A 57,671-nucleotide genomic window follows, 5' to 3' on the forward strand; every position below is an offset into this window, starting at 1 on the left:
GCTACCCGCTTAAGGCCGCCTGATTTTAAAAACTCTTTAACTACCTTTAGCTTGAACTGCTTGCTGTACTTGCTCATAAAACAAAACCCCCTTGGCTGGACATAACGTCCAACTTTTGGGGGTCAGTTCATCGGGTGGCTTTTTTTATTGCTTGGTTGCAAGCAATGTGCTGAAGTTGGTTGCTCAGGTTATTTAAGAATAGAATCTCTTCTTTAGGCAATTTAAGCAATATTTCTATATATGAGCTCATCCGATGGTTTGGCAAAAAATTCACTAGGCGTTTTTGAGTCAATCATCATGGGTATTGCGGGGACTGCACCCGCCTTTAGCGTTGCAGTAACTAGCGCCGCTATTGTTGCCTCGGTCGGTGTTTTATCTGTAGGAAGCATTTTGTATTGCGGCCTCATTATGTTTGGGATCACCTTAGCTTTCATTCATTTGAGTAAGATTCAGCCTAACGCTGGTGCCGCCTATGCTTGGGTGGGTCATGTTTTTGGACCTGCCTGGGGATTCTTTGCTGGCTGGGGTTTATTGATTGCCTCTATTTTTTTCATGGTTTCGGCAACCATTCCTGCGGCCAGTTCCACCTTGCTGCTCATCGCTCCTGATCAAGCTGAAAATACCCAACTCATTTCAGCAATAGCTGCCGTCTGGTTGACGGTGGTTTCATTAATTGTTGGGCGGGGCATAAAGCATTCCAGTTTTATGCAAATCGCGCTCACTCTTTTTGAGTCAGTTATTTTATTCATCCTGATTGCTGGTGGACTGATGAGTTACTGGTCAAAGCCAGCACACCCACCTTCCTTTGTATGGATTTCTCCGCTCTCTTTTTCTCCGCAACTATTCGCTACGGGTGCGCTTACGGCTATCTTTTTCTTCTGGGGCTGGGATGTCACCATGAACTTAAGCGAGGAGAGTAAGGGTGGACAAAAAAACACAGATGGGGCTGCAGGTAAGGGGGCATTTTGGTCGGTACTGAATATGATGCTTTTCTTTGTGCTGATGATGGTTGTGGTTTTAATGGTCTTAACTGATCGTGAAATTGCCGACTCTGGTACCAATGTCCTTTTTGCAATTGCCAATAAATTATTCCCGGCACCCTGGAGTTATCTTGCAGTCTTTTGCACCATATTTAGTACGGTCGGAACGATAGAGACTCAAATTTTGCAATTCAGTCGCAGCATGTTTGCAATGGCGCGAGATGGTATGTTGCATCCGGTCTACGCAAAAGTGCATGACCAATATAAGACGCCTTGGGTAGCTACTTTTGTTATTTGGTTTTTAGGGGTGATATTACTTTTTTCCTCATCCTTTATGCCTTCAGTGAAAGCAATCTTGACCAGCTCTATTTTGGCAATTGGATTTCAGATTTGTTTTTATATGAGTTTGACTGGTTTTGCTTGTGCTTGGCATTACAGGAAAAAACTCAACGCTGGCTTCGGGTCAGCGATGGCATATGTTTTATGGCCTGGGTTCTCAGGCGCATTCATGGTATTCGTTGGAATTTACAGCATCCCCACTTTTGATGCATTTACTATCATGATGGGAGTTGGAGGTTTGCTTCTGGGTTTTCTGCCCTTAGCGCTTAGTCGCAAAAGAGCGCCCGCTACTACTCGTTAGAGTATTTTAATTAGGCGCGTCCTGTGCTACCAAAGCCACCGGCGCCACGACTGCTCTCGGTGAACTCTTCAACTACCTTGAGCTCTACTTGTTGTACTGGCATGACAACCAACTGAGCCAAACGCTCCATCGGCTCGAGCTTGAATGTGGTGGAGCCGCGATTCCAAGTGCTCACCATTAGCTGGCCTTGATAATCTGAGTCAATTAAACCCACTAAGTTACCGAGCACAATGCCGTGCTTATGGCCTAAGCCAGAGCGCGGCAGAATAAAGGCCGCATAGCGCGGATCTTCAACATAGATCGCCAATCCAGTAGGCACAAGCACTGTTTGACCAGGGGCAATTTCAATCGCTTCGTCAATACAGGCGCGCAGATCTAATCCAGCGCTGCCAGGGGTGCCATAGCTTGGCAACTGATCGCGCATACGTTCATCGAGAATTTTGACTTGGAGAGATTGCATGATGTTCCTAAAACGGGGATTTAAATTTTCTTGGCAACTAGCGCAATGAGTTGGCGTGCGAGCCGAAGCTTTTCTGCTTTAGCAATTTTTTTGCTGCCGCTGGTGTCAATCACGAGCAATTGATTGAGGTCGCTGCCGAATGTATCGGGACCGATGTTGCCAACAATCATCGGAATACCTTTGCGCTGACGCTTCTCATCGGCATGCTTTTCTAGATCCGTTGACTCTGCTGCAAAGCCTACGCAATAGGGGTATGGCTTACCACCTTTAGTTTTCACTGTCTTAGCAACATCAAGCAGAATGTCTGGGTTAGCTGAAAACTCTAAATGAGGTGCTTGGTTACCTTGGCGTTTCATTTTTTCTTTGGCAGGCTTGGCAATACCCCAGTCAGCGACGGCGGCGACTGCAAAGAAAATATCGCAGTCAGCTACGTTCAGAGTGGCTGCATGCATTTCTTTGGCGCTAACGACATTGGTGCGGGTGATTTGTCCGGTAGCTTCAAGTGGGGTACTGAGATTACATGGCCCAGCAATTAAATGGACTTGAGCGCCAGCCTCAACAGCAGCTCTTGCAATAGCAAAACCCATCTTGCCCGAGCTGTGATTGGTGATGCCACGCACTGGATCAATCGCTTCAAATGTGGGGCCTGCAGTAATTAATACTTTTTTACCGGCCAATACTTTTTTCTGAAAGAAGGCAATGACTTGCTCAGTGATTTCTGTAGGCTCAAGCATTCTGCCCATGCCCACTTCGCCACAAGCTTGGAAGCCGCTGGCAGGCCCAAGAAGGATAACGCCATCGTCTGCAAGTCGTTTGACGCTTCTTTGGGTGGCCGCATGCTCCCACATCTGCTTGTTCATGGCCGGCGTGAGCAATAGAGAGCAATCTCTTGCAAGGCATAAGGTGGTCAATAAGTCATCAGCTAAGCCCAGAGAAAGCTTGGCCATGAGATCAGCGCTTGCAGGGGCAATCAGAATGGCATCTGCAGAACGTGATAACTCAATGTGCGCCATATTGTTTGGAATGGTGCTATCCCATTGACTCAAGTAAACCGGATTACCTGTGAGGGCTTGCATAGTTACAGGGGTCACAAATTGCTGTGCAGCCTCGGTCATCACTACTTGTACGGATGCGCCTTCTTGCATGAGTTGACGTGCAAGCTCAGGGGCTTTATAGGCCGCTATCCCACCAGAGATTCCGAGAACGATCTTCTTATTAATAAGTGATTGCATGGCGCCAGCTTAATGGGATTGGGCAGATTTGCCAAATGACTTGCGTAATTCACCCCAAATAATGAGGGTTGCACCGATACAGATGGCGCTATCGGCCACATTAAATGCGGGCCAATGCCAATTGCCATAATGTAAGTCAATAAAGTCGACTACAGCACCATACATCACGCGATCTAAGACATTACCAAGTGCGCCACCCAGAATGAAGCTTAAGGCTATGCAGAGTAGCTTATCGCTTTGGTTTTTATATAGCATCCAAATAATGTAAACGGATGCCGCTAGCCCAAGAATGGTGAAGAACCAGCGCTGCCAACCAGAGCCTTGCGACAGAAATGAAAATGCTGCGCCAGGATTAAAGAGAAGCAACCAGTTTAGAAAAGGAAGAACCGGTTCAGGAGTGCCCATTTGCAAATTAATGAGCGCCGACCACTTGCTAAGCTGATCTAGCAATAGCATGATGACAGCAATTGCTAGATAACGAGGTAGTGCAAGACTTTTCATATAGTTACTACTCAAGCGAAGAGGCGATGATTGCCATCACCAAACAAGTTGCTAATGCAGCGACCACATAATTCTGGGTGATCGGCATTGCTTCCTACTTCTTTGGTGTGATGCCAGCAGCGTCCACATTTTTTATATTGGCTACCACGTACCAAAACTTCTAACCCCTCATTATTTAGTTCTATATTGGCGCCAGAAGTGATGGTTACAAAGCGTAAATCATCCTCTAATGAGTGCAGGATAGCGAAATCAACATCACTGACTTTGATCGTGAGTTCAGCTTGCAATGATGAGCCTACGTTACCTGCTTCGCGCTCAAGCTCAATTGCCTTAGTCACTTCGGAGCGAATTTCACGTATACGATTCCACTTGGCAAGCAATTCCTCAGCATGAGCAATCTCAGGGAACTTGCCAAACTCTTCCATAAAGATTGATTCTGCAGGCTTGCTGCCTGAACCATGGGGGAAGTCTTTCCAGGCTTCCTCTGCGGTGAAGGAGAGGAATGGTGATAGCCATTTTAAGAGATTGCGGGTGATATGGAATAGGGCGTTCTGAGCAGCGCGGCGGTCAGGAGAGTCGGGTGCGTTCGTGTAGAGGCGGTCCTTCAGAATATCCAAATAGAAGCCGCCCAAATCCTCGGAGCAGAAGGATAGTATGCGAGCTACTGCTGGTTGGAATTCATATGCTTTGTAATGCGCTTCAGTATCGCTCTGCAATTGATTGGCAAGAGCAACTGCGTAGCGATCAATCTCAAGCCACTGCCCAGAAGGCATCGTGTGCTTGCTAGGATCAAAATCTGATAGGTTAGCCAATAAGAAGCGCAAAGTATTGCGAATACGGCGATAGCTCTCGGTAACGCGTTTGAGAATCTCGTCTGAGATCGTCATTTCACCTGAGTAGTCGGTAGAGGCAACCCAGAGGCGAATGATCTCAGCACCGAGTTTGTCGGCAACTTGTTGAGGCGCAATCACATTGCCCACAGATTTACTCATCTTGCGGCCTTGACCATCGACGGTAAAGCCATGCGTAAGGAGTGCCTTATATGGTGGCTTGCCATCGAGCATGGCGCCAGTCAGCAATGAGGAGTGGAACCAACCACGATGTTGGTCTGAACCCTCGAGATATAAATCAGCCAAGCGACCGTTTGGTGTTTCTGCGTCAGCAGTTAATAACTCATCACGGTGCGATCCACGAATGACATGCCAATGGGTTGTTCCAGAATCAAACCAGACATCTAAGGTGTCACGGTTCTTTTCATACTGGGCAGCTTCTTCGCCCAGAAGCTCGGCAACTTCCAATTTTTGCCAGGCTTCAATACCTTCTTTTTCTACACGCTTAGCGATTTCTTCGAGTAGTTCAACGGTACGTGGATGTGGTTCACCACTTTCCTTATGTACAAAGAACGCCATTGGCACGCCCCATTGGCGCTGACGTGACAAAGTCCAGTCCGGGCGATTGGCAATCATGCTGTTAAGACGTTGTTTACCCCATGCCGGGAAGAACTCAGTGCTATCGATGCCCGCTAATGCAGTCTCACGCAAACTTGCTTTGCCATCGGACGGTTTCTTGTCCATGCTGGCAAACCATTGTGAGGTTGCGCGATAAATAATAGGCGACTTGTGACGCCAGCAATGCATGTATGAGTGGGTATACGTTTTATCACGCAGGAGACTGCCTGCTTCGCGCATAGCTTCAACAATTTTGGGATTGGCTTTCCAGATATATTCATTGGCGAAGAGTGGCAACCAAGATGCGTAAACGCCATTACCCATGACTGGATTCAAAATATCTTTATCAGCAAGCTTATTGGCTTTACAAGACTTAAAGTCCTCTTCGCCATAAGCGGGCGCAGAGTGAACAATGCCAGTACCGGTATCTAAGGTAACGTACTCTGCCGGATAAATAGGTGAGAGACGCTTATAGCCCTCATGCAATGGCGCTAGCGGATGCCAGAAAGAAATGTTTGCCAATTGAGCACCCTGGCAATTGGCAATCACTTCGCCCTCTAGACCATAGTCTTGCAAACAAATCTCAACTCGGTCCTTTGCCAGAATTAATAACTTGTTGCCAACATCTACTAAGGCGTAAGTAAGTTCTGGGTGGACATTCATTGCTTGGTTGGCAGGAATGGTCCAAGGGGTTGTTGTCCAGATGACAATTTGACCTGGTTTATTTGGTAGCTCGGCAAGTCCAAATGCTTTTGCTAGCTGTGGGCGCTGTGCATTATCAAAGGCAAAGCCAACATCCACCGTTGGGTCAGTTTTATCTTGGTATTCCACTTCCGCTTCAGCTAGCGCGGAGCCACAATCAAAGCACCAGTTCACCGGTTTCAATCCGCGGAAGACATATCCTTTTTCCCAGATTTTCCCAAGGGCGCGAATTTCATCAGCCTCATTGCGGAAGTTCATAGTGAGATAGGGGTTATTCCAATCACCTAATACACCTAAGCGTTCGAAATCTTTCTTCTGTTTTTCTACTTGAACATGAGCATAGGCACGCGCTTTAGATTGCACTTCAGCAGTTGGTAAATTCTTGCCAAATTCTTTTTCAATCTGAATTTCAATCGGCATGCCATGACAATCCCAGCCGGGTACATAAACAGAGTCAAAGCCCATGAGCCAGCGTGATTTGACGATCATGTCTTTCAAAATCTTGTTTACTGCGTGTCCAATATGAATATCGCCATTTGCATAAGGAGGGCCATCATGCAGAATGAATTTTGGTTGATTGGCATGGGCCGCACGAATCTTTTCGTAGAGCTTGTTTTTTTGCCAGCCAGCTACCCATTGTGGTTCGCGCTTAGCTAGATCTCCTCGCATTGGGAAAGAAGTATCTAGTAGATTGACGGGATAAGAGTTTTCTTTTTCAGACATAAGCTTTTTTCTGGAAATAATTTCTGGCATGCGTTGCATCTGCTGCAATCGCTTGTGTAAGGGTTTCGAGGTCCGGATACTTCGCCTCATCACGGATTTTTTCTAATAGTTCTACGGTAATAATTTTTCCGTAAACATCCGCGTTGTAATCAAAAATGTGAGTTTCTAGCAATACTCTGCCTTCATCTTCCACTGTTGGTCTAACACCCAAGCTCGCCACAGCAGGCAGTGGCTTATCGCTTAAGCCTAACACTTGTGCAGTGAAGATTCCGGTCGTTGCCGGTTTGCGATGGTGGAGATGATTGGCAACCGCTAAATTCAAAGTGGGGAACCCAAGTTGACGTCCTAGCTTCTGACCATGAAGCACGTGCCCAGATATTCCGTAAGGACGCCCTAATAATTTTTCTGCTAACTGCATGTCACCAGAAGCTAGCGCAGTACGAAGTGCAGAACTAGAAATACGCTCACCATTTTCTTGAATGGTTTGGATGCTAGAGACTTTAAAGCCATATTTTTCACCAGCAGCTTTTAGGCTGGCAAAGTTGCCTGCACGTTTTGCACCATAGCAAAAATCATCACCAATCAAAATCCATTTAGCGTTCAGTCGTTTCACAATAATTTCTGAAACAAATTCTTCGGGCGACAGTTTGGCAAAAGCAGAGTTGAAGTGCTCTACAACAACACGATCTATTCCAAGCTCGGCAAGTGCGGCTAATTTGTCGCGCAAATTCAGAATGCGGGGAGGGGCTTGTTCGGGTGAAAAGAATTCTTTTGGATGAGGCTCAAAGGTCATTACACAACTAACCAGGCCTTGATCCTTGGCTCCATCAACCAACTCCTTGAGTAGGGCGCGATGACCCCTGTGCACGCCATCGAAATTACCGATGGTTAGGGCACAAGCTGGTCCTGCAGAAAACTGGGTGGGGCCACGGAATACGTTCACAAAATCGCTTTCAGGGTAGCCATCAATTATATTGTGGGCATGCCTTCTATCGTCACCTTAATCTCCGGCCGCGGATCTAATTTCGAGGCTATCGTCAAAATGGCTCAAAAAGAGCAATGGCCAGTCACTTTTGCTGGGGTTATAGCGAATCACTCGGCGGCTAAGGGCCTTGATTTTGCTCGCTCGCAGGGTATTCCGGCCTTTACCATTGAGCATAAAGAGCACGCGACCCGAGAATCCTTTGATGCTGCCTTAATTGCGCAGATTGATGCCTTAGGGGCTGATTTGGTGGTTCTTGCAGGCTTTATGAGAATTTTGACTCCAGGCTTTATTCGCCATTTTGAGGGTCGCTTGATCAATATCCATCCAGCCTTGTTGCCCGCCTTCCCCGGTTTACATACCCACGAGCGGGCTCTGGAGGCTGGAGTGAAAGAGCATGGTGCCACCGTGCACTTCGTGAATGAGGGTGTGGATGAGGGTCCAATTATTTGTCAGGCCTCCGTTCCAGTGCTGGAAAGTGATGATGCGGACACCTTGGCCGCCCGTGTTTTGGCTGCCGAGCATCAAATTTATCCGCGGGCCGTAAAATGGTTCCTCGATGGACGATTGCGAATTGAAGGTAATCAAGTGAAGTTACAACCCCCGGAGTCGCAATTTTTTAAATTATGAGTGCAGAACGTCCACCCCGCAGATCTGGCAGCAGACTAGCCCCACACAAAAGTTACGCGACTAAATCGAAAGATCCATTGCGTCGTCCTGAGCGTCGCAATGCCAGTGGTAATTTAATTGCGCCAGAAGGCCAAAAGAATTTTTCCAATGCGAAAGCATTGCCGCAGCATGCAATTCATCTCGAGCGTTTACTTCCCGAGTTGCTGAGTTTTGAACAGCCAGCTGACCGAGTAGTCAGTCGTTATTTCAGAGAAGAAAAACAACTTGGAAATCGCGATCGTGCTTTGATTGCTGAGAGTGCGTTCGCCATATTGCGTCGTAAAAATGAGTTCTCTCAATTTGCTTCGAGCGGCGAAGGCTCTCAGCCTAGACGCTTAGCCCTATTGGGTTTGCTGTCTGCGCTGTCTGAAGGCGGCTTGGGGTCTGCTAATCGTGCAGAGAGCGCTATCGCCGACTTGGCACATGTTCTTAAGCCTGGTGAATATGAGTGGCTGCAACGTTTTGCAACGGTTGATCCTGCGACATTAAATCCTCTTGTGCGCAACAATTTGCCAGAGTGGTTATGGGATGCATTTGGAAAATATCCTGGTGAAGAAGCTCGTGAAGAGTTGGCTAAGTCATTAATGCATCCAGCACTGTTAGATTTACGTGCGAACACCATGAAAACCAATCGCGAAGAACTGCTTGTGCAGATGAATGCATTGGGCGGTCGCTATCAAGCAATACCAACTCCTTACGCGCCTGATGGCGTGCGCATTATGGGCAAACCTGCTCTGCAAAATACTGCTGGTTTTAAAGCCGGCATGTTTGAAGTGCAGGATGAGGGTAGTCAGCTTTTGGCTTACTTACTCGCACCTAAACGTGGTGAGATGGTTGTTGACTTTTGCGCTGGAGCCGGCGGCAAGACTTTGGCCATTGGGGCGATCATGCGCTCTACAGGGCGTTTGTATGCTTTAGATACATCAGAGCGTCGTTTAGCGAATTTGAAGCCAAGGCAGGCACGTAGTGGCCTTTCTAATGTGCATCCAGTGTGGATTGATAGTGAGAATGACGCCAAGATCAAACGCTTGGCCGGCAAGATTGATCGTGTCCTAGTGGATGCCCCTTGTAGTGGCATGGGTACCCTGCGCCGCAATCCTGACCTGAAATGGCGCCAGACCCCCGCTGGAGTGTTGGAGCTCAATCAGAAGCAGATGAATATCTTGGCCTCAGCTGCGCGCTTGCTAAAACCAGGCGGACGCTTGGTTTATGCCACCTGCAGCCTGTTACCCCAAGAGAATCAAGCTATTGCCGAAGATTTTCTGGCAAAACATCCTCAATTTGAGGCTGTTCCGGCAGCTGAAGTTCTTAAGCCGTTGTTTCCTAAGGATAAATTACCGATAGGTTGTAGTTCGGATAATCCTTGGTGGCAGTTATGGCCCCATATTCATGGAACGGATGGCTTCTTTGGTGCTGTATTCCAGAAGAAAGCTGCTGCCCCAGTTGCCGAGTCAGAAAAAGATGCCCAAAAAGAGACTAAGGTCAAAAACAAGAAGACTCCTAAAGAACTAAAATAGAGTTTTAGACCTCTTTAGGGATTCCCTTTTGAATACAGCTTCAGGTTTTGATTTGTTCCTCCATTGGCTTGCTAATGGATATTTGGATTGGTCATGGTGGAAGATAGTTGTTTTCACCTTAATTGTTACGCACATCACAATTGCTGCGGTGACCATTTTCTTACACCGCTGCCAAGCGCACCGGGCATTGGATTTGCATCCGATCGTTTCTCACTTCTTCCGTTTTTGGCTTTGGCTAACAACCGGCATGGTTACCAAAGAGTGGGCGGCGATTCATCGCAAGCATCATGCTAAATGTGAAACTGTTGATGATCCTCATAGCCCACAGGTTTTGGGTATTAATACAGTGCTCTCTCGTGGCGCAGAACTCTATAAACAAGAAGCAGCCAATCAAGAGACCTTGGATAAGTTTGGTCACGGCACTCCAGATGATTGGATCGAGCACAACATCTACTCCAAGTTTTCTTGGCAGGGCGTTGCCATCATGCTCATCATTGATGTATTTTTGTTTGGCGCGATTGGTTTAACAGTTTGGGCAGTACAAATGCTCTGGATTCCGATTACTGCAGCTGGCATCATTAACGGTATCGGTCACTATTGGGGCTACCGTAATTTTGATAATGAAGATGCTTCCCGAAATATTGTGCCTTGGGGTATTTTGATTGGTGGCGAAGAGCTACACAATAATCATCACACCTTTGCAACGAGCGCGAAGCTGTCGAACAAGTGGTATGAGTTTGATATTGGTTGGATGTATATTCAGATCATGAGTTCAGTTGGCTTGGCTACTGTGAAGAAGACGCCGCCTAAGCCGGTACTAAGCGATTTGCGTCCTGCTGACCAGAGCACTTTAGAAGCCATCATTGCAAACCGCTATGAAATTATGGCGCGCTACAGCAAGACATTGCGCAACTTCTTTAGTAATGAAGTGCAGCATATGCAGGTCTTAGCTACGCATTTAACTGATGCGCGTACTTGGCTGGCCAAAGATGAAACTCGTTTAACTGAGCAAGAGAAAGTAAAGCTTGAGGAGCTCATGGCGAGCAATGCTCAGCTACGTAAGATGATTGAGATGCGTCGTGATCTACAGGCTATCTGGGGTCGCTCTAATGCCACTAAAGAGCAGTTACTCTCTCAGTTGCACGCCTGGTGTCAGCGCGCTGAAGAAAGTGGCTTAACAAGCCTACGTGAGTTCTCATTGAGATTGCGTCGTTACGCTTAAAGAAAAATTTCAAACCAAGCGCTTAGAAGAATTTCTAGACAATAAAAAACCCGCTGATGTAGCGGGTTTTTTATTTGCTGAAAGAAGTAATTACTTCAGCTTTGTTTCTTTGTAAGCAACGTGCTTGCGAATGGTTGGATCAAACTTCATGATCTCCATTTTCTCAGGCTTTGTACGCTTGTTTTTTGAAGTTGTGTAAAAGTGACCAGTACCTGCTGATGACTCTAACTTGATTTTTTCTCTGCCGCCTTTAGCCATTTGTGCGCTCCTTAAATTTCGCCACGTGCACGAAGATCAGACAACACAGCATCGATGCCGTTCTTGTCGATAACGCGCAAACCAGCATTGGTTAAGCGCAAGCTAATCCAACGGTTTTCAGATTCAACCCAGAAACGACGATTTTGCAAATTCGGCAAAAAGCGACGCTTCGTTTTATTGTTTGCATGGGATACATTGTTGCCAACCATCGGCTTCTTCCCAGTGACTTGGCAAACTTTTGCCATGACATAACTCCATTAATTGCGAAAAAAGAAGATTGTATCAGTCTCAGCCTATTTTCGGCTAGCCCTAAATGGCTTTGTTTGGGGGGAATTGAGCGCAAAGGGGGTATCTAGGCAGAAAATTGCCTATCAAGTTAGCATTTACTATCATTCAAGTCCAATATCCATAAGCCCAGAGTCAGAAAAAGAGAAAAAACCGCTGCCACTCACAATACAGTGATCTAGGAGCTGAATATCTACCAGTTGCAAGGCATTTGCTAGTACTTTGGTGAGTTTTTGATCTGCTTCGCTCGGTAATGGATTGCCGCTGGGATGGTTATGGGCAACGATGAGGGCGCTAGCATTTTTAGCAAGGGCTTCTTTTAGGATTTCACGGGGGTAGATGGCTGTTTGGGTAATAGACCCCCTAAAAAGCTCATCACACTCAATCAAGTGAAGTCGGGAGTCTAAGTAGAGGCATAGAAAGACCTCATGGGGGAGGCGGCCAATTTTGGCCTGCAAAAACTCCCTGACGTGGTTAGGCGATGAAAAGATGGGGTCATGGGTCAAGCCATCCTCTAGGCTTCTCTTAACTAGCTCATATGCCGCCTGAATTTGAGACCATTTAGAAAGCCCCATGCCATGGAGGCGTGTAAATTCTTCGGGAGTGCTGGCTAATAGTCGGGGGAGGCTCCCAAAGTGATGCAGTAGATCCTTGGCAAGGGCAACAGCACTTTTACCCTTAACCCCAACCCGCAAAAAGATGGCAAGTAGTTCTGCATCAGAAAGTGACGCTGCGCCATTTAAGCGCAGTTTTTCTCGAGGCTGCTCATTTTTTGGCCAGCCCGTAATGGGGGAATGCACGGCCAGCGCAGGCCTAGATACAATCACCTTATGACTAAGCTTACTGTTTTGCCTAATTCCTATCTGACCCTCAACTATCGGCTCACTTTGCCCAGTGGGGAGGATTACATCAACACTTTTGTCGATCGTCCTGCGACGGTTTTGATGGGGTCTGGACAATTTGCTCCTTGCTTTGAGAATGTATTGTTAGGTTTAGGTGTTGGTGAGAAAAAAAGTGCATTGCTTGCGCCGGAAGAAAGTTTTGGTGAGCGCAAAGAAGATTTAGTGCAATGGGTATCTTTGAAGGCGCTTAAAGAGGGTCGCGATGACGATGTGGAATTTAATCCTGGTGATGTGATTGAGTTCAATGCACCAGGCGGCGCTCAATACGCGGGTGTACTGCAATCGATTAATGAAGAGGGAGCCTGGTTTGACTTTAATCACCCTCTGGCAGGCAGACCAATTACTTTTGAAGCAGAGATTGTGGCGATCTTGTAAACCATGAGCGACTCTAATAACCCAGAAATTTTGATGGCTCAGCCGCGGGGTTTTTGCGCAGGCGTAGATCGTGCAATTAATATCGTGAATGAGGCACTCATTCGTTTTGGTGCACCAATATATGTGCGCCATGAAATTGTTCACAACGCTTATGTAGTTAATGAGTTGCGCGAGAGGGGCGCGGTATTCGTAGAAGAATTGTATGAGGTTCCCAAAGGTGGCATTGTTGTATTTAGTGCTCATGGCGTTTCTCAGGAAGTTCGTAGGGATGCTGAAGCGCGAGGTTTGCAGGTATATGACGCTACATGCCCCCTGGTTACTAAAGTGCATCTTGAGGTTGTCAAGATGTGTAAGGACGGCTACACGGTATTGATGATTGGTCATGCGGGTCACCCTGAAGTCGAGGGAACGATGGGGCAAGTCAAGGAGGGGGTTTTCTTAATCGAGAAAGTGGGCGATGTGGGTTCTTTGCCTTTCCCGGCTGATGAAAAGATTGCATTTGTTACCCAGACAACACTCTCAGTAGATGAGACAAAAGAAATTGTCGATGCGCTAACGATGAAGTTTCCCAATATTGTTCAGCCCCGTAAACAAGATATTTGTTATGCCACTCAGAATCGTCAAGATGCTGTGAAATTTATGGCGCCTCAGGTTGAGGTCGTTATTGTGGTGGGAAGTGCGACAAGCTCGAACTCTAATCGCTTGCGTGAGCTTTCTGAAAAGCTAGGCGTTCCTTCTTACATGGTGGATGCACCAGAGCAGCTCAAGCCGGAATGGTTTGCTGGTAAAAAACGGGTTGGTTTAACTGCGGGCGCATCAGCGCCAGAGAGTTTGGCGCAATCGATTGTGAGTCGCATTCAGGAGTTCGGCCCCAGACAGGTTCGGGCACTTGATGGGGTAATAGAGGAAGTGACTTTCTCTCTACCCAAAAATCTAACTGGGTAGAGCTTAGTCGACTTGCTTTAGCAGCTCACGTAGCATATTACACATCTGACGAATTTCATCGTCTGATACATTTAAAGCAGGCATAAAGCGCAACAAGTTTGGTCTTGGTGAATTAATCAACAATCCTTCGGGGCTGCGATCTCTGGCAAGATCAACCAGTTTTGGGCCAATATCTTTTCCAAGCATTAATGCGCGCAGTAATCCTTCGCCACGCTCACCTTCAAGATTAAATTCTGCGCAAAGCTTGAGTAATTCAGACTTAAGTAATTCACCTTTAGCTTTGACGCTATCTAAAAAACCTGGGGCTAACAGTTGCTCAATGACGCTAATACCAACAGCAGTCATGAGGGGGTTGCCGTTATAGGTTCCACCTTGATCGCCAGGTACAAAGCAAGCTACCGCATCTGTTGCCAATAGGGCTGCTAGAGGAACGCCTCCACCAATACCCTTGCCCAAAGTCATGATGTCTGGCTCGATGCCGTAGTTTTGGTAAGCAAAGAGCGCGCCGGTACGGCCGCAACCAGCCTGTACTTCATCGGCAATTAACAGAATATTATTTTCTTTAGTGAACTTACGTAGTTCACGCATAAATTCTTGAGTCGTTGGAATCACGCCACCCTCGCCTTGCACGGGTTCAAGCATGACTGCAACGGTTTTGTCGGTGACAAGTTTCTTAACTGACTCTAAATCATTTAAATCCGCTTTAGGAAAGCCTGCTACTTGCGGAGCAAACATCGTGTCCCAGTTTGGCTTTCCAGAGGCGCTCATTGTGGCTAGTGTGCGGCCATGAAAGCTGTGATCAAACGTGATGATCTCAAATGCGCCAGATTTATTGAGTTGGCCCCATTTGCGCGCTAATTTAATGGCGCCTTCATTCGCTTCAGCTCCGCTATTGGCAAAGAAGACTTTGTCAAAGCAGCTGTTCTCAGTCAGTAGATTGGATAAGGCAATCATCGGTTCGTTAAAGAATGCCGGACTAGGATTAATGAGCGTCTTCGCTTGTTTATTGAGCGCCTCAATCATTCCTGGGTTGCAGTGACCTAAGCAATTAACGGCCCAGCCTTGCAAGAAATCCAAATAGCGTTTCCCATTGTTATCAGTGAGCCATGAACCCTTACCTTCGACCATGATCACATCAGGGCGCGGTGTAATAAACATGACTGAGTGGGTATCGATCGTCTGGGTTGGCTTATTCATGCTGATTTAAGGGGTGAGGGTGACAGGGTGAAATGAAGTTTCTATTATCTAACCGAATGGGTTTTATGGCGCAGGACTTATGCGGTGGCTACATCAGCCGCGCTGGTGAAGGAGTCAGCAAAGAACTCCTCCTCTGGTAATTGACACTTGGATGAGAAGTCATTTCTGGCGGCATTGACCATGACTGGGGCGCCACAGGCATAGACCTGGAAGCCCTTCATATCAGGATGGTCAGTCATCACAGCTTGATGCACAAAGCCAGTGCGACCTTGCCAGCCATCCTCTGCAAAGGCATCTGAAATCACTGGGATGTATTTAAAGTCAGCAATTTCTTTTTCCCAGGCTTTGCACAAATCATCTAAATACAGATCACTAGGGCGACGGCCACCCCAATACAAATGAATGGGTCGATGAATCTTTTTCGCCCGCATTTGTTCGATGATGGATTTGATTGGGGCAAAGCCCGTGCCAGCTGCAACAAAAATAATTGGTTTCTTAGAATCTTCTCTTAAGAAAAAGCTCCCCAAGGGACCTTCAAAACGAAGAATATCTTTTTCTTTTAATGCGGGCGTGATGGCACCAAACACAAAGTCAGTAAAGAGGCCGCCTGGCAAATGACGAATATGCAACTCAAGCGGACCTTCTTGCTCAGGCGCGATGGCGATTGAGTAAGCGCGGCGTTGGCCATCCTTAAGGAGAAACTCCAAATACTGCCCAGCTAAGAACTGAAAGCGTTCTGCAGCGGGTAATTGAAGCTTGAGAATGGCGACATCACCACTAGGTTTGGTAATTGCGTTGACTCGGCAAGGCACCTTACGAATCGCAATATCGCCCGCTCCTTGGACTTCACGAGCTTCAATCAGCAGGTCTGATTGGGGATGGGAGCAGCAAAACAGAATGCCACCCGCAGTCTCATCGGCCTTGCTCAGAGCGCTTTCACTATGCTGGCCATGAGTGACTTGACCTTCTAAAACTTTACCTTTGCAAGAGCCACAGGCACCATTTTTGCAGCCATAGGGCAGGTTGATACCTTGACGAAGAGCGGCCTCCAGAAGATTTTCATCTGAATTGACAGTAAATTGTTTGCCGCTCGTTTTGAGCGTGACCTGATAAGACACTCTCATTCCTTTCAATAAATCGTTACGATGTCACTTATGCAATCTTTTGGTAAGCCTTCAATCCTGATTATTGGCTGCGGAGACATCGGTCTTCGGGTAGCCAAACAACTTTCGCGAAGCCACCGTGTCTTTGCGCTCACTTCTCAACAAAATCGCTTTCAGGAGTTGAGGGCGGTTGGCGCGATTCCTATTTTGGGTAATCTGGATCATCCAGAGTCTTTATGGCGCCTTAGCGGTTTAGCTCAAACCGTCATTCATCTAGCGCCACCGCAAAATGGTGGAAATCGTGATTGCCGAACCCGCAACCTTCTCCGAATTTTAGCCCAAGGCTCCAATGCCGTCAGGCGCCTGATTTATATCAGCACCACCGGTGTTTACGGTGATCATAGGGGTGGAAAGGTGAGTGAGGCTACCCCAGTAAGCCCCCAAAGTGAGCGTGCGCAAAGAAGGGTGGATGCCGAGAGAATTCTCCGTTTATGGGCGCCCGCCCATGGAGTGACTTTGACTATTTTGCGCGTCCCGGGAATTTATGCGGCAGACCGCTTGCCGATTGAGAGGCTTCAGGCGCAAACACCCGCATTGCTGCCAGAGGAAGATGCTTATTCCAATCATATTCACAGCGATGATTTGGCAAGGTTAGTGTGTGCAGCGGTTTATCACGGCAAACCCCAGCGCATCATTAATGCCTGTGATGGTGGCGAGACCAAAATGGGTGATTACTTTGATGAAGTGGCGGATGCTTTTGGTCTGGAAAGGCCAGCCAGATTGCCTGGCGGCGAGTTGCAAAAAATTGTTAGTCCGATGCTTTGGTCCTTTATGCGCGAGTCACGCAGGGTTACCAATCAGCGCCTACCGGAATTAAAAACACCGCTACGCTATCCCAGCGTAGGACATTTTCTAAAAACTATTTCCAAGAATCCTTGAGGCCAACCGTACGGTTGAATACTGGTTTGCCAGGTTTGGAGTCATTCTTGTCTGCAACAAAGTAGCCGTGACGCTCAAACTGGAATTGATCTTCTGCTTTGGCATCTTTCATGCAGGGTTCTAAGTAAGCGGCAATTGTTTGCTTTGAATTTGGATTGATCGATTCTAAGAAATTCTTGTCACCACTATCTGGGTGGGGGTCGCTAAACAGGTGATCGTATAGACGCACTTCTGCAGGAATCGCTTCAGCCGCGCTAATCCAGTGAATATTGCCCTTGACCTTGTAGTTATTAGAGCCAGCGGTGCCGCTCTTGCTATCGGGAAAGTGTGTCACGTTGACTTGGGTGACATTCCCTTGTGCGTCGGTTTCAAAACCAGTGCATTCCACCACAAAGCCATGGCGTAAGCGAACACGGCTACCAGGCTGATCTCCAATCGGTGGATAAAGTCTGAAGAATCCCTTGATGGGTTCCTTCATAAAGTCGTCTGCTTCAATCCACAGTTCGCGCGTGAAATGAAATTCACGATTGCCCCACTCGGGTTGATTCGGATGGCGTGGAGCAGAGCATGCTTCTTTTACTGAGGCATCAAAGTTTTCCACTACGAGCTTGAGTGGTTTGAGTACCGCAGTAGCGCGTGGAGCCCTGACTTCTAGATCATCGCGTAATGCTTGATCAAGGGTGCTCATATCAATCCAGCTATCAGCTTTAGAGACACCAATGCGCTCGCAAAATAAGCGAATACTTTCAGGAGTGTAACCACGGCGACGAATGCCTACGATGGTTGGCATTCGAGGATCATCCCAACCCTCAACATGCTTTTCTTCTACAAGCTGCAGTAACTTACGTTTGCTGGTGATGGTGTAAGTCAGGTTGAGGCGTGCGAACTCATATTGATGTGGCACCGGGTCCTTAAAGACACCCAATTCTTTTAATGAATTCACAATCCAATCGTACAAGGGGCGGTTGTTCTCGAACTCTAGTGTGCAGATGGAGTGGGAGACATTCTCTAATGCGTCAGAGATGCAATGTGTGAAGTCATATAAAGGGTAAATGCACCATTTGCTGCCAGTGCGGTGGTGATCGGTATGGCGGATGCGGTAAACCACGGGATCACGCATCACAATGTTGGGATGCGTCATGTCAATTTTCAGGCGCAATACATGCTCGCCATCCTTGAACTTCCCATCACGCATTTCGCGGAACAAGGAGAGATTCTCTTCTGGGCTGCGATCGCGGTAAGGACTATTTTTTCCAGCTTGGCCAAAGTTACCTCGATTGGTATGAATGTCATCAGCACTTTGGCTATCGACATACGCTTTGCCATTCTGAATCAAGATTTCGGCAAACTCATAGAGTTTGTCAAAGTAGTCGCTTGCGTGATAAAGGTGGGTCCCCCAATCAAAACCTAGCCACTTCACTGCATCCAAAATGCTGTCGGCGTATTCCACATCCTCTTTAACTGGGTTGGTATCGTCTAGACGCATATTGCAGCGCGCACCCCCAGCTTGATTATTGTAATCAGCAGCTAATCCAAAGTTCAGACAAATGCTTTTAGCGTGACCAATATGTAAGTAGCCATTAGGCTCTGGTGGAAAGCGGGTGATGATCGATGGGATAGATTCCCCAGCAAGATTGGTGCGCTGTGCAAAAGCCCCGCTTGCCAAATCATGATCGATGATCTGACGCAAGAAATTAGACGATTCGGCTACAGCGCCGGCATTTGCTTTGGAAGGTTTGCTATCTTGGGACATAGCCACATTGTAGAGAAAACCCCCGCCCATAAAGAAAAAGCCCGCAAACAGCTGCGGGCTCGTTTCTGTGAGGCATAAAACTATCAGTCTTCGACAAATGCCTCTTCGCGAGTCTTCTTGACTGCCGGCAAGGTAACCATGACCACCAAGAGTGCTGATGCAATCAGTAATCCCAAGGAAAGTGGACGAGTCAAGAAGGTAGTGAAATCGCCACGGGATAACAATAATGCGCGGCGGAAGTTCTCTTCCATCATTGGTCCAAGTACGAAGCCCAAAAGCAATGGAGGCGGTTCGCAACCCAGTTTGAAAAAGAGGTAACCAATGATGCCGAAGGCAGCGGTCACGTATACGTCAAACACAGTGTTGTTTACGGTATAGACGCCGATACAGCAGAAAACCAGAATGGCTGGGTACATGAAGCGATAAGGAATTTTTAGTAACTTTACCCAGATACCAATCAAGGGCAAGTTCAAGAGAATCAACATCACGTTACCAATCCACATGGAAGCGATCAGACCCCAGAACAAAGCAGGGTTGCTTGTCATTACCTGAGGACCTGGTTGAATGTTATGAATCGTCATCGCGCCAACCATTAATGCCATTACCGCGTTTGGTGGGATACCTAAGGTAAGTAAAGGAATAAATGATGTTTGAGCAGCAGCATTGTTGGCTGACTCTGGACCAGCTACACCCTCAATCGCACCTTTACCAAACTCATGGCTGTATTTGGAGGATTTCTTCTCGACAGAGTAGGCGCCGAAAGATGCCAAGGCTGCTCCTCCGCCTGGCAGGATGCCTAAAATTGAGCCAATAAAAGTACCACGCAAGATAGACGGAATCATGCGTTTGACGTCTTCCTTGGTAGGAATCATGGTGGTCATCTTATTGAGGAAGCCTTCGTCCTCATCGGTCTTCTCAAGGTTGCCCATGATTTCTGCGAAACCGAATACACCCATAGCAACAGCTACGAAACCAATACCGTCACTTAATTCAGGAATATCAAACGCATAACGCGATACACCCGAGTTAACGTCGGTGCCGATCAAGCCCATTAGAAGGCCCAAGACGATCATGCCGATCGCTTTGATCAGAGAGCCGGATGCTAAGACCACTGCACCAATCAAACCCAAGACCATGAGAGAGAAATATTCAGCGGGCCCAAATTTAAATGCCAACTGTGAGAGGGGTGCAGCAAAAGCGGCCAACACTAAAGTTGCCACGCAACCCGCAAAGAATGAACCCATGCCGGCAGTGAACAATGCAACACCAGCTCGACCATTTCTGGCCATTTGGTAGCCATCGATCGCCGTCACCACCGAGGATGTTTCTCCTGGGATGTTCAACAGAATCGCTGTTGTAGAGCCACCGTACTGTGAGCCGTAGTAAATACCAGCCAACATAATCAATGCAGCGATTGGAGGCAAGGCATAAGTAGCTGGCAATAGCATGGCAATCGTGGCGATTGGACCCAAGCCTGGCAACACGCCAATCAGGGTTCCCAATACACAGCCGATCAGACAGTAAAGAAGATTTTGTAATGTAAACGCGGTATCAAAACCGAGAGCTAAATTAGCAAATAAGTCCATTTTCAGTATCCCGGTACGTTATTGAAGAAAGAAAGGCAGTAATGGGAACTGCAATTTCAGACCCAAAACGAATACCGAATAAGTGAAAACAATTAGAAATGTGGCATTGATTAAAGTGCCTTTCCAATGAAATTCATGACTTGCGCTGGCTGACATAAATACCAAAACGAAGACCGCTACGATAAAGCCCATCGTTGGTAGGAGGGCGCCGTATGCAATGACGGATCCAGTAATGAGGCCAATGACCTTCCAGTTGAAAGGAGGGATTTTTTCAATCGCTGCTTTAGCACTGAGTGACTTCACTAGGATTATTAAGCCCAGGGCTGTCATAACTAGGCCAAGCCAGAAGGGGAAGTATCCAGGCCCCATTTTGGCGGGAGTTCCCATTGGGTACTGGGTAGCCATGAAGGTAAAAAAGAGACCAATGACCATATACATTAGGCCGGCCCCAAAATCTTTTTGATTACGGATTTCCAAGTTGCGCTCCTTAATTACCGACTTATTTGTCGATTTATTGATGTTGAGCGATTGTAAGGCAGGATACGGGGATCTTGTCTAGGGTTTGCCCTAGACAGGTGCCAATGCGATAATTATTGCCATGAAAGTCTCCCAAATTCGCCAGGCCTATCTGGACTTCTTTGCCCAAAAAGGTCACCAAATCGTCCCTTCCAGCCCAGTAGTGCCAGGGGATGACCCAACCCTGCTATTTACTAATGCAGGCATGAACCAATTTAAGGATGTGTTTTTGGGCTTCGATAAGCGCCCATATAACCGCGCGACGACTGCTCAGAAGTGCATCCGAGCCGGTGGAAAGCACAATGACTTGGATAACGTCGGATACACCGCGCGTCACCATACCTTTTTTGAAATGTTGGGTAATTTCTCTTTTGGAGATTATTTCAAGAAGGACGCTATTCAATTTGCCTGGGATTTATTGACCCAAGTTTTCAAGTTGCCAAAAGAAAAACTCCTAGTCACTGTCTATGCTGAAGATGAAGAGGCTTATGACATTTGGAATAAGCAAATTGGTGTGCCCGCCGATCGCATTATTCGCATTGGGGATAACAAGGGTGCGCGTTACGCATCGGATAATTTTTGGATGATGGGTGACACAGGCCCTTGCGGACCTTGCACTGAAATTTTCTACGATCACGGTGAGCATATTCCTGGCGGCCCTCCTGGAAGTCCTGATGAAGATGGTGATCGCTTCATCGAAATTTGGAATAACGTCTTCATGCAGTACAACCGCGATGAGGCCGGTGTAATGCATCCGCTACCTAAGCCTAGCGTTGATACAGGCATGGGTCTTGAGCGCATTGCAGCAGTGTTGCAGCATGTTCACTCCAATTATGAGATCGACCTTTTCGTCAATCTCCTTAAGGCTTCTAAGGATGCGGTTGATGCGGCGGGTGGTGAAAACTGTGATGCACAAAGCCCATCACTCAAAGTGATTGCAGACCATATCCGCGCATGTAGCTTCATTGTCGTTGATGGCGTCATTCCAGGTAATGCCGGTCGTGGTTATGTATTGCGTCGCATTGCGCGTCGCGCGATTCGTCATGGTTATAAGTTAGGGGCACGTAAACCATTCTTTTATCAGTTGGTGCCTGCGCTTGTCAAAGAGATGGGCGAAGCCTATCCAGAGTTGCGCGCCGCACAAGACAAAGTCAGTGAAGTCATTAAGCAAGAAGAAGAGCGCTTCTTCCAAACGATTGCTAATGGCATGGAAATTTTGGATGGTGCTTTAGCTGGCGGCGCAAAAGTAGTCGATGGAGAAACTGCTTTCCGTTTGCATGACACTTTTGGTTTCCCATTGGATTTAACCGCTGACGTTTGTCGTGAGCGTGGCGTTACTGTTGATGCCGAAGGTTTTGAAGTGGCGATGCAGAAGCAACGTGATCAAGCAAGAGCCGCAGGCAAATTCAAGGTAGCTCAAGGGCTTGATTACAAGGGTAAGCCTACGCAATTTCATGGGTATGACACCTTAAAGCATGAAGGCGCCAAAGTCACAGCCCTTTATGTGGATGGCTCTGAGGTCGCCTCAGTGAAGGCTGGCGATGCAGCGGTGATCGTATTAGATAACACGCCTTTTTATGCGGAATCTGGTGGCCAAGTAGGCGATAAAGGTGAGTTGCGTAATGAAACTGTGCGCTTCTCAGTGGATGACACCTTCAAGATTCAGGCTGATGTATTTGGCCATCAAGGCGAATTACATGAGGGCGAGCTTAAGGTCGGCGATGCGCTTAATGCCTTGGTAGATGTGCAGCAAAGAACCGACACGATGCGTAACCACAGCGCTACTCATATCTTGCACAAAGCCTTACGTGAAGTGCTGGGCGATCATGTGCAACAAAAAGGGTCATTGGTAGATGCCACTAAGACCCGTTTCGACTTTACTCACAACGCACCTATTACGGCTGAGCAAATTCGTCGCATTGAAGATATTGTGAATCAAGAGATTCTGGAAAATACCGCTACTTCAGGCAAGGTCATGTCTTTGGATGATGCCCAAAAGACTGGCGCCATGATGCTCTTTGGTGAGAAGTATGGCGCTGAAGTGCGTGTGCTGGAGATCGGTTCTTCTAAAGAGCTCTGTGGCGGCACTCACGTAGGTCGCACCGGCGATATCGGTAGCTTGAAGATTATTTCGGAGGGCGGTGTTGCCGCTGGTATCCGCCGCGTTGAGGCTGTGACCGGTAATAACGCGCTGCATTTCTTGCAAGGTTTGGAAGACAAGATCAATGAAGCTGCGGCGATTCTCAAAACCCATCCTGGTGATTTGGTTAATCGCGTTGCACAACTTCAAGAAAGCCTGCGTCAAGCTGAGCGCGATTTAGAAAAAGTGAACTCTAAGTTAGCTGCCAGCCAGGGCGATGAGTTGGCGGGTCTAGCCATTGATGTGAATGGCATCAAAGTCCTTGCTGCGCGACTTGATGGCGCTGATGCTGGCGTACTGCGCGAAACGATGGACGCTCTCAAAGCTAAGCTCAAAACTGCTGCCATTGTGTTGGCCTCAGTTCAAGGCGATAAGGTGAGCTTGATTGCCGGCGTTACGGCTGACTCTATTGGCAAAGTAAAGGCAGGCGATCTCGTGAACTTTGTTGCCCAACAAGTGGGCGGTAAAGGCGGCGGTAAACCAGAAATGGCGATGGCCGGCGGAACTGATCCTAGTAAGCTGGGTGAGGCCTTGGACGGCGTTAAAGACTGGATAGCAAGCAAATGAGTGAACCAGTAAATATTGCCTTTAATGCAGAGGTAGATGCGATTGGTATGAACTGCCCATTGCCTATCTTGCGTACTAAAAAAGCATTGGCAACGATGCAGTCGGGTGAAGTCTTAAAGATTAAGGCAACCGATGTGGGCGCCGCTCATGATTTCCCTGCATTTGCCAAGCAAACTGGTAATGAGTTGCTTGCAAGCACTACCGAAGGTGATGTGTTGGTTTTCTTTATGAAGCGCAGATAAGAAAAATTCTGACGCTCATACCTCTTGGTAAGTAATCAAACAAAAAGGCAGAGATTAATCTCTGCCTTTTTTATTCAAACTCAAAAACGATTACATTAAAGAGCGGCTCTTGAGATAAGCGGCAAAGTCTGCTGAAACCTCTGGGTGACGCAGGGCAAATTCCACGGAGGCCTTGAGATAGCCTAATTTACTGCCACAGTCATAGCGCACGCCATCGTACTCGTAAGCGAATACTGGCTCTTCTTTTAGTAATGCGGCAATTGCATCGGTGAGTTGAATTTCACCGCCCGCACCTGGTTTGAGATTGCGAATATGGGCGAAGATGTCAGAGGACAGAACGTAACGACCAACCACTGCTAAATTAGATGGCGCATCTTTCGGTTGTGGCTTTTCTACTATGCCGTCTAGGCGATAAATGCCCTTAGTTACTTCAGATCCAGAAACAATTCCATAGGAGCTACTCTTTGCGGGATCAATTTTTTCTACCGCAAGTACCGAGCCATTTTGCTCCTCAAACACCTTCAGCATTTGCTTAAGAACTGGAGGTTGTCCGTCTAATAGGTCATCAGCCAAGATGACGGCGAATGGTTCATCGCGAACCAATTTTTCTGCGCACAATACTGCGTGACCTAAGCCAAGCGCTTCAGGTTGACGCACATATACACAATCTACATGACTGGGTTTAACGTTGCGAACGATATCAAGCAAAGCTTGTTTATTTTTAGCTTCTAACTCGGCTTCAAGTTCATACGCTTTATCAAAGTGATCTTCAATAGCGCGTTTGCTGCGACCGGTAACAAAAATCATTTCAGTGATGCCTGCAGCAATCGCTTCCTCAACGGCGTATTGAATAAGTGGTTTATCAACCACATTGAGCATCTCTTTTGGGCTTGCCTTGGTAGCTGGCAAAAAGCGCGTGCCTAAGCCTGCGACTGGGAAAACTGCTTTGGTGACCGCTTTAGTTTTTAATGGCATATAACTTCCAATCGCTCTATTTAACTGCTTTTATTTGAGACGCTCTAATTGTGCAACAAGCTTCTCATGGTTTTGCTCAAACCCTGCAAGACGCTGTTTTTCTTGGGCAACAACCTCGGCTGGGGCGCGTGCCACAAAGCCTTCATTGGTTAATTTGCCCTTGGCTTTATTGATTTCATTAGCTAGACGCTCAATTTCCTTGCCAAGACGAATACGTTCAGCGGCAACATCCACTTCAATCTTGAGCAGGAGCTTGATATCACCTACCAAAGCAATTGGGGCACCCGGAGCATCTTTCTCTAAAGCAGATTCATCGCTGTAGATTTTGACCTCAGTTAATTTAGCAAGCGCCATGAGATAAGGGGTCGCTTTTTCCAGGAACTCTTTTGGACCGCAGATCCAGAGAGGCACTTTTTGACCAGGAGGAACCTGCATCTCGCCACGAAGATTTCTGCAGGCATCTACAATTGCTTTGATCTGCGTAACCCAGGCCTCACTCTTCTCATCAATCTTTTCAGGCTGAGCAACAGGATAAGGTTGGAGCGCAATGGTTTGTTTTTCTTGCTGGGCTAAAACTTTTCCAGATTTAGGGCCAACAGTCTGCCAAAGCGTTTCGGTAATAAATGGAATTAAAGGATGCGCCATGCGCAAAATAGTTTCCAAAACGCGCAAGAGGGTACGGCGAGTGGCGCGTTGTTGTGCTGGAGTGCCAGTCTGCAATTGCACCTTAGCAAGCTCTAGATACCAATCGCAATACTCATCCCAAACAAATTGGTAAATGCTGCTGGCAATATTATCAAAGCGATAAGCTTCAAAGCCTTTGGCCACTTCGGCTTCAGTTCTTTGGAGTTGTGAAACGATCCAACGATCAGCTGGTGAAAAATCCAAATAGCCATCAGGACCGCATTGGTTATCACAAGGTGCAAAGCCATTGTCTTCATCGCCACCAGGGCAATTCATGAGCACAAAGCGAGTGGCATTCCAAAGTTTGTTACAGAAATTGCGATAGCCTTCGCAACGCTTTTGATCAAAGTTAATATTGCGACCCAGCGAAGCCAAAGAGGCAAAAGTAAAGCGTAGGGCATCAGTGCCAAACGCAGGAATACCATCCGGAAACTCTTTTTTTGTTTTCTTGCTAATACTCTCGGCTTGTTTTGGATTCATGAGGCCGGTAGTTCTCTTGCCTACCAACTCCTCAATCTTGATGCCATCAATCAAATCGATTGGGTCCAAAGTGTTGCCTTTGGACTTGCTCATCTTCTGACCTTCAGCATCGCGCACTAGGCCATGCACATAGACAGTGTGGAATGGTACTTTTCCAGTGAAGTGGCAGGTCATCATAACCATGCGTGCTACCCAGAAGAAGATGATGTCAAAACCAGTCACCAAAACAGATGAAGGTAGGAAGTGATTTAAAGCAGGCGTTTCTTCGGGCCAACCTAAAGAGCTAAATGGTACGAGCGCAGAGCTGAACCAAGTATCCAGAACGTCAGGGTCACGGTTGAGTTTGCCGGTGTATCCAGCGGCAGCAGCTTTCGTTTTAGCCTCTTCCTCAGAGCGACCGACAAAAATTTGTCCATCATCGCCATACCAAGCGGGGATTTGATGACCCCACCAGAGTTGACGGGAGATGCACCAGTCTTGAATATTTTCTAACCACTGAGTATAGGTATTGATCCAGTTCTCTGGAACCAGCTTGATATCACCTTTGGTTACCGCATCCAAGGCAGCACCAGCAATCGAGGAGCCTGGTTGATACTTATTATCGGGACTAGGTTTAGACATCGCCACAAACCATTGGTCAGTGAGCATTGGTTCAATGATGGTTTGGGTGCGATCACCGCGTGGCACCATTAATTTATGTGGCTGAACTTTTTCCAATAAACCAGCAGCCTCTAAATCAGAAACTACTTGTTTGCGTGCTGCGAATCTTTCCATGCCTTGATAGGCGGCTGGAGCATTCTCATTAATTTTGGCATCCAAAGTGAGGATGTTGATCATGGGTAGTTGATGACGTTGACCTACTGCATAGTCATTAAAGTCATGTGCGGGAGTTACCTTCACAACTCCAGTGCCAAAGTTCAAATCAACATAGTCATCAGCAATCACGGGGATCTGGCGATCACACAAAGGCAAGTTTACTGACTTGCCGATAAGATGCTTGTAGCGCTCATCTTCTGGGTTCACCATGACAGCAACGTCGCCCAATAGGGTTTCTGGGCGAGTGGTAGCAACGATAAGGTGGCCAGAGCCATCAGTTAATGGATAGCGTATATGCCACATCGATCCATCTTCTTCTTCGCTCACTACTTCTAAATCAGAAACTGCCGTACCCAAAACAGGGTCCCAGTTCACTAAGCGTTTACCGCGATAAATCAAACCTTGTTCATGTAAGCGCACAAAGACTTCGACAACTGCCTTGGACATCTTGTTGTCCATCGTGAAATATTCTTTGCCCCAATCGATCGAAGCACCTAAGCGACGAATTTGGCGGGTAATTGTGTTGCCGGAAGTTTCTTTCCACTCCCATACTTTTTCTAAAAACTTGTCGCGGCCTAAGTCGTGGCGAGACACTTTTTGAGTGTCAAGTTGACGCTCCACAACAATTTGAGTCGCAATACCGGCATGATCAGTTCCAGGCACCCATAAAGTATTTTTGCCTGACATTCGCGCATGACGTACCAAGCCATCCATGATGGTTTGATTGAAAGCATGACCCATATGCAGGGTGCCGGTTACATTAGGCGGTGGCAGCTGAATAGAAAAGTCCCCCTTGCCCTCATCCATGGTGGAGTCGGCGATACCTCGGCGTTCCCACTCTGGACCCCAGTAGGCCTCTATCGGGGCGGGTTCATAGGATTTGGCGAGCTCGTCCGCTGAGCTGGCCGCTGGTGAATTAGGGGTATTTGAGGCATTTGGCATAAGAGGCAAATTATAATTGGGCTGATGTACTCAGACTTGCTCGCGAACCTCAATCCAGAACAGCGCGAGGCAGTGACCCTCCCGCCCGTCCACGAAAATGGCCAAGCCCAGTCAGCCTTGATTTTGGCTGGGGCAGGGAGCGGCAAGACCCGCGTCCTCACCACCCGTATAGCCTGGTTGATTCAGACCGGCCAGGTATCCCCTATTGGCGTCCTAGCGGTGACCTTCACCAATAAGGCTGCCAAAGAGATGATGCTGCGTCTCAGTGCCATGCTGCCGATTAATACACGTGGGATGTGGATTGGCACCTTTCATGGTCTTTGTAACCGTTTATTGCGTGCTCATCACAAGGAAGCGGGTTTACCGTCGACTTTCCAAATCTTGGATACCCAAGATCAGCTCTCTGCAATTAAGCGCCTTTTAAAGGGCTTAAAAGTCGATGATGAAAAATATCCTGCAAAGCAGTTGCAATACTTTATTGCCCACGCCAAGGAGCGCGGTCAACGCGCAAAAGATTTAGCGCTGGGCGATGACTTCCAAGCCAAGATGGCGCAACTGTATGCGGCTTACGATGAACAATGTCAGCGCGAAGGTGTGGTGGATTTTGCTGAACTCTTATTGCGCAGTTATGAATTACTCAAACATAGCGAGGCGATTCGGACTCACTATCAAGAGCGCTTTCGTCATATTTTGATTGATGAGTTTCAAGATACCAATGCTTTGCAATATGCATGGCTTAAATTGTTATCGGGTCATGACGCAAGTCGCATCAATGTCAGTGGCATGGGTAGTAGTTCCGTTTTTGCGGTGGGGGATGATGATCAAAGTATTTATGCATTCCGTGGCGCCGACGTTGAAAATATGCGTCTCTATGAAAAGCAATATCACCCATTGATGGTGAAGTTAGAGCAGAACTATCGCTCACACGGCCATATTTTAGATACGGCAAATCACCTGATTGCGAATAACTCTGAGCGCCTGGGTAAAAACCTGCGAACGGATGCTGGTCATGGCGAGCCAGTCCGTATCTATGAGGCACCAAGCGATCATGCCGAAGCCGCTTGGCTGGTGGACGAAATCAAGGCTTTAGTCAATAGTGGTATCAAGCGTACTGAAGTAGCTTTGCTCTATCGTAGTAATGCCCAGTCACGCATTATTGAGCACGCATTATTTTCTGCGGGTATTCCGTATCGTGTGTATGGCGGTTTGCGCTTCTTCGAACGTGCTGAAATTAAACATGCACTCGCTTACTTACGCTTGCTCGAGAATCCAAATGACGACACTTCATTCTCCCGAGTCGTGAATTTCCCGACCCGCGGAATTGGTGCAAGATCAATCGAAGCCTTACAAGATGCTGCCAGAGCACAACAGTGTTCTTTATATTTAGCTGCCTCTACTTTAGAAGGCAAAGCCGGCGCCGCACTTAGTGGATTTGTGCGTTTAGTAGATCACATGCGTGAAGCTACGCGTCACAACACTTTGCCAGAAACAGTCGAATTTGTAATTCAGCATAGTGGCTTGATTCAGCATTACCTCTCTGAGCGCGAAGGACAGGATCGCGTCGAGAACTTACAAGAATTGATTAACGCTGCCACTGCCTTTATTGCCGAAGAAGGTTACGGTCAAGACGCAGCCGCTGCAATGTTGCCGGGAGAGAATGCTCCAGGCGTTGTAGAGGTTTCACCTTTGGCGGCCTTCTTATCCCATGCTTCATTGGAGGCTGGTGACAATCAAGCCCAAGCAGGGCAAGATGCTGTGCAATTAATGACCGTGCACTCAGCTAAAGGCTTAGAGTTCACCTCAGTGTTTATTACCGGTCTCGAGGAAGGTTTATTCCCTCACGAGAACAGTGTGAATGAGCAAAACGGCTTAGAGGAAGAGCGCCGCTTGATGTATGTGGCGATCACCCGAGCCAAGGAACGACTTTATCTCTCTCATACTCAATCGCGGATGTTGCATGGCCAAGTGCGTTACAACATGCCTTCCCGCTTCCTAGAAGAGCTCCCATCCGATTCATTGAAATGGCTTACCCCTAAAGCAAGAGATGCGCGCTGGGGTGGTGGAAACTCAAGATCAGGATCTACTTGGCAAGATGGTTATACCCGTCAACGCGAATATGAGTCGAATGACTTTTTTGATTCAGGCTCTGAACGTCAAAGACCGGCGAAGCGAGTTGGTTCAGCTTCGATGGAAGTGAAAAGACTGGCCTCCCCACCTCGCGGAAATTACCCATTCACCATTGGGCAGAATGTCTTTCATACGAAGTTCGGTGAAGGGCGCGTGACTGGTTTAGAAGGCGTAGATGCCGATGCAAGGGCGCAGGTTAATTTCAAGCGTCACGGTATCAAGTGGCTACAGCTGAGTATTGCGAAGCTTGCTGCGATTGACTGATAAATCAATTAAACAGGCAACACCACTTCATCTTCTGTGAAGCAAGCTTTCCAAGTTGCATAAAAAGAGCAGTGCATTATCGTCAAACCCGCCATGGAAATCGGGGCGATGATGAACGAGGCTGCCTGCCCCAGATCAAGCGCATCAAAAATCATTCCCACTGTTAGCGGAATGGCAATCAGAATGGCGCTCCAAATGGCTAGATACAGAAAGAATGCGGCTTTATTGGCCCAGCACGCTAATGCGCTAGAGAAGAGTGCTTGTGGCACAGACATATCGGTCCATGCAACCAAGACTGGTGAAAACCACATCAACATCGCTACTGGTATGTACAGTATCGCGCCAAAGCAAAGCACCAAGTAAACCTGACGCAAAGCCTCGGGCGTGATAGGTTTATCACTAGTCATCAGTGGAAGCAGTAATTCAAAGTCAACTAAGAGACTTAAGATAAAGCTGAGCAACAAAATCATGCCGGCATACACCAGGCCTAATTGCAGAATTCTTTTTCGCACGATAGGGCTAGACCGCAGGGCTATCAAATAGACCATCGGCCTAATGCGCTCCTTTTGAATGCCTTGGCGGCAAGCGGTCATGAATCCAACTGAAAGAGTTGGCGTGAGCAGAAGCACTGCAAAGACGCCAATCACTGGAACGACGACTGCTAGCTGCGCTGCAAAGACGTACATAAAGACCAGCATTAAAAAGCCCAAGGGATTTTGTTTAAAGAGCCAAATGCCTTGTCTAATCCAGGTGTAGCCTTCTTTGGGTGCTACGGAATTCAGTTTCATAGTGAGCGGCGACTTAAAAGAATACGTTCAAAGTGCGTAGGGTCATGCGGGGTAAGCATCTGCGCATCACGCGGCAAATAGAAGTCCCAGAGTCTTGAAACCCAGAAGCGTAAAGCTGCTGCACGCAACATGAGTGGCCAGCTAACTTGCTCTTCTTTGGTGAGAGGGCGAACCAACTGATAGGCTTTCATGAACGCGTCTAAGCGAATAGGATCTAAATCTTGCTTGTTATCAGCAAGACACCAGTCATTGACGGTGACGGCGATATCAAATAGCCATTTATCAGTGCCGGCAAAGTAAAAATCAAAGAAGCCGCCCAATTGATCTTGAGAGATATCAGATCCTTTGGGGTCAAATAAAACATTGTCGCGGAAGAGATCGCAATGACTCGCCCCTTGCGGCAATCCATCATAGGTGCCTGAGGCAAAAAATTCCTCTTGAGTTTTTAACTCATGAGTAATGAGTTCTTTCTGGGGCGTGCTTAAATGTTGCAATACCGAAGGTATTGTTTTCTGCCACCAAGCAAGGCTACGAAGATTCTCTTGGGACTTTGGAAAATCCTTTCCAGCCAAATGCATCTTCGCTAGCATCCCGCCAACAAGAGCGCAATGATTGGCTTCTGGTTGGAGTCTGGAAAGGCCTGGTAGCTTGGTAACAATGGCTGCCGGCTTGCCTTTGAGGGTAAAGAGAATGTTGCCCTGTTTGTTTTCAATCGGCTTGGGTACAGGCACACCTTTGTTTGCCAGGTGGCGCATTAACTCTAAATAGAAAGGAAGTTGTTCCGCAGACAATCTTTCAAAGATTGTTAAAACATATTCCCGCTTCTTGCCATCCTTGGTGGTATCTAAGAAAAAATTAGAGTTTTCAATACCACCATGAATGCCACGAATTTCAGTGGCTTGGCCGATATCAAAGTCTTGAGTAATCCATTGAGAAATATCTTCAAGCTCAATCGGAGTAAATACAGCCATAAATCAGTAAATGCTTTTTAAATTAAAAGGGAATGCTGACGCTAGGAACGCTGATCAGATCTGTATCTTTTGGAGGTCCTGGCATCACAGATGTGGGTGGTGCCATTTCGTAGCTGGTGTATGGCGTTTTTACATCTACCTGTGTTGGAGAATTGACATCCTTATATTCGGTAACGGTGGTGCCGTTTTTGTCTCGGTATTGATAGTTTGGCTTGCGTTGCTCAGGGTTGGATGTCGCGCCACTTGCGCTCACAGCAGGTGCGAGTGGCTGACTATTGATACGGTTTAATTCCGATGGGCTCAGTGCCTGGCTGTTATTCTGAGCGTGGGTTGAAGTGGTGCCAAAAAGTCCAAAAACCACCAAAAAACTCATTAGGGTTAGGCTTTGACTCATTGAGCGGCTAATTAAGTTCGTTAAATAATGCATTTTTTCACCTTTTTAAGCCTACTCTCGGTCGGTTCCCTAACCAGACCTGTAGGCAATTCACAACTAGATTGTACGATTGCGGTATGACTAAACATAGACTCTTGTTGGTAGACGGTTCTAGCTACCTCTATCGCGCCTTCCACGCCATGCCAGACCTCAGAAATGGGGCTGGAGAGCCTACTGGGGCTATTTATGGCATGGTGAATATGATGCGCCGGGCCCGATCTGAGCTTAAGGCTGACCATATTGCCTGTGTTTTTGATGCTAAAGGGAAGACCTTCCGCGACGAAATGTACTCAGAATACAAGGCGCATCGCTCCCCCATGCCTGAGGATTTGGTTAAACAGATTGAGCCAATTCATGCCATGGTGAAGGCTTTAGGATGGCCCGTATTGATGGTCTCCGGTGTTGAGGCGGACGATGTCATTGGGACTTTGGCTTGCCAAGCTACGCAAGCGGGTTGGGAAACCATCATCTCCACGGGCGATAAAGATTTGGCGCAACTGGTAAATTCTTCAGTCACCCTCATCAATACGATGACAAATGAAAAGCTAGACATCGAAGGTGTCAAAGAAAAGTTTGGTGTACCACCAGAATTGATTGTGGATTATTTATCTATCATCGGCGATACCGTCGATAACGTGCCAGGTGTTCCGAAGGCGGGACCAAAGACAGCCAATAAATGGCTGGCGGAATTTAGTAATCTCGATAACTTGATGGCAAATGCCGATCAAGTTAAAGGCGTAGTTGGTGAAAACTTGCGCGCTACGCTTCCTTGGTTGCCGCAAGCTCGTCAACTCATTACGGTAAAAACCGATTGTGATTTATCACCCCATTTACCAAGCTTAGATGACTTGCATGCCAAGTCTGAAGACGCGCCTTTATTACGAGAATTATTTGAGCGCTATGCATTTAAGACTTGGTTGCGTGACGTGGAAAAGCAGCTCACAAGCCCGGATAGTAAGGCTGAGCCAGCAAGCTTTGATTTGGCAGGTAGCCTAATTTCTTCCTCTGAGGGCGGAGCAGATAAAGAAAAAAAGACACGCGTGATTGCTGGCTCGCCGACTAAAGATTTGTCACAAGAAACTCGAGACTCACAAGATGCGGTCGAACGTCACTACGAATGCGTCGTGGACGAAGCAAGTTTAGAGAAGTGGCTAAAGAAGATTGAGGCATCTGAGTTAACGGCAGTTGATACGGAAACTACTAGTCTTGATGCGCTTGCGGCAGAACTTGTTGGAATTTCTTTATCAGTAAAGCCGGGTGAAGCTTGTTACATTCCAGTTGCTCACCGCAACGGTGAGGTGCAACTTGATCGTGACTTAGTGCTTGCGCGCATGAAGCCTTGGTTAGAAAGCGCAACGCATTTAAAAGTAGGTCAAAACTTAAAGTACGATGCTCATATCTTTGCAAACTATGACATTACCTTAAAGGGTGTTGCATTCGATACCTTGCTAGAGTCATATGTGCTCGAGTCGCACATGCCCCACAATATGGACAGCTTGGCTGAACGCCATCTGGGCATGAAAACCATTCGCTATGAAGAGGTGTGCGGCAAAGGCGTCCACCAGATTGGTTTTGATCAAGTCGATCTCCAAATTGCAACAGACTATGCGGCAGAAGATGCCGATATTACTTTGCGTCTGCATTTGGAGTTATGGCCACAGATTCAGGAAAACTCAGGCTTGCTCTATATCTATGAAAAGGTAGAAATGCCCGCTATGCGTGTGCTCGGCATCATGGAGCGTAACGGTATTCGGATTGATTCAGCATTATTGGCCAAACAAGGCCAGCAGGTGGGCAAACGTTTGCTTGAGTTAGAAGGCGAAATTCACAAGCTAGCAGGTCAGCCATTTAATATTCAGTCACCTAAGCAGATCGCAGAAATTTTATTTGGACAACTTGAGCTTCCGGTAATTAAAAAGACGCCTTCAGGTGCACCCTCTACCGATGAGGAAGTGTTGCAGAAGCTAGCGGAAGACTATCCCTTGCCTGCGCGCATTTTGGATTACCGCAGTTTGGCAAAGCTAATGTCCACCTATATTGAGAAGCTTCCTCGCATGGCCGATCCCAAGACGGGTCGCGTTCATACGAACTTTTCTCAAGCTACTGCAGTTACAGGTCGCCTGGCATCAAGCGATCCAAACTTGCAAAATATTCCAGTGCGCACAGAAGAGGGTCGTCGTATTCGTGAGGCCTTTATTCCAGCAGACGGATGCAAATTATTGTCAGCGGATTATTCCCAAGTTGAGTTGCGCATCATGGCGCATATTGCCGAAGATGAAAATCTATTAACGGCATTTAAAGAAGGTAAAGACGTTCACCAAGCCACGGCAGCAGAGATTTTTGGTGTCCCATTAGATGATGTTAATTCTGAGCAACGTCGTTACGCCAAAGTCATTAACTTTGGCCTGATTTACGGAATGAGTGCTTTTGGTTTAGCCGGCAATCTGGGTATTGAGCGTTCTGCTGCACAAAACTACATCGCTAAATACTTCGATCGTTATCCAGGGGTGGCTCAATATATGGAGCGCACCCGTCTCGAAGCAAGAGAGAATGGTTATGTAGAGACGGTCTTTGGGCGACGTCTTTGGTTGCCAGAAATCAAGGGTTCCAATGGTCCGCGACGCCAGGGAGCTGAGCGGGCAGCGATTAATGCCCCAATGCAAGGTACTGCTGCTGACTTAATTAAATTGGCCATGATCGCCGTTGAGGACTGGCTCGAAAAGGAGCAGCTCAAGACGAAGCTTTTACTTCAGGTTCATGATGAGTTGGTGCTAGACGTGCCTTTTGATGAGCTTGAGCTAGTGCAAGCTAAATTACCCGGTTTGATGTGCAATGTCGCCCAGTTAAAGGTGCCTTTAGTGGTTAGTATTGGGATTGGCGATAATTGGGAAGAAGCGCACTAAGTATTCAATGAGAAATGCAAGTAAGGAGACAAGGTAATGAGTAAAGACATTCAAAATAGTCGACGTAATTTTATGAAAACATCTGCAATTAGCGCGACTGCTATTGGGGTTGGATTTGCGGGAGCCTCTGAGCCTGTGATGGCTGCGGCTATTGAAACCGATTTCAAAGGCATCAAAGCTGGTGAGCAGATGATCCCCGTTGGTAGCTTTCAGTTGCCAGCGTATGTCTCTCGACCTGAAAAAGCTAAAGGCTCTTTGCCAATCATTATTGTGGCGAGCGAGATTTTTGGTGTGCACGAATACATTGCTGATGTCACCAGACGTTTTGCGAAGTTGGGATATCTTGCGATTGCCCCAGAGTTCTTTGCTCGTGCAGGCGACCCCAATACTTACGGCACCATTGCTGAAATTATGACTAATATTGTGGCCAAGACTCCGGATGCTCAAGTCTTGAACGATCTACAGGCTGCTTTAGTGTGGGCTGGCAAAAATGGCGGTGACTTAAAACGCGTCGGTGTTACTGGCTTCTGTTGGGGTGGTCGTATTACTTGGTTGTCCGCAACCTTGCCGCAGGTGCGTGCCGGTGTAGCTTGGTACGGTCGTCTCATCGGCGAGAAGACTGAGGGCAATCCTCGCCATCCTATAGATATTGCTGCTGATTTAAAAGCGCCAGTGCTCGGCTTGTATGGCGCTGCTGATACCGGAATTTCTTTGGAGAGTATTGATCAAATGCGCGCCGCTTTGGCGCAGGCCGCCCCTAAGAATCCTGTTGCCAAGGCTTGTGAATTTGTAGTTTATCCAGATACCCCCCATGCATTCCATGCTGATTACCGCGCAAGCTATCGTGAAGGTCCTGCGAAAGATGGTTGGGAAAAGTGCCTAGCCTGGTTTAAGAAAAACGGAGTGGCATAAGCTCGATGACTGTTTTACAAAGCATTCTCCTGGTGACTGCGTTAGCGGGAACTGCTAGCGTCTTGGTGGCCGCAAGCTGTTCTTTGGCCATGCTCTCCAAGATGGTCAACAATATGGTGAGCCTATCGGTCGGCATATTGCTAGCAACTGCTTTACTCCACTCCTTGCCTGAAGCATTTAGCATGGAAGGTGCAAAACCTCAGTTCTTATTTGCTACTTTGCTTGCTGGGTTATTGGGTTTCTTCTTGCTTGAGAAGATCGCATTATTGCGACACGACCACCATCACGAAGGTGATGGGCACCACCATCACCATGGCCATGATGCAGAAAATGCTGGGCGTAGTGGCTGGATGATTTTGGTTGGCGATGGCATTCATAACTTCGTAGATGGCATCTTGATTGCCGCAGCCTTTATGGCCGACCATCAAGTGGGCATTTTTACGGCCATTGCGATCATTGCCCATGAAATCCCGCAAGAGATCGGTGATTTCATTGTCATGTTAAATGCTGGCTTTTCCCGTGCACGCGCCTTGTTGTACAACCTTATCTGCGGTTTATCAGCAGTAGTGGGTGGCGTATTGGCTTATTTCTTCTTGGAAAAAGCGCATGCAGCGATGCCATATTTATTGGTTGTCGCTTCTAGTAGTTTTATTTATATTGCGGTGAGTGATCTCATCCCGCAAATGCACCGTCGCCCACACTGGGTCGAGTCTTTACGTCAGACGGTCTTGATTGCTTGTGGCGTAGGGTTTGTGATCCTACTGTCCCTATTGCACTAACAAGTTTTAAAGTTCAACAGGCCTTTTGGGGTCTGCGCACCATTCGCTCCAGCTACCTGCATACAGGCGTGAGCCTTTAAAGCCAGCAAGCTCCATCGCTAGAAGGTTATGGCAGGCAGTGACGCCAGATCCACATTGGTGAATAACTTCAGAAGCTTTAGCAGTCCCGAGGAATGCTGAAAATTCTTTGAATAACTGCTCAGGAGTTTTGAATGCAGTCGCATTGAGATTATTTTTGAAGAAGCGATTCATTGCACCGGGAATATGCCCGCCAACTGGATCCAGCGTTTCATTTTGACCATGAAAGCGATCTTCAGTGCGTGCATCGATGATTTTGTTTTTCTTTGTCTCTAGATTAGCCACTACATCATCAACTAGAACTAGCCCCGCATAAGGCATCACTCCAATGGCTTCTGTGCAAGGGGTGGGCGCTCTTGGAATAGAACCCATGGGGCCATTCCAAGAATCTAAGCCGCCATCTAGTACCCGAACATTAGCGTGCCCTGTTGCCTTGAGCATCCACCACAAACGACTGGCATAGACGGAGCCTTGTTTGTCATAGGCAACCACTAAGGTATTGGGGTTGATGCCCAAACGCGTTTTAGTTTGAGCCCAGGCCTCTGGACTAGGCAGGGGATGTCTGCCATTCGTGCCAGTCTTGCTTCCTGAGAGATCTTTATCGAGGTCTACAAAAATGGCACCAGGAATATGACTTTCTTCGTAGGATTTTTTGCCGATCAGTGGGTCGACTAAATCAAAGCGACAGTCACAGAGCAATATATTTTCACCACTATTAATGATTTCTTCTAACTGGTTAGCTGAGATTAGAGGAGTCATGATGCTTCCTATTTTTGGTGATGAGGGTTATTAATAAAGGGTATTAATGTAACCGTGAAGCTTATTTTAATTATGCACCTTCGAAGTTCATGACTCGGCGATACCACTCATGAAAATGTTGCATGCCATCTTCCATTGGGCTTTGATATGGACCTACTTCATTAATGCCGCGGGCAAGTAGGGCTGCTCGGCCCTGATCCATACGCTCAGCAATTTCATCATCCTCGATGCAAGTTTCCATATAAGCAGCACGTTCTGCTTCCACAAATTCACGCTCAAACAAAGCGATTTCTTCTGGATAGTAGAACTCAACAATATTGCGTGTTTTACCGGGGCCCATAGGGTGCAGTGTTGATACGCACAGAACGCCTGGGTACCACTCCACCATGACATTGGGGTAATAGGTAAGCCAGATGGCACCATGGCGTGGGGCTTTGCCGTCAAATTGACGAAGTACAGCTTCATGCCAGTTGCGATAGGTTGGTGAGCCTGGAATTTGTAAATCTTTATGAATGCCAACGGTTTGAACGCTATGCCAATCGCCGAACTCCCAGTGCAGATCTTCGCAAGAAACAAACTTTCCAAGACCTGGATGAAATGGCACAACGTGATAGTCCTCGAGATAAACCTCGATGAATGTTTTCCAGTTGTAGTTGCATTCATGTACTTCAACATGGTCAAGAACGTAACCTTCAAACTTGAGATCATCTGCAACGCCCAGTTTGGCGAGGTCAGTGCGTACGTCGCGTGGACCTTCGAATAGGAGTCCTTGCCAATTTTGTAAAGGGGATTTGCCAAGATTTAAACAAGGCTTATCTTCAAAGTGAGGGGCACCTAATAAATTGCCGCCTAAGTCATAAGTCCAGCGATGTAATGGGCAAACAATATTGTCAGCTTTACCACGACCATTGAGCATCAATGCTTGACGATGGCGACAAACATTGGAAAGGAGTTCTACGCCAGACTCATTGCGAACAAGTATGCGACCTTCGTTTTCTGCGCTTAAAGTTTGATAGGAGCCCATTTCAGGCACCATCAATTCGTGACCAACATAGCCGGGGCCCTGCTTAAAAAGCAGTTCAATTTCCCGCTGATACAGGTCAGCGTCAAAATATGCCGAAACCGGCAATTGCAAATTGGACGGCGCAAGCTTCTGCGCGGTAGCCAGATTAGTCATTCTCCCCACCCCCGAAAACGTCAGCCGAAGCTAAGCGGAATAACCAATCCAACCATCGACGGATCGATATTGGAAAGGAAGGGGTGGATTATACCCATCCAAACGGCTTCTCGCTTTAATATATATGCCTATCCGTGTGGGAAATAACAAGGAATCCAGCTTATGCCAGCCAAGAAGTCAGAGAGTCAAAAACCCGGTCTTGAGGTCCTAATTGACCCCGATTTGCGTTATGAGCAAGCCGTTAAAGAGCTTGAAAAGCTCATTTCAGACATGGAATCTGGCAAATTTTCCCTAGAAGAAACCTTGTTAGCCTATCAACGAGGGGCAGCCTTGCTAAAACATTGTCAGGGGATGTTGGCCCAGGTTGAGCAACAAGTTCGAGTGTTCGAGGCTTAATTGGGCACTGCTTTTCAATTTCAGGAGTGGATTACCTCTCACTCCGAGCGAACTGAGTTGGCGTTAGATCGCTTGCTCGATTCCGTGCAAACTACGCCGCATCGTTTACATGAGGCTATGCGTTACGCAGCGCAAGGTGGCGGCAAGCGTATCCGCCCCTTATTAGTTTATGCCGCAGGTCAACTTGGCGAAAACACAGAAAGTAGCGAATCATTGGATGCTGCGGCTGTAGCAATTGAATGTATCCATGCTTATTCATTGGTACACGATGATTTGCCATGCATGGATGATGATGACTTACGTCGCGGTCGTCCGACAGTGCACAAAGCTTTTGATGAAGCAACAGCATTACTCGTTGGGGATGCATTACAAACGCGCGCTTTTGAAATTTTGGCCAATGCAAATGGTGATGCGCAAGTTCGCCTCAACCTGATTTTTGCATTAGCGGCCGCCTCTGGCTCACGCGGCATGGCGGGTGGTCAGGCCATTGATTTAGAAAGCGTTGGCAAGAAATTAGACCTCAATGGTCTAAAGCAAATGCATGCTATGAAAACAGGAGCTTTGTTGTCATGCGCTGTTGAAATAGGCGGTATTGCTGCCCATCTAAATCCAACACAAATGGCGCATTTGAAAAGTTACTCAAAGTCCCTGGGATTAGCCTTTCAGATTGTGGATGATGTGCTGGACGCCACTGCGGATAGTCAAACCTTGGGTAAGACAGCTGGCAAGGACGCTGCTGCCAATAAGCCGACCTACGTGACCTTGATGGGTTTAGACTATGCACAGAAGCAGGCTAAAGAGTTGCAAGAAACAGCAATCGCTAGCTTGGATAGTTTTGGTGCATCTGCACAAGCATTAAAAGATTTAGCTCTCTTGGTTGTCAATCGCGGCAAGTAAGAGATCAATAAGAATAATAAGAGAAATTCATCAGTACAGATTATTTAGGTTCAATGACTTTACATTCCATTAACTCCCCCGACGATCTCAAAAAACTCTCCCGCGAAGATCTACCAGCTTTAGCTGATGAGTTACGCGAGTTTGTTTTGGATTCTGTATCCAAGACGGGTGGACATCTGTCGTCCAACTTGGGAACGGTAGAGCTCTCTATTGCTTTGCACTACGTCTTTGATACCCCGCACGATCGCATCGTTTGGGATGTTGGCCATCAAAGTTACCCACATAAGATTCTGACTGGTCGTCGTGAACGCATGGGTAGCTTGCGTCAGCACAAGGGCTTGTCAGGTTTTCCGCATCGCTCTGAAAGTGAGTTTGATGCTTTTGGTACCGGTCATTCATCCACGAGTATTTCTGCGGCAATGGGTATGGCGCGTGCGTTTCAAACCAAAGGCGAACGACATGTAGCTGTTGCGGTGATTGGCGATAGTGCGATGACCGGTGGTATGGCTTTTGAGGCCATGAATAATGCCGGTGTATACGACGACTTACCCCTCGTAGTGATTTTGAACGATAACGACATGTCGATCTCGCCTGCCGTGGGTGCGCTCAATCGCCATCTAGCTAGATTGCTTAGTGGCAATATTTATTCGGCGACCAAAAAAGGCATTGATAGTGTTTTATCAATTGCGCCCCCTTTGCGTGAATTTGCTAAACGCCTTGAAGATCACGCCAAAGGAATGGTTTCTCCATCGACGATCTTCCAGGAGTTTGGCTTTAATTATTTCGGCCCGATTGATGGCCATGATTTAGATGCTTTGATCCCGATGCTGCAGAACGTGCGTCGCTTGGCTTTAGAAGGTCGCGGACCCCAGTTCTTGCACGTGGTGACTAAAAAAGGTCAAGGCTATGAATTAGCTGAGGCTGATCCTGTGCTCTATCACGGCCCTAGTAAATTTAATCCTGAAGAGGGTGTCAAAAAATCAGCCGCCAGCAAAAAAACGTTTACTCAAGTATTTGGTGAGTGGTTATGCGACATGGCGCATGCAGATCCTTTATTGGTGGGCATTACTCCAGCCATGCGAGAGGGTTCCGGTTTAGTTGAATTTGAGAAGAGTTTCCCTAAGCGTTACTACGACGTCGGTATCGCTGAACAGCACGCGGTCACTTTTGCAGCCGGTATGGCATGTGAGGGCATGAAACCAGTAGTAGCGATTTACTCTACTTTCTTACAGCGCGCGTATGACCAACTCATTCACGATGTGGCGATACAGGATTTGCCGGTGTTGTTTGCATTAGATCGCGCTGGTCTCGTTGGTGCTGATGGCGCTACGCACGCTGGCGCTTATGACATTCCATTCTTGCGTTGTATTCCGAATATGCTGGTGATGACGCCGGCAGATGAATCGGAATGCCGCGACTTGTTAACGACTGCCTTTCATCAGCCACATCCAAGCGCAGTGCGCTATCCGCGTGGTGCAGGCGTTGGCACTATCCCATCTAAAGAATTACGCACTCTACCGTTTGGTAAGGGCGAGATTCGTCGCAAATCCACTGCGCCTGCTGGTCAACGTGTGGCGATATTGGCGTTTGGCACTTTGCTCTACCCAGCACTCGAAGTGGCTGAAGGGATTAATGCAACGGTGGCCAATATGCGCTTTGTAAAGCCGCTCGATGTAGATCTTATCCAATCGTTAGCGGCTGATCATGATTATTTTGTGACGATTGAGGATGGGGCTATTGCCGGTGGTGCAGGTAGCGCTTGTTTAGAGGCGCTCTCGAATCTCGGTATTCAGAAACCCCTCTTGCAATTAGGTCTTCCTGATCAATTTATCGAGCATGGTGACTACAGTCTGCTGATGACCAAGTGTGGCTTGGATGTTGAGGGTATTGCTAACTCCATCAAACAACGTTTTCCGGCAATATTGACCATAAATACTACGCTGTTAGGCAAATAAGCCCGTTTTGCCTGAAAATAGAGCCATGAATGACTTGAATCCCGCATTTCTGAAAGCCAGCGCAATGCCTGACGTGCAATCCACTTTGGATGAGCGGGCACTGCCTATTGAGCAAGTTGGTATTCGTGGCGTACGTCATCCACTGACCATTCGCAGCAAGACGGGTAACTTCCCATCGGTTGGAACTTTTGAGATGGATGTGGCCTTACCTGCGCATGTAAAGGGTACGCACATGTCGCGATTCATGGCGCTTCTCCAAAAACAAGATGCGGCTGTGGATAGCACCACCATTGTTGCCTTAGTTCGTGATATGTTGCCTTTGCTCGATGCTAAAGAAGGCCACGTGCAATTTACTTACACACATTTCGTAAAAAAAGCAGCGCCGGTTTCTGGTGTAGAAAGTTTGATGGATTACGAAGTGACTTGGATGGCAACAGCCAAGCAAAATGCAACAGGCGGCGCTGATATTGAATTGGGTTTACGCGCACAAGTTCCAGTAATGAGTTTGTGTCCTTGCTCAAAAGAGATTTCTGAGTTTGGTGCACATAATCAACGTTCACACGTCACTATGACTGTAGCGTTGGATTCTGAAACGCAGATGACAGTGGAGGATTTAGTTGCCGCTGCTGAAAGCGAAGCTTCTAGCGAGTTATGGGGATTGCTGAAACGTCCCGATGAGAAATGGGTTACTGAGCATTCTTATAGCAACCCGAAGTTTGTAGAAGACTTAGTGCGTGACGTAGCCGGCAATCTCAAGGCAGATCAGCGTATCCGCTCTTTTGTGGTGGAGGCTGAGAACTTTGAATCCATTCACAACCACAGCGCATTCGCCAGAATCAGTCATCAGAAATAGGCAAATTCAGATAGGCAATAAATCTATTTCAGGTTATTGCTTTGCAAATCCCAGCGGGGTTTGATATCAAAGGCTCCAGAAGTTGTGGAGCCATTATTTTTTTCGATCATGCGCAGTGCCCCAGCAAAAGCGATCATCACGCCGTTATCCGTGCAGAGTTCAAGCGGCGGGTAATGTACTTCAAAACCATTGTGTTTCGCTTTGTCATTGAGTGCAGCACGTAGTTGCAAATTGGCACCAACGCCACCTGCGAGCACTAAATGTTTGCAGGCCGTTTGTTTGAGTGCTTTCTCGGACTTACTGACAAGAACTGCCACGATGGAGTCAACAAAACTTCTAGCAAGATCCGCGTGAAATTGTGCAAGCTCTGAAGGGTTCACAATATTTTTTTCTGCAAACTTTTTCGCTTGATTGAGAACGGCCGTCTTTAATCCAGAGAAAGAAAAATCTAAATCACCAGAGTGCAACATGGGTTTAGGTAAATCAAAAATACCTGGGCGGCCTTGCTCTGCCAATTTAGAAATAGCTGCGCCACCGGGGTAATCCAAGCCGAGTAATTTGGCCGTCTTATCAAAGGCTTCTCCCGCCGCATCATCCAAGGTTTCGCCAAGCAGCTCGTATTGACCAATCCCGGAGACTTTCATGAGTTGCGTGTGGCCACCAGATACCAGCAAGGCAATAAAGGGGAATTGAGGGGCGGTTTGGCCCAAAAGCGGGGACAGTAGGTGTCCTTCGAGGTGATGTACCCCTATAGACGGTAAATTGAGACCTTGGGCTAGGGATTTAGCAAAAGCGCTTCCTACCAGGAGGGCGCCAGCCAATCCAGGGCCTTGAGTGAATGCCACAGCATCAATATCGGCCAATTTGAGGCCAGACTGGGCTAATGATTGGTCTAAGAGGGGTAAAACACGACGAATATGGTCGCGGGAGGCTAATTCGGGGACAACGCCCCCATAGTCCCGGTGCATGGCGATTTGAGAGTGCAGGCCCTCGCCCAATATGCCCTGGAAGGCCGGTTTACCCTCTTCCCAAGGCGTGGTGTTGTATAAAGCCACCCCGGTCTCGTCACAAGAAGTTTCTATTCCTAAAACAATCATTTTTTTACTTAGCCGTGCTAGAATCGCAATTCAGTTAATTTTTCGATATCTATCGAGCATATACGAGTTAAATAAGTATGACTACAGTCCGCCTCCGCGAAAACGAACCATTTGAAGTGGCATTGCGCCGTTTCAAGCGCACCATTGAAAAGAATGGCCTTTTGACAGACTTGCGTGCACGCGAGTTCTACGAGAAGCCAACGGCTGAACGTAAGCGCAAGAAGGCTGCAGCTGCTAAGCGCCATTACAAGCGTATTCGCAGCCAAATGTTGCCTAAGAAGCTTTACTAATAGAATTTAAAAGCTCTCCTCACCGAGAGGCTTTGAAACCCGCTGACGGTGAAACGCAGCGGGTTTTTGCTTTTTAATCACCATTATTAAATGTTCGACGTTTTATATTCAATACCAGGAATAAAGCCATGAGTCTAAAAGATCAAATCACCGAAGATATGAAAAATGCTATGCGCGCTAAAGAAGTTGAGCGCCTAGGAACGATTCGTCTTTTATTGGCAGCGATCAAGCAACGCGAAGTCGACGAGCGCATCGTGGTTGACGATGCTGGTGTGATTGCAACTGTCGAAAAAATGATTAAGCAACGTAAAGATTCGATCTCTCAATTTGAAAAAGCCAATCGCGATGATTTAGTTGCGATTGAAGCTGCTGAGATGGTGATTTTGCAAACGTATTTGCCTGCGCAGTTATCCGATGCTGAAGTAGAGGCTGCAGTAGCTGCTGCCGTTGCTTCCACTGGCGCTGCAGGCCCACAGGATATGGGTAAGGTCATTGGCGTACTGAAAGGTCAATTGGCTGGCAAAGCAGATATGGGTAAAGTATCTGGCTTGGTAAAAGCCGCATTGGCGAAGTAAGTAAACTCAGTAGCTAGTCAAGAAAGCAAAATCCTTTCATACTGGCTACATGGCGCTCATTCCACAATCCTTCATTGCCGATCTTTTAAATCGGGTTGATATCGTTGATGTGGTTGGGCAGCACGTTAAGCTGAAAAAAGCGGGCGCGAACTTTCAGGGTTTGTGCCCCTTTCATTCAGAGAAGTCCCCATCATTTTCAGTTTCACCTACTAAACAGTTTTATCACTGCTTTGGTTGTGGCGCCCATGGATCTGCCATTAGTTTCTTAATGGAGTATTCCGGACTTGGATATGTGGATGCTATTGAAGATCTTGCGCGTTCCGTAGGCTTAGATGTGCCTCGTGAAGAGCGCACTGCAAATGATGTAGCGAGACAGCAGCAAGCAATGGCATTGAGTGAGGTGATGAGCACTGCTGCAGATTGGTATCGCCAACAACTCAAAGGCAATACCAGGGCAGTTGAGTATTTAAAGGGCCGTGGACTCACTGGTGAGATTGCTAAGCGTTATGCCTTAGGTTATGCGCCTGACGGCTGGCAGGGTCTTGAAGCAGTATTTGGCACCTACTCTAATGATGAGGTTGCCAAGACTTTGCTAGAGGGCGGTTTACTGATTCAGGGTGAACAGTCCGAAGGTGCAAATGTAAAGCGCTACGACCGTTTCCGTGACCGCATTATGTTTCCTATTCGCAATCCCAAAGGTCAAACCATTGGCTTTGGTGGACGGATTTTGGATCAAGGTGAACCCAAGTATTTAAATTCTCCTGAGACGCCATTGTTCTCAAAAGGCAATACGCTTTATGGCTTGTTTGAAGCAAGACAAGCGATTCGTACCCAGGAATATGTTTTGGTGTGCGAAGGCTATATGGATGTTGTTGCCTTAGCGCAATTAGGTTTTCCAAACGCGGTTGCAACACTGGGTACAGCTTGTACGGCAAACCATGTACGCATGCTACTCAGACAAACCGATAAAGTGGTTTTCTCATTTGATGGTGACTCCGCTGGTCAACGTGCTGCACAGCGTGCGCTTGAGGCTTGCTTGCCTTTAATGTCAGATGATAAAGAAATTCGTTTCTTATTCTTACCGACAGAGCATGACCCTGATAGCTATGTTCGTGCTTATGGCGCACCGGCTTTTGAGAAGGTCATTAAAGAAGCCATGTCTATCTCTAGCTTCTTCTTTAAGGTTGTTAGTGAGGGTCACGAGCAAACTACCCCAGAGGGTAGAGCCCATACCCATCATGCCGCTAAGCCGCTTTTACTGTCGATGCCTCCCATTGCTTTGCGTACGCAAATTCTGCGCGAACTCGCGATTCGTACCAATACTACCCCTGCAGAACTTGAAGCATTTTGTGGTTTAACAGTAGCGCCTGCGCTTGTTCGACAAACTACTTATCAGCCAGCACAGGCGCGCTATCAAGGTGGACAGGGTAATCAAGGTAACCCAAATAGCCAAAATAATTTTTCTAATAATGGCAATCGGCAAGGCGCGCCTTGGCAAGTATCCAAAGGATCTGCAAAAAGAGTTGCTACTCAAAATATCGAGCCACCCAAGGCACCAACGGATTTAGCCGAGCAAATGCTGCGAGTGATTATTCAGTTTCCGCATTTAGGAAAAGCATTGGATGAAAATAAGCGCGCACTAGCATTGAAGGCGGCAGAGCAGAGATCTGAAAAAGCCCACGCTTTGATGAAAGATCTTTTGTCACAGTGTGACTTGGTTGAGTTGATTCCAGGCGAGGGTAATAAACCAGCGATCGCAGGTGCCGGCGCATTTGCCATGTTCCAAGATCAACTCTCTCGTAGTGAGTTGGCTCCTCTGTATGAGGTCCTGAGAAATCGGGTGATGGGTTCTGATTTGGAGTTAGAGGGTGCAGCTGCTGATCTTGAGGGGGCATTCAAAAAGCTGGAATTAACCCATCTCAAGCAGGAAATGACTGAAATCGCCCAAAAGATCTCTGGAAGCATTGCTTCTGAGCAAGACAAAGCCCGTTATCGGGAATTGGGCGAAAAGCTGAAATTCTCCTAAGAATTTACTGAAACACCCCTAGAAATCCCCCGAAATTACCCCATATTTTTAAGTGTTACGGAGGTAAAAAAGTCGCAATCGACTATAATCCTCTGTTCCCAAGAAAAAACCGATTTAATTCAGCCACTTGCGCTTTATTTTGATGAAATTTGGGGTAAGTGAGTAAGTGAGTTACTACGGGGCTGTGTTTCATCAGTCGATATCAATAACAGTAATGTGAGTAAGTGCTAATAAATGCCGAATACCAAGACCAAAAAACCAGCTCCAAAAGCGAAAGCTCCAGCTAAACCAGTAAAAGCCGCTGCAAAACCAGCGGCCAAAGCAAAAACCCCAGCTAAGCCAGTAAAGGCTGCCGCAAAACCAGTTTCTAAAGCTAAATCACCAGCTAAGCCCGCTCCAAAAGCGAAAGCTCCTGCAAAGCCAGTAAAAGCGGCTGCAAAACCAGCGCCTAAAGCTAAGGCACCTGCTAAGCCAGCTCCAAAAGCTAAAGCACCAGTTAAACCGGTGAAGGCTGTCACAAAGCCAGCCCCTAAGGTTGCAGCTAAAGCGCCAGCAAAACCAACAAAAGCAGTTGCAAAGCCAGCGGCAAAAGCGCCGGCAAAGCCAGTTGCTAAAGCCCCTGTGAAAGCAGCAAAAGCAGAAGTCAAAGTTGAGCCAGTAAAAAAAGGTAAAGCTGCGCCTGCTCCTAAGGTTGAGCCAGTTAAAGAGGCAAAGGAAGTAAAAGCAACCAAAGATAAAAAAGCCCAGGTTGCTGAAGTTGAGGCGCCAGTAGCTGAAGAAGAAAAGAAGCGTGGCCGTAAAGCCAAGGCGGATGCTCCTGCAGAAAATGCGGAGCCAGTTTTAACGGATCGTCAAAAAGCGCGTGAGCGTAAAGCTAAAGAGAAGGCGCTCTTAAAAGAATTTGCAGCACAGCAGTTGGGTACTGAAGAGCAGCAAGAGCTACGTCGTGCTCGTTTGAAGACTTTGATCAAGATGGGTATGTCCAAGGGCTATTTAACCCATGGCGAGATGAATGACGTGATGTCTGACGAGTTGTCTGATGCGGATGCATTAGAGACTTTGATCAGCTTGCTCAATGACATCGGTATTACTGTTTACGAACAAGCGCCCGATGCTGAAACCTTAATCCTGTCTGACAATACAGAAGCTGCAGCTTCCGAAGAAGAGGCTGAAGAAAAGGCTGAAGCTGCTTTATCTACAGTGGATTCAGAATTCGGACGCACTACCGATCCAGTACGTATGTATATGCGTGAGATGGGTACAGTGGATTTGCTGACTCGCGAAGGCGAGATCGTCATTGCGAAGAAGATTGAAGCCGGCCTCAAAGATATGGTGATGGCTTTGGCTGCTTGCCCTGTAACGATTGCTGAGATTTTGAGCAACGTTGACAAGATTGCTAGTGGCGAGATGGAGATTGACCAGTTTGTGGATGGTTTGGTTGATCCTAACGCAGAAGATATTAAGCTTGGACCTGAAGAGCCAGAAATTGATCCGGATGCTGAAGAAGGCGATGAAGAGGGCGGCGAAGACGAAGGTGGCGGCGGCGGTGGCGGTGCTGCAACAGCGAATGCCAAGCAATTAGAAGAGTTAAAGCAGATTTCTTTAGAGAAGTTTGCAATCGTACGTACACAGGCCGATAAGATGCGCCGTGCGTTTGATAAGGATGGTTATAACTGTCCTGCGTATCTGAAGGCGCAAGAAGCAATTCGTGCTGAGTTGCTTGGTTTCCGTTTGACAGCGAAGAGTGTTGAGAAGTTATGTGACACTATGCGCTCACAAGTGGACCAAGTATGGAAACTTGAGCGTGGCATCGTGAGCTTGTTGGTAGACAAGGTTGGCGTTAATCGTAGCGAAGTATTAAAAGACTTCCCTAAGATGTCCATGAATTTGACTTGGACTGAGAAGTTGCTCAAAGAGAACAAGCCTTACAGCGCACTCTTGCAACGTAACGTCCCTGCAATTCAAGAACTTCAACAGAAGTTGATTGATATTCAGAAGAATGTTGTTATTCCACTTCCAGAATTAAAAGAAGTAAACAAGCAGATGATCGCTGGCGAGAAGCGTGCCCGTGAAGCGAAACGTGAGATGACGGTAGCCAACTTACGTTTGGTAATCTCCATTGCTAAGAAATACACCAACCGCGGCTTGCAGTTCTTGGACTTGATTCAAGAGGGCAACATCGGCTTGATGAAAGCGGTAGATAAGTTTGAATACCGTCGTGGCTATAAGTTCTCTACCTATGCAACATGGTGGATTCGTCAGGCGATTACTCGTTCGATTGCTGACCAGGCTCGTACGATCCGTATCCCTGTTCACATGATTGAGACAATCAACAAGATGAACCGTATCAGCCGTCAGATCTTGCAAGAAACTGGCCATGAGCCAGATGCTGCAACCTTGGCGCTGAAGATGGAGATTCCTGAAGATAAGATCCGCAAGATCATGAAGATTGCTAAAGAGCCTATCTCCATGGAGACACCAATTGGTGACGATGAAGATTCTCATTTGGGCGACTTTATTGAAGATGGCAATACATTGGCTCCAGCCGAAGCAGCATTGCATGACTCTATGCGTGATGTGGTGAAGGACGTTCTTGATTCATTAACACCACGTGAAGCAAAAGTATTGCGTATGCGCTTTGGTGTTGAGATGAGCACTGATCACACTCTCGAAGAAGTCGGCAAGCAGTTTGACGTTACTCGTGAGCGTATTCGTCAGATCGAAGCTAAGGCCCTGAGAAAAATGCGTCACCCAAGCCGTAGCGACAAACTCAAGACCTTCCTCGAGGAAGATTGATTGTCTAGCACTTCGATATCGTGAGTCCTTTATAAAAAAGGATTCACGATCTGCAGTCTCTTATCAATTACTTGCCGGTGCTGCATATCTTCTGAGTACAGTTTTTCGCATCCTGCTTGCAAAGCCGCAGCAATAATCATTGAATCATAGTGATGGTATCCATATCGCCTGGACACCATCAATCCAGTTTCAAAAGTATCTATGTCAAGCGATCTTACGTTGAATGTAGACGTAAATAAATCTAAGAATTCATCCAGCTCACTATTAGATATTTTTATTTTTCTAATGCTAGCAGAAGTAAATTCATTAAGCACTTGAACGCTTATTACGTTCGATTGCTGTAAATTTTTAGTAACCCAGTCTGCTTTTTTGGTATCTGATGATAGTAAATAAAGTAGGGTATTGGTATCAAAAAATATCTTCTTAGCGTTCATTCAATTCAGATCTATCAAAGTGAAAATCAGCGGGCATGCGACCACGAAATTTTCTCAAACTTTGAAGCCTATCCTGCAGGGAAGGTTTCTTCTTAACTTGGAAATGCTTTTTATCCGCAACATGGACCTCAATGTCATCCCCTTCTTTTAGCTCTAAAAATTCGACCACTTGAGCTGGTAGACGAATGGCAAGGCTGTTCCCCCATTTTGATACGACCATGATTTTCATCTCCTTTAGATATACATATAATAATGTATATCTAAATAAAAACCAACATTTCAGCAAGTGCATACCAATCAATCATTTGAAGAGCCCCTTCAATTACAATGAGTGGTTAGGGCCCATAGCTCAGTTGGTTAGAGCAGAGGACTCATAAGAAAGAAGCCCTAGGGGTCTTGTAACAAAGACCTCAATAGATTCAAGAGCTTAGTGGTCGATTAGGTAGTCAAAATTGCTTACACACCGCTTACACACCAGAGCAAAAACCGAGGTGTGTAGTAAATGCGGTTTTAGTGTGGTTTTGAAGTGGTAAACACCAGCAGTAAGGTGTGTAGTAAACGTAAAGTTTTAGGGCCTATAGCTCAGTTGGTTAGAGCAGAGGACTCATAGCGAAAGTTGTGCCTTATGTGTGGAAACTGCATAAGGGATGGTGTCAAATTCGGAGAAAGCTAAATGCAGCCAAAAGCTGCACAAGCTAACGCCGAGCCAAGCTTCAGCATGAAAGTGCTGTTGAAGGTGTAGAGACTAGACGGCACCCACCTAAGTAAGGATGTAAATCTTTATATGGTGAAGGCATAGTCCAGGGAGTAGTGAAAGCTACACAAACCGGAATCCTTTGGTCCCAGGTTCAAGTCCTGGTGGGCCCACCAATGAAATCAACGACTTAGGGAGAAATTCCTAAGTCGTTTTTCTTTCTGCGCCACTAGGTGTGTAAGCAATCTCCACATATCTTTCATGGTAACCCCAATAAACATATAGATCTGCAGTTGGAGCAATAAACTACTTGTGGATTGTGGTGACTGGGTATGGTTGAAAGGCTTTGGTCAATCGAAACAGCTGAATCTTTGCTAGGCTTGGGTAGAGTGGCCTGCTAATCATTTTTGATATACCGCCAGCAACAAGTGCACTTGCCATTAGACTGAGTACCAATCCATGCCCATCAACCATCTCCATTACGATAATGAAAGAAGTCATAGGTGCTTGCGTGACAGCAGCTAAAAATCCCGCCATTCCAATTGCGATAAGAATTTGAGCGCTAGGCAGAGTTAGGGCGGTAGAGATGGTATTACCAATTCCCGCACCAATAGCGAGAGATGGCGCAAAAATGCCAGCAGGCACACCAGACCAAGTGCTAAGCCAGGTAGCTATGAATTTAAGGGGTACAAATAGATAAGAGGTGCTCTCTGATCCCGCAATGATTGACTGTGTGTGGGAATAGCCAGTTCCATAGGTCTCACCATTGCTGGCTATTCCTATGAGCGCCACAATGAGTCCGCATGCTCCAGCAAATATCAAGGGGGAGTTTGTTCGAAATTTTCCTAGTAAACCTCTGTTTACTCTAAGGGAAATAATCAATACTTTCGAAAACAATCCACCTAGGATGCCACTTACTAAAATCACTAATATGCAGGGTACGATAATGTTGAGACTAAATCCACCTGGCTGTATCACGCCAAAGTATGTGTAATTTCCATCGATTGAGATGCCCACTAAACCAGCTAATACAATTGACGCAATCATTAAGCCATTACTACGCTGTTCTAAAGATTTAGATAGCTCCTCAATGGCAAACATAACCCCACCCAGCGGGGTATTAAAGGCTGCAGCAATTCCTGCTGCACCACCAGCCATAATCAAAGATGCTTCAGAAATATTGGCTGCAGAGGGTAACCAGCGTTTTGCATTTCTCATGATCCCTGCAGCAATCTGTACTGAGGGGCCTTCTCGTCCAAGGGATAGGCCAGCTAGAAGTCCTGCTGAGGTAAGAAAAATTTTAACGATACTTAGCTTTAGTGAGACAAATAAGCCTCTATCTTCAGGTTTGCATTTAGAGTCTAATGCTGCGATCACTTGAGGAATCCCTGACCCTGCAGATCCTGGAGCAAATTTTCGGGTAAGGTAAACAATGACTATGGTGACTATTGGAGTCCAAAATAATGGAGCCCATCTATTGCGACCTTGAAGTGCTAAAAACCAATCAAAAGAAAATTCTGCTAACTTGGTAAATCCTACGATAGTGAGGCCTGCGACAGCTGCATAGCTTAAAACAATCGAGCGACCAGCCCATAGTTTCCAATTTAGAAATTCTTTCTTTAGTGTAACTAGAAATCTAGCGTAAATCATTTTTTCACCAATAGGAATTTCATTAAAACTTTGTTGAATAAATAAGTTGTGATCAGCAATACAAGAACATCCAGAGCAATTGGATTAAAGGCTAAAGTGTAATCTCTAAGCCTCTCGCTAATAATCAGAATTGGTAAGATTATTGCAGGGGGATGCAAGCATTCGAGTAGAAGCATTAGAGAAAAGCAAGTTGCAAACGCAGCGACCATAACCCATTGGGCGTAATCAAATACATATACAAATGCAAAGCCTATAAGAGAGCATAAAAGATATGATTGAAGAATAACACCCGCTGAGGTCATGGATTTAGTGGGCATTGTAAATATCATCAATGCGCTAACGACGAAGGGTACTAGCAATAGTAAATTTTCGTTGTCTAAAAAATGATTCAGTAGATATAAAAGGCAGATCGTAATCATGCTACCCAAGGTGATGACTAATTGCTGCGCAATAGAAAGCTGAGACGGCGGCGGCTTGAGCGCCTCATAAATTTTGGAGCACCAGCCTTTAAATTTATTCATGATTTATTTGATAGAACCATGAATTGCCCTGACAAAATCTGCCTGGGTTATCACGCCCACTAATTCGTGATGTTCGTTAGTAACTGGAAGGTGATGATGACCAGCACCTTCAAAAATCGCAACTAAATCAAGTGCATTACAGTTTGCGCTAATCACCTGAATATTTTTTTGCATGATTTGCTGAACTGCATTTGGGTAGGCGCCGGATGGCTTAACTGATGCCCTGTTAAAGCTGTGACGCATTAATCCTATAAGGCGCTGTCCAAAAGTTTTGTCAAAATTAACTGCGGCATACTTTAAAAAATCTTCTAAGGTGATAATTCCAACCACTTGATGATTTTTATCAACCACTGGTAGTAATTTAATATGGTTTTTTCTTAGCTTTGTCCAGGCTTCTTCCAAAGGCGTTGCCAATTCAACATAGATAGCAGGAGAGCTCATAATAGTAGGGCAAAGAATAGATCTTAATTTTCGTTGGTATGCATGTAATTCAACATCGCGAATAATATTTGCTAAGTCCCCTGGATTGATGTCGATGAATTCTTTGTACCGTGCTAAGACTTCATTAATTTCTTTGCTATTTCCATCATCACCCGCAGATACTTTTATGGTGATTGGCGCCTGATGTGGGTATGTCTTTCCAGTGGCCCTGTTGTAGGCAACACCTGCTATGACTAGCAATAAGGAATCTATAAAAACTGGAAATAATACGAATCTGTAGCTAATAATATGACCGAGAACAGCGCTTAAGGCAGTTGCGGCAGCTGGGGCATGGAGGCAGTTGAGAAAAAGCATTACCAGTATTGAGGCGCCAATCGCTACGGGAACACCAATTCTAGGATCTGGAATCCAAACAGCGCATGTCACGCCAACGATTGCGGCAACTATATTGCCGCCCATAACGGCCTTGGGTTGAGCCATAGGGCTTGAGGGGAGCACAAAGACAAGTAGTGCGCTGGCCCCAAGCGAGGCCATAGCCCACTCATTAATTTGGGTAAATTCACCAATAAATTTACCGAGAAAGGCCACAAATGCACCTCCAATTACCCCGCCAATTGCAGATCGCCAGTGTTCGGAAGATGGCACAGGTATCTGATTTTTATTGAAGATTTGCCAAATCGGTTTCATTTAATCCAAAATTGAGGTCAGGGGTTAATATAAGAGACATTATCCATCTTCCTTATGGGTATAGAATTTCAGATATGGTTTTAAGTAAAAAGACTCTCATCATCGGCTTATGCCTTTTACTGATCGCATTCAAGGCGGCAGCTGGGAATATCTTTATTCAGAGTGCGGTGGAAAGAGCCCACCTCCAGGTTAATATTTGTTCGAGTTTGGGTGCTGAGCATGCCTTGACCCAACAAGATTCTACTGACGACAAGCAGCCTGTTAGCGCCATGTATGTGATGTACCATGTTACCGCCAACGTGAGTGATACTCAAATTCTCATACCAATTCAAGCTGAGTCAGTTATTGCTTACGGCATGCGAGGTGATAGACTGTATTTCGACAATATCCCAGACTCTGCATTTAAACCCCCAAAACACACCCTCTAATTTCTTTAGAGGGTGGGGCTTTGATTATTCCCCATCGAAATTGTTTTTATCTGAACCTGCTTTCAGATATTTTGGGAATTACTGCAATGTCAAAGTTATACAAATTATTATTCACCATTTCCCTTATCGGGCTCATTTCTGCCTGTAGTAGCGTCAAATTAGATGATGTCAATAGCGTCGCCACTGTTAATGCTGGTGGCTCCATGACCTACGATCCAATTGGCGATCCAAAGTCTAGCGTTTATGGCAAACGTTCAATCTACTTTGAGTTTGATAGCTATGCTATTGATCCAAAATATGCATCCACTATTTCAGCGCATGCCTCTTACTTGAAGGCATTTCAAAAGCAAAAAGCCTCGGTAATTATTCAGGGGAATACCGATGACCGCGGAACTGCTGAATATAACTTGGCACTTGGGCAACGACGATCTGAAGCCATTAAAAGGGCTTTAGTGAGTCAAGGCGTTAGCGAATCTCAATTAGAGGCCGTGAGCTTTGGCAAAGAGAAACCTGAAAATCCAGCACAAACCGAAGCGGCTTATGAAGAAAACCGTCGAGCTGACATCGTTTATCACTAAATATTCACACGATCCATTATTTGGAAAACATTATGAAAAACTTTTTTAGAGTAGTTTGTCTTTCAACTTTGGTGTTGGCAGGCTGTGCAAATAACAAGCCTACCAGCACTGAGTTAACACCAGAGAACAAGGCTGAGATTCAAGAGCAAGTTAAGACCGTTCAGAAAAAAATGTCTGCCTGTGTAGCGGGGGTTAATAAAACAGATGATACGAAATATGTTGATGCCAACATTATTGTTATTTCGACTAACAACCCAAATGCGAACAAGTTATTCAATTCAGCCGACTTCATCAGCGATGAGCAGGCTGTTGAGCTGAAAAAATTCAAGGAAGCAACTATGCAATGCCGTCCAATTGCTAAAGAGCTGCCAAAGCCAGAATTGGTGGCAGTTTATGAGTATTACAACTCTAAAGTAGATGATGTTTATAACGATCTAGTTAATAAAAGAATCACGATTGGTGTTGCTAATCAAGAGAGGCAAATGCGATTGCACTATACCAACGACAAGTGGGCTCAAGCCATGAAGACTTACCAGGGAGGTTAACTCATGGGCGCTAGATATAGATTTGTTTGCCCCTCTTGTAAGTTTGACTGTATCTGCTCAATTGGTAGAGAAAGAACTGGTAGCTATTTAAGCGTACCCATGATTTGTCGCCAATGTAAGGATGTTGCGGAATATAAGGTCACCGATCCTTTGAGTCTATCAAGTTCCTATCTCGGTGATCTCTCTTGTAGGGTCTGTCACTCTAGCGAGTATTTAGATGAGTGGGATGGAATTACGTGCCCGCAATGCCAAAAACCGATGCGGGCCATAGGCGCTGATGTCGATGCTAAAAAGTCAGACGAGGATTTTGGTTTTGGGCGTAGAGGTCGATTATGAATATAGACTCAGTTGAACTGAAAAATAATCATATTGGAATGAGCTTTGCTCGTATTCCTGCTGGAAGTTTTTTGATGGGTAGTAACGAGTCGGAGGATTCTCTGAGAAAAGATTTCCCTCAGTATGATTCTGCGCGACTCTCAGCATTTGATGATGAGAGCCCCTTACATAAGGTCATAATTTCCAAGCCATTTTGGATGGGCCAGTATCCAGTTACCGTTGGTCAGTTTGAGTTATTTTTAGTCAATTCAGGATATATGCCTGAATCGATCCGAGATGGTACTGGGGGTTATGGATTTAATCCACTTGATGTCAACACAAAAACCATAAACGACGAAGTTTTTGAAGGCCGCAATAGCCGTTATGCGTGGGATGAAACTGGATTTACTCAAGAGGATGATTTTCCGGTAGTGAACATTACTTGGAATGACGCTAATGCTATGGCTGGGTGGTTAAGTGAAAAAGAGGGCAAGAGGTATCGATTGCCAACAGAAGCTGAGTGGGAATATGCCTGTAGAGCTAGAACGAGTAGTAGATACTTTACTGGTGACAATCCAAGTTCACTTTTCTCACATGCAAAAGTATTTGATTTGGATACCGCAAGGATTTGGTCGCAATGGCAACAATATGCTCTTGACCATTACAGTCATTATGAATTTGCGGCGCCTGTTGGTAGATTTCTTCCTAACCCATTTGGCCTATATGACATGATTGGTAACGTATGGGAGTGGTGCTCTGATTGGTATGCAGAAAATTATTATCAAGAATCACCAACGATTGATCCACAAGGGCCCAAAGACGGCGAAGCAAAAGTCAGGCGTGGCGGATCATGGCACACATGGCCTTTGTACTGCAGGTCCTCTTTTAGAAATGTGAATACACCAGACTCAAGATATATATTGCAGGGGATGCGCTTAGTGTTGGAGGAATGAAACGTGCTTTAAAAGGACGGTTCATGCATAGGGCCCCCAATCGACACAAGGAGTCGTCATCCTTGTGTCAGTCAAATCCTTGTTAGGCCGCCAAACTCAAATGTACTCCTTGCCTGGGTCAAAACAACTCAATCCTATACAAACACCCGGGCAAGTTTTGTGCACAAAGTTTGCCTATGGTGGGGTGAACCTCATAATCGTTATCTAAAGTAACACCTACTAATTTCATCCAAAAACCACTTTGGAGCAACGAAGTACTAGATGGTTGCTCACAAATCCTTTGGTCCCAGGTTCAAGTCCTGGTGGGCCTACCAGAAAAGGAAAGGTACGTACCGGACACATGCTTTACGTCCGGTACCGACCACATGGTTTACACCTTTACCAATCACATCCCCAATACTTTGGGACCAAATGGGTTTTCTAAGGCTTGTACCCGAGAAGACTCCATATCAAAGTAAGCCATATCGTAATCCATAAAGCTCACTAACCACACGTCGTCTTCGACCTGCCGTAAGCCTACGTCATGACCAGCGAACACCGTACTAAAGTGAATCTTCTTACCATCAAG

52 protein-coding genes (1 of these 52 running past the window's edge) are annotated in these 57,671 nt (G+C 46.6%); 25 read left to right on the forward strand and 27 right to left on the reverse strand.

Features of this window, described 5'->3' with window-relative positions:
* Positions 1–240 precede the first annotated feature (240 nt).
* Entirely contained in the window at positions 241–1,620 is a 1,380-nt protein-coding gene (locus ICN40_RS04995) for an APC family permease (RefSeq protein WP_255561197.1), read from the forward strand.
* Between the two features lie 10 nt (positions 1,621–1,630).
* On the opposite strand, the gene dut is transcribed toward ICN40_RS04995, so the two are convergent.
* The 5 genes from dut to ICN40_RS05020 are packed head-to-tail and all read right to left on the reverse strand — an operon-like array spanning position 1,631 to position 7,629.
* Positions 1,631–2,080 carry a dUTP diphosphatase gene (gene dut / locus ICN40_RS05000; protein ID WP_215320885.1) on the reverse strand — a complete coding sequence of 150 codons (450 nt, stop codon included), beginning with the start codon at positions 2,078–2,080 and terminating at the stop codon, positions 1,631–1,633.
* A 20-nt stretch (positions 2,081–2,100) separates the two neighbouring features.
* Positions 2,101–3,312: a bifunctional phosphopantothenoylcysteine decarboxylase/phosphopantothenate--cysteine ligase CoaBC gene (coaBC, locus tag ICN40_RS05005; RefSeq protein WP_216242583.1), complete on the reverse strand. Its 1,212-nt coding sequence runs from the start codon at positions 3,310–3,312 to the stop codon at positions 2,101–2,103.
* A 9-nt stretch (positions 3,313–3,321) separates the two neighbouring features.
* Positions 3,322–3,813: a signal peptidase II gene (lspA, locus tag ICN40_RS05010; RefSeq protein WP_216155107.1), complete on the reverse strand. Its 492-nt coding sequence runs from the start codon at positions 3,811–3,813 to the stop codon at positions 3,322–3,324.
* 11 nt (positions 3,814–3,824) lie between these two features.
* Positions 3,825–6,704 (reverse strand): isoleucine--tRNA ligase, encoded by a 2,880-nt coding sequence (gene ileS, locus ICN40_RS05015; protein WP_374222781.1) that lies wholly within the window; start codon positions 6,702–6,704, stop codon positions 3,825–3,827.
* Positions 6,679–7,629: a bifunctional riboflavin kinase/FAD synthetase gene (locus ICN40_RS05020; RefSeq protein ID WP_072582841.1), complete on the reverse strand. Its 951-nt coding sequence runs from the start codon at positions 7,627–7,629 to the stop codon at positions 6,679–6,681. The genes ileS and ICN40_RS05020 overlap by 26 nt, the downstream gene beginning before the upstream one ends.
* A gap of 39 nt (positions 7,630–7,668) precedes the next feature.
* Between ICN40_RS05020 and purN the strand changes: the two genes are divergently transcribed.
* The 3 genes from purN to ICN40_RS05035 are packed head-to-tail and all read left to right on the forward strand — an operon-like array spanning position 7,669 to position 11,076.
* Positions 7,669–8,298, forward strand: a complete 630-nt coding sequence (gene purN / locus ICN40_RS05025) for a phosphoribosylglycinamide formyltransferase (protein ID WP_072582842.1) — start codon at positions 7,669–7,671, stop codon at positions 8,296–8,298.
* Complete coding sequence (locus ICN40_RS05030; RefSeq protein WP_216242585.1) at positions 8,295–9,854, forward strand: RsmB/NOP family class I SAM-dependent RNA methyltransferase; 1,560 nt, start codon at positions 8,295–8,297, stop codon at positions 9,852–9,854. Before purN ends, ICN40_RS05030 begins: the two co-directional genes overlap by 4 nt.
* Before the next feature lie 28 nt (positions 9,855–9,882).
* Positions 9,883–11,076 carry an acyl-CoA desaturase gene (locus tag ICN40_RS05035; RefSeq protein WP_216242587.1) on the forward strand — a complete coding sequence of 398 codons (1,194 nt, stop codon included), beginning with the start codon at positions 9,883–9,885 and terminating at the stop codon, positions 11,074–11,076.
* A 90-nt stretch (positions 11,077–11,166) separates the two neighbouring features.
* Here the strand turns inward: ICN40_RS05035 and rpmG are convergent, their stop codons facing one another.
* The 3 genes from rpmG to radC all read right to left on the reverse strand — a co-directional run bounded on the left by rpmG (position 11,167) and on the right by radC (position 12,419).
* Entirely contained in the window at positions 11,167–11,334 is a 168-nt protein-coding gene (gene rpmG / locus ICN40_RS05040; protein WP_015421876.1) for a 50S ribosomal protein L33, read from the reverse strand.
* Positions 11,335–11,345: 11 nt separating this feature from the next.
* A complete protein-coding gene (rpmB, locus tag ICN40_RS05045; protein ID WP_011903570.1) occupies positions 11,346–11,579 on the reverse strand; it encodes a 50S ribosomal protein L28 in 234 nt (77 codons plus the stop codon).
* 144 nt (positions 11,580–11,723) lie between these two features.
* Positions 11,724–12,419 carry a DNA repair protein RadC gene (radC, locus tag ICN40_RS05050; protein WP_308281769.1) on the reverse strand — a complete coding sequence of 232 codons (696 nt, stop codon included), beginning with the start codon at positions 12,417–12,419 and terminating at the stop codon, positions 11,724–11,726.
* 30 nt (positions 12,420–12,449) lie between these two features.
* Between radC and ICN40_RS05055 the strand changes: the two genes are divergently transcribed.
* Positions 12,450–12,896, forward strand: a complete 447-nt coding sequence (locus ICN40_RS05055) for a peptidylprolyl isomerase (protein ID WP_216242591.1) — start codon at positions 12,450–12,452, stop codon at positions 12,894–12,896.
* A gap of 3 nt (positions 12,897–12,899) precedes the next feature.
* Positions 12,900–13,841: a 4-hydroxy-3-methylbut-2-enyl diphosphate reductase gene (gene ispH, locus ICN40_RS05060; RefSeq protein ID WP_216242592.1), complete on the forward strand. Its 942-nt coding sequence runs from the start codon at positions 12,900–12,902 to the stop codon at positions 13,839–13,841.
* A gap of 3 nt (positions 13,842–13,844) precedes the next feature.
* Here ispH and ICN40_RS05065 read toward each other — a convergent pair whose 3' ends face one another.
* Together ICN40_RS05065 and ICN40_RS05070 are read right to left on the reverse strand one after the other, a co-directional pair.
* A complete protein-coding gene (locus tag ICN40_RS05065; protein WP_072582847.1) occupies positions 13,845–15,038 on the reverse strand; it encodes an acetylornithine transaminase in 1,194 nt (397 codons plus the stop codon).
* Positions 15,039–15,115: 77 nt separating this feature from the next.
* Complete coding sequence (locus tag ICN40_RS05070; protein WP_216242593.1) at positions 15,116–16,156, reverse strand: CDP-6-deoxy-delta-3,4-glucoseen reductase; 1,041 nt, start codon at positions 16,154–16,156, stop codon at positions 15,116–15,118.
* 27 nt (positions 16,157–16,183) lie between these two features.
* Here ICN40_RS05070 and ICN40_RS05075 point away from each other — a divergent pair, with 27 nt between their 5' ends.
* Complete coding sequence (locus ICN40_RS05075; RefSeq protein ID WP_255561203.1) at positions 16,184–17,080, forward strand: SDR family oxidoreductase; 897 nt, start codon at positions 16,184–16,186, stop codon at positions 17,078–17,080.
* On the opposite strand, the gene ICN40_RS05080 is transcribed toward ICN40_RS05075, so the two are convergent.
* The 3 genes from ICN40_RS05080 to ICN40_RS05090 form a co-directional block, all read right to left on the reverse strand.
* On the reverse strand, positions 17,061–18,833 hold the full coding sequence (locus ICN40_RS05080; RefSeq protein ID WP_072582917.1) for a glutamine--tRNA ligase/YqeY domain fusion protein: 1,773 nt from the start codon (positions 18,831–18,833) through the stop codon (positions 17,061–17,063). The two genes, ICN40_RS05075 and ICN40_RS05080, sit on opposite strands and share 20 nt — an antisense overlap.
* An 83-nt stretch (positions 18,834–18,916) precedes the next feature.
* Positions 18,917–20,419, reverse strand: coding sequence for a tripartite tricarboxylate transporter permease (locus tag ICN40_RS05085; RefSeq protein ID WP_072582848.1), 1,503 nt, complete (start codon positions 20,417–20,419; stop codon positions 18,917–18,919).
* A gap of 18 nt (positions 20,420–20,437) precedes the next feature.
* Positions 20,438–20,896, reverse strand: a complete 459-nt coding sequence (locus ICN40_RS05090) for a tripartite tricarboxylate transporter TctB family protein (protein ID WP_072582849.1) — start codon at positions 20,894–20,896, stop codon at positions 20,438–20,440.
* A 121-nt stretch (positions 20,897–21,017) separates the two neighbouring features.
* Here ICN40_RS05090 and alaS point away from each other — a divergent pair, with 121 nt between their 5' ends.
* Both alaS and ICN40_RS05100 read left to right on the forward strand, forming a co-directional pair.
* Positions 21,018–23,642, forward strand: coding sequence for an alanine--tRNA ligase (alaS, locus tag ICN40_RS05095; RefSeq protein ID WP_216242594.1), 2,625 nt, complete (start codon positions 21,018–21,020; stop codon positions 23,640–23,642).
* A complete protein-coding gene (locus ICN40_RS05100; RefSeq protein WP_216860739.1) occupies positions 23,639–23,884 on the forward strand; it encodes a sulfurtransferase TusA family protein in 246 nt (81 codons plus the stop codon). The genes alaS and ICN40_RS05100 overlap by 4 nt, the downstream gene beginning before the upstream one ends.
* A gap of 90 nt (positions 23,885–23,974) precedes the next feature.
* Here ICN40_RS05100 and galU read toward each other — a convergent pair whose 3' ends face one another.
* Positions 23,975–24,859: a UTP--glucose-1-phosphate uridylyltransferase GalU gene (galU, locus tag ICN40_RS05105; protein WP_216242595.1), complete on the reverse strand. Its 885-nt coding sequence runs from the start codon at positions 24,857–24,859 to the stop codon at positions 23,975–23,977.
* A gap of 30 nt (positions 24,860–24,889) precedes the next feature.
* The gene (locus ICN40_RS05110; protein WP_216242596.1) at positions 24,890–27,781 is read right to left on the reverse strand and encodes a valine--tRNA ligase; all 2,892 of its coding nucleotides are present in this window, start codon (positions 27,779–27,781) and stop codon (positions 24,890–24,892) included.
* 24 nt (positions 27,782–27,805) lie between these two features.
* On the opposite strand from ICN40_RS05110, the gene ICN40_RS05115 reads away from it, so the two are divergent.
* Complete coding sequence (locus ICN40_RS05115) at positions 27,806–30,172, forward strand: UvrD-helicase domain-containing protein (RefSeq protein WP_072582853.1); 2,367 nt, start codon at positions 27,806–27,808, stop codon at positions 30,170–30,172.
* Positions 30,173–30,180: 8 nt separating this feature from the next.
* Here ICN40_RS05115 and ICN40_RS05120 read toward each other — a convergent pair whose 3' ends face one another.
* The 3 genes from ICN40_RS05120 to ICN40_RS05130 are packed head-to-tail and all read right to left on the reverse strand — an operon-like array spanning position 30,181 to position 32,325.
* Complete coding sequence (locus ICN40_RS05120) at positions 30,181–30,960, reverse strand: BPSS1780 family membrane protein (protein ID WP_216242597.1); 780 nt, start codon at positions 30,958–30,960, stop codon at positions 30,181–30,183.
* Positions 30,957–31,931 (reverse strand): homoserine kinase, encoded by a 975-nt coding sequence (locus tag ICN40_RS05125; RefSeq protein WP_072582855.1) that lies wholly within the window; start codon positions 31,929–31,931, stop codon positions 30,957–30,959. The genes ICN40_RS05120 and ICN40_RS05125 overlap by 4 nt, the downstream gene beginning before the upstream one ends.
* A 22-nt stretch (positions 31,932–31,953) precedes the next feature.
* Positions 31,954–32,325, reverse strand: coding sequence for a hypothetical protein (locus tag ICN40_RS05130; RefSeq protein ID WP_255561205.1), 372 nt, complete (start codon positions 32,323–32,325; stop codon positions 31,954–31,956).
* A 116-nt stretch (positions 32,326–32,441) separates the two neighbouring features.
* Between ICN40_RS05130 and polA the strand changes: the two genes are divergently transcribed.
* From polA to ICN40_RS05145, 3 genes are read left to right on the forward strand one after another with little or no spacing between them, the layout of a single operon-like run.
* Entirely contained in the window at positions 32,442–35,267 is a 2,826-nt protein-coding gene (gene polA / locus ICN40_RS05135; protein ID WP_216242600.1) for a DNA polymerase I, read from the forward strand.
* 36 nt (positions 35,268–35,303) lie between these two features.
* Positions 35,304–36,179 carry a dienelactone hydrolase family protein gene (locus ICN40_RS05140; protein WP_072582858.1) on the forward strand — a complete coding sequence of 292 codons (876 nt, stop codon included), beginning with the start codon at positions 35,304–35,306 and terminating at the stop codon, positions 36,177–36,179.
* Entirely contained in the window at positions 36,176–36,958 is a 783-nt protein-coding gene (locus tag ICN40_RS05145; protein ID WP_374222782.1) for a ZIP family metal transporter, read from the forward strand. The genes ICN40_RS05140 and ICN40_RS05145 overlap by 4 nt, the downstream gene beginning before the upstream one ends.
* 6 nt (positions 36,959–36,964) lie before the next feature.
* Here ICN40_RS05145 and ICN40_RS05150 read toward each other — a convergent pair whose 3' ends face one another.
* Entirely contained in the window at positions 36,965–37,795 is an 831-nt protein-coding gene (locus tag ICN40_RS05150; protein WP_216242604.1) for a sulfurtransferase, read from the reverse strand.
* Positions 37,796–37,865: 70 nt separating this feature from the next.
* On the reverse strand, positions 37,866–38,972 hold the full coding sequence (locus tag ICN40_RS05155) for an SRPBCC family protein (protein WP_215358474.1): 1,107 nt from the start codon (positions 38,970–38,972) through the stop codon (positions 37,866–37,868).
* Between the two features lie 162 nt (positions 38,973–39,134).
* Between ICN40_RS05155 and xseB the strand changes: the two genes are divergently transcribed.
* From xseB to folE2, 4 genes are read left to right on the forward strand one after another with little or no spacing between them, the layout of a single operon-like run.
* Positions 39,135–39,368 carry an exodeoxyribonuclease VII small subunit gene (gene xseB / locus ICN40_RS05160; RefSeq protein WP_216242605.1) on the forward strand — a complete coding sequence of 78 codons (234 nt, stop codon included), beginning with the start codon at positions 39,135–39,137 and terminating at the stop codon, positions 39,366–39,368.
* On the forward strand, positions 39,369–40,265 hold the full coding sequence (locus ICN40_RS05165) for a polyprenyl synthetase family protein (protein ID WP_216242607.1): 897 nt from the start codon (positions 39,369–39,371) through the stop codon (positions 40,263–40,265).
* A 53-nt stretch (positions 40,266–40,318) separates the two neighbouring features.
* Positions 40,319–42,220, forward strand: a complete 1,902-nt coding sequence (dxs, locus tag ICN40_RS05170) for a 1-deoxy-D-xylulose-5-phosphate synthase (protein ID WP_216242608.1) — start codon at positions 40,319–40,321, stop codon at positions 42,218–42,220.
* Between the two features lie 25 nt (positions 42,221–42,245).
* Positions 42,246–43,073: a GTP cyclohydrolase FolE2 gene (folE2, locus tag ICN40_RS05175; RefSeq protein WP_216120426.1), complete on the forward strand. Its 828-nt coding sequence runs from the start codon at positions 42,246–42,248 to the stop codon at positions 43,071–43,073.
* Between the two features lie 23 nt (positions 43,074–43,096).
* Here the strand turns inward: folE2 and tsaD are convergent, their stop codons facing one another.
* Positions 43,097–44,170 carry a tRNA (adenosine(37)-N6)-threonylcarbamoyltransferase complex transferase subunit TsaD gene (gene tsaD / locus ICN40_RS05180; protein WP_216242610.1) on the reverse strand — a complete coding sequence of 358 codons (1,074 nt, stop codon included), beginning with the start codon at positions 44,168–44,170 and terminating at the stop codon, positions 43,097–43,099.
* Positions 44,171–44,247: 77 nt separating this feature from the next.
* On the opposite strand from tsaD, the gene rpsU reads away from it, so the two are divergent.
* The 4 genes from rpsU to rpoD all read left to right on the forward strand — a co-directional run bounded on the left by rpsU (position 44,248) and on the right by rpoD (position 49,857).
* Complete coding sequence (rpsU, locus tag ICN40_RS05185; RefSeq protein ID WP_011903537.1) at positions 44,248–44,460, forward strand: 30S ribosomal protein S21; 213 nt, start codon at positions 44,248–44,250, stop codon at positions 44,458–44,460.
* Positions 44,461–44,588: 128 nt separating this feature from the next.
* Positions 44,589–45,035: a GatB/YqeY domain-containing protein gene (locus tag ICN40_RS05190; RefSeq protein WP_215358464.1), complete on the forward strand. Its 447-nt coding sequence runs from the start codon at positions 44,589–44,591 to the stop codon at positions 45,033–45,035.
* A gap of 49 nt (positions 45,036–45,084) precedes the next feature.
* Positions 45,085–47,061 (forward strand): DNA primase, encoded by a 1,977-nt coding sequence (gene dnaG, locus ICN40_RS05195; RefSeq protein WP_216242611.1) that lies wholly within the window; start codon positions 45,085–45,087, stop codon positions 47,059–47,061.
* A 234-nt stretch (positions 47,062–47,295) separates the two neighbouring features.
* Entirely contained in the window at positions 47,296–49,857 is a 2,562-nt protein-coding gene (gene rpoD / locus ICN40_RS05200) for an RNA polymerase sigma factor RpoD (RefSeq protein WP_216242613.1), read from the forward strand.
* A gap of 29 nt (positions 49,858–49,886) precedes the next feature.
* Here the strand turns inward: rpoD and ICN40_RS05205 are convergent, their stop codons facing one another.
* The 5 genes from ICN40_RS05205 to ICN40_RS05225 form a co-directional block, all read right to left on the reverse strand.
* A complete protein-coding gene (locus tag ICN40_RS05205; RefSeq protein WP_072582870.1) occupies positions 49,887–50,291 on the reverse strand; it encodes a PIN domain-containing protein in 405 nt (134 codons plus the stop codon).
* Positions 50,281–50,511: an AbrB/MazE/SpoVT family DNA-binding domain-containing protein gene (locus ICN40_RS05210; protein ID WP_072582921.1), complete on the reverse strand. Its 231-nt coding sequence runs from the start codon at positions 50,509–50,511 to the stop codon at positions 50,281–50,283. Before ICN40_RS05210 ends, ICN40_RS05205 begins: the two co-directional genes overlap by 11 nt.
* A gap of 780 nt (positions 50,512–51,291) precedes the next feature.
* Positions 51,292–52,635, reverse strand: coding sequence for a chloride channel protein (locus ICN40_RS05215; RefSeq protein ID WP_071467721.1), 1,344 nt, complete (start codon positions 52,633–52,635; stop codon positions 51,292–51,294).
* Complete coding sequence (locus ICN40_RS05220; protein WP_216242615.1) at positions 52,632–53,156, reverse strand: HPP family protein; 525 nt, start codon at positions 53,154–53,156, stop codon at positions 52,632–52,634. Before ICN40_RS05220 ends, ICN40_RS05215 begins: the two co-directional genes overlap by 4 nt.
* Positions 53,157–53,159: 3 nt before the next feature.
* Positions 53,160–54,284: an HPP family protein gene (locus tag ICN40_RS05225; RefSeq protein ID WP_216242617.1), complete on the reverse strand. Its 1,125-nt coding sequence runs from the start codon at positions 54,282–54,284 to the stop codon at positions 53,160–53,162.
* A gap of 74 nt (positions 54,285–54,358) precedes the next feature.
* Between ICN40_RS05225 and ICN40_RS05230 the strand changes: the two genes are divergently transcribed.
* The 4 genes from ICN40_RS05230 to ICN40_RS05245 all read left to right on the forward strand — a co-directional run bounded on the left by ICN40_RS05230 (position 54,359) and on the right by ICN40_RS05245 (position 57,103).
* Entirely contained in the window at positions 54,359–54,712 is a 354-nt protein-coding gene (locus ICN40_RS05230) for a hypothetical protein (protein WP_216242618.1), read from the forward strand.
* Between the two features lie 86 nt (positions 54,713–54,798).
* Positions 54,799–55,290, forward strand: coding sequence for a peptidoglycan-associated lipoprotein Pal (gene pal / locus ICN40_RS05235; protein ID WP_216242619.1), 492 nt, complete (start codon positions 54,799–54,801; stop codon positions 55,288–55,290).
* 32 nt (positions 55,291–55,322) lie between these two features.
* Entirely contained in the window at positions 55,323–55,835 is a 513-nt protein-coding gene (locus ICN40_RS05240) for a hypothetical protein (protein ID WP_071467726.1), read from the forward strand.
* 332 nt (positions 55,836–56,167) lie between these two features.
* Entirely contained in the window at positions 56,168–57,103 is a 936-nt protein-coding gene (locus ICN40_RS05245) for a formylglycine-generating enzyme family protein (protein WP_216242620.1), read from the forward strand.
* A 385-nt stretch (positions 57,104–57,488) separates the two neighbouring features.
* Here ICN40_RS05245 and ICN40_RS05250 read toward each other — a convergent pair whose 3' ends face one another.
* Positions 57,489–57,671, reverse strand: the final stretch of a protein-coding gene (locus tag ICN40_RS05250; RefSeq protein WP_216242621.1) for an integrase core domain-containing protein. The gene runs 999 nt beyond the window's last position; the window shows 183 of its 1,182 coding nt (coding positions 1,000–1,182); its start codon lies beyond the right edge, outside the window; it ends in the stop codon at positions 57,489–57,491.

Origin of the sequence: Polynucleobacter sp. Fuers-14 (assembly GCF_018882045.1) — a bacterium.
In the GTDB taxonomy this organism is placed as follows: domain Bacteria; phylum Pseudomonadota; class Gammaproteobacteria; order Burkholderiales; family Burkholderiaceae; genus Polynucleobacter.

Coding starts and splice junctions, on each gene's coding strand:
- coaBC (WP_216242583.1), bottom strand. CDS start 3,312: ATGCAATCACTTATTAATAAGAAGATCGTTCTCGGAATCTCTGGTGGG.
- alaS (WP_216242594.1), top strand. CDS start 21,018: ATGAAAGTCTCCCAAATTCGCCAGGCCTATCTGGACTTCTTTGCCCAA.
- ICN40_RS05190 (WP_215358464.1), top strand. CDS start 44,589: ATGAGTCTAAAAGATCAAATCACCGAAGATATGAAAAATGCTATGCGC.
- tsaD (WP_216242610.1), bottom strand. CDS start 44,170: ATGATTGTTTTAGGAATAGAAACTTCTTGTGACGAGACCGGGGTGGCT.
- polA (WP_216242600.1), top strand. CDS start 32,442: ATGACTAAACATAGACTCTTGTTGGTAGACGGTTCTAGCTACCTCTAT.
- ICN40_RS05240 (WP_071467726.1), top strand. CDS start 55,323: ATGAAAAACTTTTTTAGAGTAGTTTGTCTTTCAACTTTGGTGTTGGCA.
- ICN40_RS05155 (WP_215358474.1), bottom strand. CDS start 38,972: ATGACTAATCTGGCTACCGCGCAGAAGCTTGCGCCGTCCAATTTGCAA.
- ICN40_RS05130 (WP_255561205.1), bottom strand. CDS start 32,325: ATGAGTCAAAGCCTAACCCTAATGAGTTTTTTGGTGGTTTTTGGACTT.
- rpsU (WP_011903537.1), top strand. CDS start 44,248: ATGACTACAGTCCGCCTCCGCGAAAACGAACCATTTGAAGTGGCATTG.
- ICN40_RS05120 (WP_216242597.1), bottom strand. CDS start 30,960: ATGAAACTGAATTCCGTAGCACCCAAAGAAGGCTACACCTGGATTAGA.
- ICN40_RS05055 (WP_216242591.1), top strand. CDS start 12,450: ATGACTAAGCTTACTGTTTTGCCTAATTCCTATCTGACCCTCAACTAT.
- ICN40_RS05100 (WP_216860739.1), top strand. CDS start 23,639: ATGAGTGAACCAGTAAATATTGCCTTTAATGCAGAGGTAGATGCGATT.
- ICN40_RS05210 (WP_072582921.1), bottom strand. CDS start 50,511: ATGGTCGTATCAAAATGGGGGAACAGCCTTGCCATTCGTCTACCAGCT.
- ICN40_RS05080 (WP_072582917.1), bottom strand. CDS start 18,833: ATGTCCCAAGATAGCAAACCTTCCAAAGCAAATGCCGGCGCTGTAGCC.
- xseB (WP_216242605.1), top strand. CDS start 39,135: ATGCCAGCCAAGAAGTCAGAGAGTCAAAAACCCGGTCTTGAGGTCCTA.
- lspA (WP_216155107.1), bottom strand. CDS start 3,813: ATGAAAAGTCTTGCACTACCTCGTTATCTAGCAATTGCTGTCATCATG.
- pal (WP_216242619.1), top strand. CDS start 54,799: ATGTCAAAGTTATACAAATTATTATTCACCATTTCCCTTATCGGGCTC.
- ICN40_RS05220 (WP_216242615.1), bottom strand. CDS start 53,156: ATGAATAAATTTAAAGGCTGGTGCTCCAAAATTTATGAGGCGCTCAAG.
- rpmG (WP_015421876.1), bottom strand. CDS start 11,334: ATGGCTAAAGGCGGCAGAGAAAAAATCAAGTTAGAGTCATCAGCAGGT.
- ICN40_RS05125 (WP_072582855.1), bottom strand. CDS start 31,931: ATGGCTGTATTTACTCCGATTGAGCTTGAAGATATTTCTCAATGGATT.
- folE2 (WP_216120426.1), top strand. CDS start 42,246: ATGAATGACTTGAATCCCGCATTTCTGAAAGCCAGCGCAATGCCTGAC.
- ICN40_RS05230 (WP_216242618.1), top strand. CDS start 54,359: ATGGTTTTAAGTAAAAAGACTCTCATCATCGGCTTATGCCTTTTACTG.
- ICN40_RS05225 (WP_216242617.1), bottom strand. CDS start 54,284: ATGAAACCGATTTGGCAAATCTTCAATAAAAATCAGATACCTGTGCCA.
- ispH (WP_216242592.1), top strand. CDS start 12,900: ATGAGCGACTCTAATAACCCAGAAATTTTGATGGCTCAGCCGCGGGGT.
- rpmB (WP_011903570.1), bottom strand. CDS start 11,579: ATGGCAAAAGTTTGCCAAGTCACTGGGAAGAAGCCGATGGTTGGCAAC.
- ICN40_RS04995 (WP_255561197.1), top strand. CDS start 241: ATGAGCTCATCCGATGGTTTGGCAAAAAATTCACTAGGCGTTTTTGAG.
- ICN40_RS05140 (WP_072582858.1), top strand. CDS start 35,304: ATGAGTAAAGACATTCAAAATAGTCGACGTAATTTTATGAAAACATCT.
- ICN40_RS05215 (WP_071467721.1), bottom strand. CDS start 52,635: ATGATTTACGCTAGATTTCTAGTTACACTAAAGAAAGAATTTCTAAAT.
- ICN40_RS05115 (WP_072582853.1), top strand. CDS start 27,806: ATGTACTCAGACTTGCTCGCGAACCTCAATCCAGAACAGCGCGAGGCA.
- dut (WP_215320885.1), bottom strand. CDS start 2,080: ATGCAATCTCTCCAAGTCAAAATTCTCGATGAACGTATGCGCGATCAG.
- ICN40_RS05030 (WP_216242585.1), top strand. CDS start 8,295: ATGAGTGCAGAACGTCCACCCCGCAGATCTGGCAGCAGACTAGCCCCA.
- dxs (WP_216242608.1), top strand. CDS start 40,319: ATGACTTTACATTCCATTAACTCCCCCGACGATCTCAAAAAACTCTCC.
- ICN40_RS05085 (WP_072582848.1), bottom strand. CDS start 20,419: ATGGACTTATTTGCTAATTTAGCTCTCGGTTTTGATACCGCGTTTACA.
- ICN40_RS05110 (WP_216242596.1), bottom strand. CDS start 27,781: ATGCCAAATGCCTCAAATACCCCTAATTCACCAGCGGCCAGCTCAGCG.
- galU (WP_216242595.1), bottom strand. CDS start 24,859: ATGCCATTAAAAACTAAAGCGGTCACCAAAGCAGTTTTCCCAGTCGCA.
- ICN40_RS05205 (WP_072582870.1), bottom strand. CDS start 50,291: ATGAACGCTAAGAAGATATTTTTTGATACCAATACCCTACTTTATTTA.
- ICN40_RS05150 (WP_216242604.1), bottom strand. CDS start 37,795: ATGACTCCTCTAATCTCAGCTAACCAGTTAGAAGAAATCATTAATAGT.
- rpoD (WP_216242613.1), top strand. CDS start 47,296: ATGCCGAATACCAAGACCAAAAAACCAGCTCCAAAAGCGAAAGCTCCA.
- purN (WP_072582842.1), top strand. CDS start 7,669: ATGCCTTCTATCGTCACCTTAATCTCCGGCCGCGGATCTAATTTCGAG.
- ICN40_RS05245 (WP_216242620.1), top strand. CDS start 56,168: ATGAATATAGACTCAGTTGAACTGAAAAATAATCATATTGGAATGAGC.
- dnaG (WP_216242611.1), top strand. CDS start 45,085: ATGGCGCTCATTCCACAATCCTTCATTGCCGATCTTTTAAATCGGGTT.
- ICN40_RS05065 (WP_072582847.1), bottom strand. CDS start 15,038: ATGAATAAGCCAACCCAGACGATCGATACCCACTCAGTCATGTTTATT.
- ICN40_RS05075 (WP_255561203.1), top strand. CDS start 16,184: ATGTCACTTATGCAATCTTTTGGTAAGCCTTCAATCCTGATTATTGGC.